General features: G+C 37.1%; 50 protein-coding genes and 1 riboswitch (2 of these 51 running past the window's edge). Of the genes, 7 read left to right on the top strand and 43 right to left on the bottom strand.

Annotated features, from left to right (window positions below; translation table 11 throughout):
* The 17 genes from AN957_RS04955 to AN957_RS04875 all read right to left on the bottom strand — a co-directional run.
* On the bottom strand, positions 1 to 1,469 hold the 5' portion of the coding sequence (locus AN957_RS04955) for an amylo-alpha-1,6-glucosidase (RefSeq protein WP_056682625.1). The gene continues 244 nt to the left of window position 1, outside the view; the window shows 1,469 of its 1,713 coding nt (coding positions 1–1,469); the start codon lies at positions 1,467 to 1,469; the stop codon falls past the left edge of the window.
* A 54-nt stretch (positions 1,470 to 1,523) separates the two neighbouring features.
* Positions 1,524 to 2,345, bottom strand: coding sequence for a carbohydrate ABC transporter permease (locus tag AN957_RS04950; protein ID WP_053479309.1), 822 nt, complete (start codon positions 2,343 to 2,345; stop codon positions 1,524 to 1,526).
* Between the two features lie 29 nt (positions 2,346 to 2,374).
* The gene (locus AN957_RS04945) at positions 2,375 to 3,316 is read right to left on the bottom strand and encodes a carbohydrate ABC transporter permease (protein WP_056682618.1); all 942 of its coding nucleotides are present in this window, start codon (positions 3,314 to 3,316) and stop codon (positions 2,375 to 2,377) included.
* Positions 3,317 to 3,484: 168 nt separating this feature from the next.
* Positions 3,485 to 4,744: a sugar ABC transporter substrate-binding protein gene (locus AN957_RS04940; RefSeq protein ID WP_056682615.1), complete on the bottom strand. Its 1,260-nt coding sequence runs from the start codon at positions 4,742 to 4,744 to the stop codon at positions 3,485 to 3,487.
* A gap of 129 nt (positions 4,745 to 4,873) precedes the next feature.
* Positions 4,874 to 6,010, bottom strand: coding sequence for a response regulator transcription factor (locus AN957_RS04935; RefSeq protein WP_053479011.1), 1,137 nt, complete (start codon positions 6,008 to 6,010; stop codon positions 4,874 to 4,876).
* A complete protein-coding gene (locus AN957_RS04930) occupies positions 6,003 to 7,682 on the bottom strand; it encodes a sensor histidine kinase (RefSeq protein WP_056682612.1) in 1,680 nt (559 codons plus the stop codon). Before AN957_RS04930 ends, AN957_RS04935 begins: the two co-directional genes overlap by 8 nt.
* Before the next feature lie 806 nt (positions 7,683 to 8,488).
* Positions 8,489 to 11,989: an endo-alpha-N-acetylgalactosaminidase family protein gene (locus AN957_RS04925; RefSeq protein WP_056682610.1), complete on the bottom strand. Its 3,501-nt coding sequence runs from the start codon at positions 11,987 to 11,989 to the stop codon at positions 8,489 to 8,491.
* 506 nt (positions 11,990 to 12,495) lie between these two features.
* The gene (locus AN957_RS04920) at positions 12,496 to 12,753 is read right to left on the bottom strand and encodes an MmcQ/YjbR family DNA-binding protein (protein WP_342668509.1); all 258 of its coding nucleotides are present in this window, start codon (positions 12,751 to 12,753) and stop codon (positions 12,496 to 12,498) included.
* 143 nt (positions 12,754 to 12,896) lie between these two features.
* Positions 12,897 to 13,442: a GNAT family N-acetyltransferase gene (locus AN957_RS04915; protein ID WP_056682608.1), complete on the bottom strand. Its 546-nt coding sequence runs from the start codon at positions 13,440 to 13,442 to the stop codon at positions 12,897 to 12,899.
* Between the two features lie 221 nt (positions 13,443 to 13,663).
* Positions 13,664 to 14,671, bottom strand: coding sequence for a tRNA dihydrouridine synthase (locus AN957_RS04910; RefSeq protein WP_056687056.1), 1,008 nt, complete (start codon positions 14,669 to 14,671; stop codon positions 13,664 to 13,666).
* Positions 14,672 to 14,897: 226 nt separating this feature from the next.
* Positions 14,898 to 16,277 carry a 23S rRNA (uracil(1939)-C(5))-methyltransferase RlmD gene (gene rlmD, locus AN957_RS04905; protein WP_056682606.1) on the bottom strand — a complete coding sequence of 460 codons (1,380 nt, stop codon included), beginning with the start codon at positions 16,275 to 16,277 and terminating at the stop codon, positions 14,898 to 14,900.
* A gap of 19 nt (positions 16,278 to 16,296) precedes the next feature.
* Entirely contained in the window at positions 16,297 to 17,157 is an 861-nt protein-coding gene (locus AN957_RS04900; RefSeq protein ID WP_056682605.1) for a DNA-3-methyladenine glycosylase family protein, read from the bottom strand.
* Between the two features lie 242 nt (positions 17,158 to 17,399).
* Positions 17,400 to 18,197: a delta-lactam-biosynthetic de-N-acetylase gene (gene pdaA / locus AN957_RS04895; protein ID WP_056682601.1), complete on the bottom strand. Its 798-nt coding sequence runs from the start codon at positions 18,195 to 18,197 to the stop codon at positions 17,400 to 17,402.
* Between the two features lie 124 nt (positions 18,198 to 18,321).
* On the bottom strand, positions 18,322 to 19,869 hold the full coding sequence (locus AN957_RS04890; protein WP_053479020.1) for a fumarate hydratase: 1,548 nt from the start codon (positions 19,867 to 19,869) through the stop codon (positions 18,322 to 18,324).
* Positions 19,870 to 20,253: 384 nt separating this feature from the next.
* Positions 20,254 to 20,439: an SE1561 family protein gene (locus AN957_RS04885; protein ID WP_053479021.1), complete on the bottom strand. Its 186-nt coding sequence runs from the start codon at positions 20,437 to 20,439 to the stop codon at positions 20,254 to 20,256.
* A 123-nt stretch (positions 20,440 to 20,562) separates the two neighbouring features.
* On the bottom strand, positions 20,563 to 21,285 hold the full coding sequence (locus AN957_RS04880) for a hypothetical protein (RefSeq protein WP_056682598.1): 723 nt from the start codon (positions 21,283 to 21,285) through the stop codon (positions 20,563 to 20,565).
* Positions 21,282 to 22,409, bottom strand: a complete 1,128-nt coding sequence (locus tag AN957_RS04875) for a mandelate racemase/muconate lactonizing enzyme family protein (RefSeq protein ID WP_053479023.1) — start codon at positions 22,407 to 22,409, stop codon at positions 21,282 to 21,284. Before AN957_RS04875 ends, AN957_RS04880 begins: the two co-directional genes overlap by 4 nt.
* A 186-nt stretch (positions 22,410 to 22,595) precedes the next feature.
* Between AN957_RS04875 and AN957_RS04870 the strand changes: the two genes are divergently transcribed.
* A complete protein-coding gene (locus AN957_RS04870) occupies positions 22,596 to 23,864 on the top strand; it encodes a helix-turn-helix domain-containing protein (protein WP_053479024.1) in 1,269 nt (422 codons plus the stop codon).
* A 58-nt stretch (positions 23,865 to 23,922) separates the two neighbouring features.
* On the opposite strand, the gene nhaC is transcribed toward AN957_RS04870, so the two are convergent.
* Positions 23,923 to 25,344: a Na+/H+ antiporter NhaC gene (gene nhaC, locus AN957_RS04865; protein ID WP_053479025.1), complete on the bottom strand. Its 1,422-nt coding sequence runs from the start codon at positions 25,342 to 25,344 to the stop codon at positions 23,923 to 23,925.
* A 226-nt stretch (positions 25,345 to 25,570) separates the two neighbouring features.
* Here nhaC and yfkAB point away from each other — a divergent pair, with 226 nt between their 5' ends.
* Positions 25,571 to 26,707 (top strand): radical SAM/CxCxxxxC motif protein YfkAB, encoded by a 1,137-nt coding sequence (gene yfkAB, locus AN957_RS04860; protein ID WP_053479026.1) that lies wholly within the window; start codon positions 25,571 to 25,573, stop codon positions 26,705 to 26,707.
* 75 nt (positions 26,708 to 26,782) lie between these two features.
* Here yfkAB and AN957_RS04855 read toward each other — a convergent pair whose 3' ends face one another.
* Together AN957_RS04855 and cax are read right to left on the bottom strand one after the other, a co-directional pair.
* Positions 26,783 to 27,601, bottom strand: coding sequence for a YfkD famly protein (locus AN957_RS04855; protein ID WP_053479027.1), 819 nt, complete (start codon positions 27,599 to 27,601; stop codon positions 26,783 to 26,785).
* A gap of 542 nt (positions 27,602 to 28,143) precedes the next feature.
* Positions 28,144 to 29,202, bottom strand: coding sequence for a calcium/proton exchanger (gene cax, locus AN957_RS04850; protein WP_053479028.1), 1,059 nt, complete (start codon positions 29,200 to 29,202; stop codon positions 28,144 to 28,146).
* A gap of 186 nt (positions 29,203 to 29,388) precedes the next feature.
* Between cax and AN957_RS04845 the strand changes: the two genes are divergently transcribed.
* Positions 29,389 to 30,573 (top strand): MFS transporter, encoded by a 1,185-nt coding sequence (locus AN957_RS04845; RefSeq protein ID WP_056682595.1) that lies wholly within the window; start codon positions 29,389 to 29,391, stop codon positions 30,571 to 30,573.
* Between the two features lie 200 nt (positions 30,574 to 30,773).
* Complete coding sequence (locus AN957_RS04840; RefSeq protein ID WP_053479030.1) at positions 30,774 to 32,699, top strand: heavy metal translocating P-type ATPase; 1,926 nt, start codon at positions 30,774 to 30,776, stop codon at positions 32,697 to 32,699.
* Positions 32,700 to 32,922: 223 nt separating this feature from the next.
* Here AN957_RS04840 and AN957_RS04835 read toward each other — a convergent pair whose 3' ends face one another.
* From AN957_RS04835 to AN957_RS04825, 3 genes are read right to left on the bottom strand one after another with little or no spacing between them, the layout of a single operon-like run.
* A complete protein-coding gene (locus AN957_RS04835; RefSeq protein ID WP_053479031.1) occupies positions 32,923 to 33,747 on the bottom strand; it encodes a YihY/virulence factor BrkB family protein in 825 nt (274 codons plus the stop codon).
* Between the two features lie 28 nt (positions 33,748 to 33,775).
* A complete protein-coding gene (locus tag AN957_RS04830) occupies positions 33,776 to 34,111 on the bottom strand; it encodes a YtxH domain-containing protein (RefSeq protein ID WP_053479032.1) in 336 nt (111 codons plus the stop codon).
* Positions 34,112 to 34,131: 20 nt separating this feature from the next.
* Positions 34,132 to 34,602, bottom strand: a complete 471-nt coding sequence (locus AN957_RS04825; protein WP_053479033.1) for a low molecular weight protein-tyrosine-phosphatase — start codon at positions 34,600 to 34,602, stop codon at positions 34,132 to 34,134.
* A 521-nt stretch (positions 34,603 to 35,123) separates the two neighbouring features.
* On the opposite strand from AN957_RS04825, the gene AN957_RS04820 reads away from it, so the two are divergent.
* Positions 35,124 to 35,351, top strand: coding sequence for a DUF1128 domain-containing protein (locus AN957_RS04820; protein ID WP_053479034.1), 228 nt, complete (start codon positions 35,124 to 35,126; stop codon positions 35,349 to 35,351).
* 47 nt (positions 35,352 to 35,398) lie between these two features.
* On the opposite strand, the gene AN957_RS04815 is transcribed toward AN957_RS04820, so the two are convergent.
* The 8 genes from AN957_RS04815 to AN957_RS04780 all read right to left on the bottom strand — a co-directional run bounded on the left by AN957_RS04815 (position 35,399) and on the right by AN957_RS04780 (position 46,187).
* A complete protein-coding gene (locus AN957_RS04815; RefSeq protein WP_053479035.1) occupies positions 35,399 to 35,995 on the bottom strand; it encodes a molecular chaperone TorD family protein in 597 nt (198 codons plus the stop codon).
* A 17-nt stretch (positions 35,996 to 36,012) separates the two neighbouring features.
* The gene (locus tag AN957_RS04810) at positions 36,013 to 39,111 is read right to left on the bottom strand and encodes a molybdopterin-dependent oxidoreductase (RefSeq protein ID WP_053479036.1); all 3,099 of its coding nucleotides are present in this window, start codon (positions 39,109 to 39,111) and stop codon (positions 36,013 to 36,015) included.
* Positions 39,104 to 40,393, bottom strand: coding sequence for an NrfD/PsrC family molybdoenzyme membrane anchor subunit (nrfD, locus tag AN957_RS04805; protein ID WP_231690192.1), 1,290 nt, complete (start codon positions 40,391 to 40,393; stop codon positions 39,104 to 39,106). Before nrfD ends, AN957_RS04810 begins: the two co-directional genes overlap by 8 nt.
* A 41-nt stretch (positions 40,394 to 40,434) precedes the next feature.
* Complete coding sequence (locus AN957_RS04800) at positions 40,435 to 41,343, bottom strand: 4Fe-4S dicluster domain-containing protein (protein WP_053479037.1); 909 nt, start codon at positions 41,341 to 41,343, stop codon at positions 40,435 to 40,437.
* A 16-nt stretch (positions 41,344 to 41,359) separates the two neighbouring features.
* Positions 41,360 to 41,566: a twin-arginine translocase TatA/TatE family subunit gene (gene tatA, locus AN957_RS04795; RefSeq protein ID WP_053479038.1), complete on the bottom strand. Its 207-nt coding sequence runs from the start codon at positions 41,564 to 41,566 to the stop codon at positions 41,360 to 41,362.
* Positions 41,567 to 41,758: 192 nt separating this feature from the next.
* A complete protein-coding gene (locus AN957_RS04790) occupies positions 41,759 to 43,093 on the bottom strand; it encodes a sigma-54-dependent transcriptional regulator (protein ID WP_053479039.1) in 1,335 nt (444 codons plus the stop codon).
* On the bottom strand, positions 43,090 to 45,177 hold the full coding sequence (locus tag AN957_RS04785) for a sensor histidine kinase (protein WP_053479040.1): 2,088 nt from the start codon (positions 45,175 to 45,177) through the stop codon (positions 43,090 to 43,092). Before AN957_RS04785 ends, AN957_RS04790 begins: the two co-directional genes overlap by 4 nt.
* A gap of 2 nt (positions 45,178 to 45,179) precedes the next feature.
* Positions 45,180 to 46,187, bottom strand: coding sequence for an ABC transporter substrate-binding protein (locus tag AN957_RS04780; protein WP_053479041.1), 1,008 nt, complete (start codon positions 46,185 to 46,187; stop codon positions 45,180 to 45,182).
* Between the two features lie 187 nt (positions 46,188 to 46,374).
* Between AN957_RS04780 and mnmH the strand changes: the two genes are divergently transcribed.
* On the top strand, positions 46,375 to 47,433 hold the full coding sequence (mnmH, locus tag AN957_RS04775; RefSeq protein ID WP_053479042.1) for a tRNA 2-selenouridine(34) synthase MnmH: 1,059 nt from the start codon (positions 46,375 to 46,377) through the stop codon (positions 47,431 to 47,433).
* 174 nt (positions 47,434 to 47,607) lie between these two features.
* On the top strand, positions 47,608 to 47,931 hold the full coding sequence (locus tag AN957_RS04770) for a helix-turn-helix domain-containing protein (protein ID WP_053479043.1): 324 nt from the start codon (positions 47,608 to 47,610) through the stop codon (positions 47,929 to 47,931).
* Positions 47,932 to 48,064: 133 nt separating this feature from the next.
* On the opposite strand, the gene AN957_RS27325 is transcribed toward AN957_RS04770, so the two are convergent.
* From AN957_RS27325 to AN957_RS04720, 12 genes are all read right to left on the bottom strand, one after another.
* Positions 48,065 to 48,211: an anti-repressor SinI family protein gene (locus AN957_RS27325; RefSeq protein ID WP_082446489.1), complete on the bottom strand. Its 147-nt coding sequence runs from the start codon at positions 48,209 to 48,211 to the stop codon at positions 48,065 to 48,067.
* 29 nt (positions 48,212 to 48,240) lie between these two features.
* A riboswitch (cyclic di-GMP riboswitch) is annotated at positions 48,241 to 48,333 on the bottom strand.
* Positions 48,334 to 48,623: 290 nt separating this feature from the next.
* Positions 48,624 to 48,932, bottom strand: coding sequence for a DUF5658 family protein (locus AN957_RS04765; RefSeq protein ID WP_053479044.1), 309 nt, complete (start codon positions 48,930 to 48,932; stop codon positions 48,624 to 48,626).
* 119 nt (positions 48,933 to 49,051) lie between these two features.
* Entirely contained in the window at positions 49,052 to 49,174 is a 123-nt protein-coding gene (gene sinI, locus AN957_RS26630; protein WP_142108127.1) for a DNA-binding anti-repressor SinI, read from the bottom strand.
* A 113-nt stretch (positions 49,175 to 49,287) separates the two neighbouring features.
* Positions 49,288 to 49,494 carry a hypothetical protein gene (locus AN957_RS04760; RefSeq protein WP_053479045.1) on the bottom strand — a complete coding sequence of 69 codons (207 nt, stop codon included), beginning with the start codon at positions 49,492 to 49,494 and terminating at the stop codon, positions 49,288 to 49,290.
* A gap of 92 nt (positions 49,495 to 49,586) precedes the next feature.
* The gene (locus tag AN957_RS04755; protein ID WP_053479046.1) at positions 49,587 to 50,147 is read right to left on the bottom strand and encodes a TasA family protein; all 561 of its coding nucleotides are present in this window, start codon (positions 50,145 to 50,147) and stop codon (positions 49,587 to 49,589) included.
* Positions 50,148 to 50,182: 35 nt separating this feature from the next.
* Positions 50,183 to 50,923, bottom strand: a complete 741-nt coding sequence (locus tag AN957_RS04750) for an LPXTG cell wall anchor domain-containing protein (protein ID WP_053479047.1) — start codon at positions 50,921 to 50,923, stop codon at positions 50,183 to 50,185.
* 67 nt (positions 50,924 to 50,990) lie between these two features.
* Positions 50,991 to 51,623, bottom strand: a complete 633-nt coding sequence (locus AN957_RS04745) for a CalY family protein (RefSeq protein WP_053479048.1) — start codon at positions 51,621 to 51,623, stop codon at positions 50,991 to 50,993.
* 81 nt (positions 51,624 to 51,704) lie between these two features.
* The gene (gene sipW, locus AN957_RS04740; protein WP_053479049.1) at positions 51,705 to 52,304 is read right to left on the bottom strand and encodes a signal peptidase I SipW; all 600 of its coding nucleotides are present in this window, start codon (positions 52,302 to 52,304) and stop codon (positions 51,705 to 51,707) included.
* Positions 52,305 to 52,797: 493 nt separating this feature from the next.
* A complete protein-coding gene (locus AN957_RS04735; RefSeq protein ID WP_053479050.1) occupies positions 52,798 to 54,351 on the bottom strand; it encodes a right-handed parallel beta-helix repeat-containing protein in 1,554 nt (517 codons plus the stop codon).
* Between the two features lie 229 nt (positions 54,352 to 54,580).
* Entirely contained in the window at positions 54,581 to 55,576 is a 996-nt protein-coding gene (locus AN957_RS04730; RefSeq protein ID WP_056682592.1) for an ATP-grasp domain-containing protein, read from the bottom strand.
* A gap of 20 nt (positions 55,577 to 55,596) precedes the next feature.
* Positions 55,597 to 56,853: a type III PLP-dependent enzyme domain-containing protein gene (locus AN957_RS04725; RefSeq protein WP_056687053.1), complete on the bottom strand. Its 1,257-nt coding sequence runs from the start codon at positions 56,851 to 56,853 to the stop codon at positions 55,597 to 55,599.
* A gap of 49 nt (positions 56,854 to 56,902) precedes the next feature.
* Positions 56,903 to 57,671, bottom strand: the 3' portion of a protein-coding gene (locus AN957_RS04720) for a beta-1,6-N-acetylglucosaminyltransferase (RefSeq protein ID WP_056682589.1). It continues 158 nt past the right edge of the window; the window shows 769 of its 927 coding nt (coding positions 159–927); its start codon lies off the right edge, out of view — the gene reads right to left on this strand; the stop codon is at positions 56,903 to 56,905.

Below are 57,671 nucleotides of genomic sequence, written 5' to 3'. Positions count from 1 at the left end.
CGATAAAAAGGACTCTTAACACTCTCCGTTGCAAAACCATATTCCGTACAAAAATGATGTCTATTTACCAATCCATCTATTAAGATTTCCTTTTGTTCATTTGCCAGCCGCCCACCTAAAATAATAGGAATATACAGTAAAAGACTCTCCGTTTCAATCGGTTCATGAGAGTGGGATATACATGCCCGGAATCCTTCTCCAGTCCAGAAATGCTCCATCATTTTCATGAACGTTTTATCTGCACGGAGTTTCCACTCAAGGGCTTCCTCCATTTTTTCGAGACGCTCTGCTATCATCGCTAGGACATCCATTTGTATAATTAAGAATGCTGATAAATCAGGTGTTTCCACTGGAATACCTTTTGAAAAAACCGTGCTATTGTCCCAGCCGCTATCATTCCCATGATTATATTGAGCAATTCCATCCAAATCATCATCCCGATGAAAAAACCACCAATTCGTCCACCGAGCAAGTGGGTTATAAACCTCTTTTAATTTTTTATCATCAATGAAATCAGAACGGTCCATCATCCATTTCAATGTCCAGCCATGGATAGGTGGTTTACAGCAATTCCATAATGCCCATTGATTATTTAAAAAATCCGGTAATGCCCCAGACTCATCTTGCTGATCAAAGAAAATACAAAATTGATCCCATGCAAGCTCTGGTTGTTTTTCGATTAATGCCATTGCATTAAAACAGTGGTCCCAGCTCCAAATATTGGTCATCCAATTTTTTGACATGTACATAGCTGGTCTAGTTAATAATCCATCTGGCTTCACAACGCTTGACCATGTTATGTATGATGCCATGTCATGTCCCTTTTGAAAAATGGCAGGCACGTTCAATGTATTCTCCTGCCATTGTTTATATTCGTTAGCTACCCGTAAGGCATTTTCCGAAAAGCTCATTTCGAGACTTTTCTCTTGTTCAAAAACAAGCTGATATTCAGAAATAGCAAAGTCAAATATTTGACTATTTGAATCTGGATGACAAAGAACAATAATATGCTTGCTTTTATCTACTTTAAAAGGAGCATCAACTTTTACGGAACCTTCTAACGGAATAATTCGAAAGCGACGTTCTTGGACAAAGCTATTAATCTCCCAAGTCTGATCAGGAAAAGGTAATGCATAATCATAAGCACCTGTAATGGCTGTAAGTTTTAAACCTACACGATGTCCTCTTATACGAATTGATGAATCTGAGCTAAAGCAGCATTCTACAATATCTCCACTGCCATCCATTGCAATCAGCTTTAATACATGTGGCTCCATTTCTACTTCATAATCAATTACTTGGTTACCACGAACAACATCTATTTTAAAAATGGCACCATTTTTCTCATCTCCACCTCGAATATGGCGAATGTATAATGATTTCTGATCACTGTCCCGTCTAAAGATAGGGGAAATGACCAAAAAGGAGCCATATCGGCTAAACGGTATTGTCATATGTTCTACTTTCATCTAATTCTACCTCCATGGATACAAAATGGATGAACCACACCATTCATCCATTTTTTATTTCAAACTAGTTGATTGTACTCCTTCGACAATTTTCTTTTGTGCTAGGAAGAATAGAATAAGCGGCACAATACTAATCAAGAACGTTACAGCCATAATCCCATTCGTATCTACATCATGAACCCCTTTAAATTGCGCTAATCCAAGTGTTAACGTATATTTACTTTGGTCATTCAAGAAAATTAACGGGCCTAAGTAATCATTCCAGGTTCCTAATATATTAAATACTGCAATTAAAACAATGACTGGCCATACTAAAGGCAGATAGATTTTGTAATAGATTTGGAACACATTCGCCCCATCCATTCTCGCAGCTTCATCTAATTCTTTCGGAATTGACATAATAAATTGACGTAATAAGAAGATATAAAAGGCTGAACCGAACCACGATGGAATAATTAACGCCTTCAGCGAATTAATCCACCCAAACATATTGAATGCCATATATTGTGGAATCATGGTTACATCCCATGGAATCATCATCGTTGCCAAAAGGATAATAAAGAGAAAATCTCGTCCTTTAAATTTAAAACGGGCAAACCCATAAGCAACAAGGGTTGAGGAAATAATTTGTCCGATTGTCGTAAGTACTGTCACAATCAAACTATTGACTAAATATAGATTAAAAGGCTGACTATTCCACGCATTTAAAAAGTTTTCAAAGTGCCAAGTAGATGGCAATAGCTTCGGTGGATATTGGTAAAGCTCATCCGGAGCCTTAAGTGCCGTTGTAACCATCCAAATAAATGGGGCCAAAAATAAAATTGATAATAAAATTAATAATGTATACACAAAGAATTTATGCAATCCTTTTTGCATTTTCACTCCGAGTCACCACCATTTCTATTCTATTTATCATTCTTCACTTCATTCTCGTAATACACCCATACACTAGAAGATTTAAATACAAGCATGGTTAAGGACAATATAATAATGAACATGACCCACGCATTTGCAGAAGAATACCCCATTTTAAAATATTTAAATGCATTTTCGTAGACATACATTGCATAGAAATAGGTCGACTGAAGGGGTCCACCACCCGTTAATACAAGTGCTAATGTCAGCGTTTGAAAAGCACCGATAATAGTCATAATCAAATTAAACAGAATGGTTGGGGTAAGCAGTGGCACTGTAATTTTAAAGAATTTATATATTTTCCCAGCTCCATCTATTTCTGCCGCCTCATATAAATCTTGTGGAATATTCTTCAGTCCTGATAAAAAGATAAGCATCATCGTCCCTTGACCCCACAAACTTGCGATGACCATCGCGACTAACGCCCAGCTTGTATCATTCAACCAATTTGGCCCTTCAATTCCAATTAAGGAAAGTAAATAGTTTAAGATTCCATATTCCCCGTCGTAAACAGTTCCCCAAATCATCGCAAGCGCAACACCTGATATAACAGAAGGTACATAGAAGAATGTTCGAAACCATGAACTTCCCTTTACCTTTTGGTTTAATAGCATTGCAAGCAATAATGCAAGAATAATGTTTAAAGGGACAAAGAAAAGCGCAAACTTCAAGGTAATCCATAAGGAAGACCAAAATAACGGATCATCCGTAAACATAGTAATATAGTTAGTTAACCCGATAAATTTCTTTTCCCCAACAATTGGCCAATTAAAGAAACTAATGATAAATGAAAATAGCAATGGTCCTAACGTGAATACGATAAAACCGATAATCCATGGGGAGATGAATAAATATGGGACTATTTTATTCCATTTTTTCTTTTTTTGGTAAACTGGGTTATATTCCGCATTGACACCTACATCTGTTTTCATAAAAACCTCCTCTTCCCCTATTTCATCTTGTCACAACCAAAAAAATTGCCACTCCGAATTCTAATGATCATTGAGGTTCCTACACACCCAATCATCTAGAATGGCAGTGACAATACATACCCTCAAACTATATGATTTTATTCACTTTTTTAATTTTTTCCACACACCTTAATCCTTTGTTAAATATTTCTCAGATTCATTTACAACCTTGTCGAATAATGGTTTCCCATCTTGTCCTACCATGACAGCATTGATCGCAGCAGATAAGTTACGGTTTATTTCATTCCAATTTTTATTTAGCAAAAATGCAGGGGAATTTGTGGCATTTTCCAACATTGTATAGAACGGCTCATATAAAGGATTCTCCATCACTTTATTTTTTTCTACGACACTTTTACGCACTGGTAGATCCGCTGTTCTCATATTGATTGCTTTCTCTGAAGAAAAGTATTTTACGAATTTCCATGCTAACTCTTTTTGCTTCGAATCCTTTGCAATGGAAATGGAAGATGAAGAAATTAATCCTTTTACAGGCTTAGAACCGAATGCAGGCATCATTACTGTTCCAAAGTCAACTTTAGCATCTTTAAAGCCCTGAATTGGCCATACCCCGCTAACAAGCATACCAAGTTTGCCAGACTTGAAAATATCACTTGCACTTTGCTGATTTTTGCCTCCAGTCAGAATAGCTGAACCTTCTTTCACCATATCTCCATAAAGTTGAATGGATTCAACCGTTTCAGTACCATTTATAAATCCTTCAATTTCTTTTCCGTCATCACTGATGAAGCTTCCGCCATTACTCCAAACTAAACCTTGCAAATCGTACGTATCAGGCTCAGATGTGACAGAAAACCCATATTGCTTCTTACTTTTATCAGTTAGATTTTTTGCAATTTCCTTAAACTCATCCCATGTCCAACCTGCTTGTGGATAAGGAATTTTGTATTGATCAAAGAGCTTTTTATTGTAGTACACAACCATTGTTGAAAAGCCTGCGGGCATGCCATATAACTTATCATCTACTTTCGAATAGTTAAAGAGCCCCTCATAAAAATCATCCATATTAATTTCCGTATCTTTCTCTATATAGGAGTCCAATGGTTCAAGTGATTGGCTATAGGTGGTGAAATCCCACATATACATAACATCAGGCGGGTTCTTTGCTCCAAATGAAGCAGCAATCTTTTGATCAAATCCATCTGCATAGGCTTCAACCTGAACTTTTACATCTTTATTTTCCTTTTCAAATTCCTTTGCAATATCTTGTTGAATTTTTAATGATTCTCCCGTATCCCAAGTTGCGAAGCGCAAGACTGTTTTCCCATCCTTTGTCTCAGTCCCTGAAGAACCGTTTGAGCTACAAGCAGACATGATAAGAACGGCGATTGATACAAGTAACGAAAACCAGATTTTCTTTTTTCTCATAGGACCCCTCTTTTCGTTTTTCGAATATTAAAAATATAACCGCTTTCATTTTATATTTTCTGAAAGCGGTTAAACACTTTTATTTGTTTTGTATTTGTCGCAATTTTTAGTTATTTATGATTATCCTCGTTATATTGTTAGCCTTTCATCGCCTTTTTGTTGGATTCGATAATTTGATGGCGGCAAACCTGTACAGCGTTTAAACCATTTACTAAAGTATTTTGCATCTTGGATGCCAATCTGTTCTCCAATTTCTTGAATGGTTAATTTCGTTCCTTTTAAAAGCTGTTTGGCAAGATGGAGTTGTTTTTTCTCAATAAATGAATGAATACTGTCGCCAATCTTTTTCTTAAACAATGTACTTAAATGACTCCTGCTCATCCCCACAGCCTCCGCAATATCCGAAACAGTCATAGGCTCTGATAAATTTCTCATAATGTGCTCCACCGCTTGCAAAAGTACGGATGGATATTGATGCAGCATTCCATCCTGCTGCTGGGCATGATGAAATGCCATAACAGACTTTATCCAATCTTGCTTTCCTATGAGCGGCCCTGCATGAATCCAATTTAAATCTTGCAGAGCAACCCTCTCTTCAGTTAAATTAGCTAATAATGTTGGATGGTATGATTCATCCACAAAGAGAAAGGTTAGATTTTTACCAAATGATATTGTAATATAATTAAAGGATTGTAAGTCAATCTCCTGAGCCATTGAAGGCATATTTTGAATAAAAAACGCATAAAACTTATGATTCATCCAACCCCATTCACCATTAAAAAGTTCATCCAATTTCTGTTCAAAATTATTATTATATCCACTTAACCACAGTAAGAAGCTTTCATTTAAGCCATCGGTTAGGAAATTTTTTGACGTGCCTGCTATTTCTTTTTGAAAGGTACTTAGAAAATACTCTAACTCTTTATCATCAAAAACTGTCTTTAATAAATATCCTGAAGCACCTAGATTTATCCCTTCCTGTGCAAATTCAAAATCTTTATGACAGCTTAATAAAAGAATTTTCGTTTTTGGTGCTTGCGCTTTAATTTTCCGTGAAAGCTCTAGTCCGCTTTCTTCAGGCATAACAATATCGGTTATGACAACATCAGGCCGATGAGCCAAAAATTCCTCCCAGCCCCGTTTTCCATTTGAAGCCTCTGCGACTACAGTCATTCCATACTTTTCCCAATTAACAGTAGCACGTAACCCTCTGCGAACAATCGGTTCGTCATCGACTAACAAAACTTTTATACATGCCTTACTCATCATAATGACCTCCCCATCTAATTGGCCAAGAAATTGAAATAACTGTTCCTTGATTAACAACTGAATTCACGTTAATCAAATAGTCGTTCCCATAATGAATATAAAACTTTTGCTTCACATTCGATAAGCCGATTCCGCCACGTACCTTTTCATTTGGCGTCAAGAATAATGTGTTCAACTTGTCCTGGGACATCCCTTTCCCATTATCCTTTAAGGCCAGCTGAAAATATCCCTTTGTCTTTGTTATTTCCAGTTCGATATTTCCTTTCCCATCCTCAAAAGCATGGAAAAAAATATTTTCTAGCATCGGTTGTATAGTCATCCTTGGGATTAACCCTTGTTCAATCCTATCATCCATCCTCAAAGAAAAGGTAAAATGCGATCCAAATCGAAGTTCTTGAATAATGAGGAAATGTTTAATTGCCTCTATTTCCTTTTTTAGAGGAATTAATTCAATCGTAAAATCTAAATTTCCTTCAAGTACTTTTGTTAAATGCAACAGCATTTTCCCAATCTCCTCATTCCCATCTAACCGTGCTTTCCACTGAATAGTATTTAACGTATTAAATAGAAGATGAGGATTAATTTGATAATGAATTGCTTTCATTTCCGCTTCCCGTTTCATTAATTCTTTCTGTCTGACTTCTTCCATTAATTGTTTGATTCTATCAACCATTCGATTAAAATGAAGACCAAGCTTACCAATTTCATCCTTTGTATGAAACGAAACCTTCTTTTCAAAAACCCCTTTACTCACTTCTTCCATTGCAAATTTTAGATTTAATATTCTTTTTGTAAATTGATTTGAAAAAATATACGAAAGAATAAGTGCTAAAAAAAATGCAACTAGAATTCCTATCAAAACGATCTTAAATATAACATTAGAAGATTGATAAAAAGCATCTCTTGGTACACGAATTTCCAATTCCCAATTATTAATGTGAGTATATTCTTTCCAGACCACGTCATCCTTCAAATCTTGTTCATCACTTTTCGTTTGATATAAAAGTTTCCCAGTTTCATCCCGTATTGTTATTCTTGAATGTAAATCTTCCTCTAATAAATTCATTGAATCAAATAAACTATCTAAATCGGTTTCAATAAAAAGAAAACTATCGTTTAACACACCATATGAAAACTTTAACGGAACAAGCAGCCCAAGGGCATATTGTAGATTATTGTATCGATAATGATTCGGTTTATAAATTCCTATTTCTGTATTTCCACTCCTAAAGCCACGCTTCCATAGTTCAAGCTCTTTAAACTGATCTACTTTAAAACTATAGTTTCCATAGTAATAGCCAGACGATGTGATAACATATATCCCTCGTATATTTGATTTTTCATGTGCTTGTAAAAGTCTCTCCAAATTATTTGCGACTTTGAAATCCCAATACGTTTTTGGTTTCTGATGCTTTAAATTAATCGATGTATTATCAGCTAAATACTGTTGGATTGCAGCAGTTCCATAATACATATCTACTAAAATTTGATTAAGCTCTGTTTTAATTTTTTCACCAGAAAACTGGTTGTAATTTGATAACTTTCCATTCACCACTTTTGTTGACTGCATATAAGAAATTACGCCTAGGGTTAATAATGGGAGCAACGCCACAATTAAAAACATAAAGAAAAGTTTCTTCTGTGTACTAAGAATATTGGTGAATTTCATATGTACCCCTACCCATATACCATTTTTTTGAAATCAAAAAAAATTAATGAAGTTTAATACATTTAGTACAGGAGCTGAAATATTGACAAAAAACTTTTTCAAAAGATTTGCCACTTTTAAAAGGAGAGGACTTTGTTACAATTCAAGAGGATTCTTATTTCGCCATAAATAAGCAATTTAATATGAGCTGGTAAGATTGAGTATGGTATACTCTTTGAACGACAATGCTTGTCTCCGTGTCTGGCAGGTCAAGACCTGTATTATGATTCGGAAAAATAAATTAGTAATAGGCTTGTACAATTCTAGTTTTAATGTCTCAATCTTAATATTTGTATTTTTGATTTTTGATTCAGTAATACTACTCAGATTATTTATAAATTTTAGTAAAAACTAACTTAGTAGAAGATTATATTATTAGTTCTCAATGTGTCAATTAAATAAATCAATTAAAACTGCGACGGGTAATTTGGAGGTTATTAAAACTAACTACTTTTTTCGGCAAACAAATAGGTGATAAAACTGTATCTAACATCAAGAAATTTGGCATTTTAATAGATTCAGTATAGTAAATTTGTTCACTAAAAAGGGTCAGTCTCTTCATCACTTTTAAGCGATGGAGACTGACCCCAAAAATGATCTTAAAATGTATCAACTCATCAATCTATTATTCTTATTCCGCCAAATCAAATACCAAAATCTGTATGTTGTTAAAATTCAACTATATAGTTAAATCCCGATTCAATTCGATGTCCATTTCAACTAAATTTAGAATTCATCTTGACACTTTTCTATTAAAACTATTGTTTCTATTTGTTTGATACTACTTCAATAACCAGATTATCAAGCATGAAATCTTTATAGCCATTAAAGTTAGCTTGTGAGTCTTTTACACCCTGAGTATCAGCAGCTTTGCTGGTAGAATAAATCCCAAACCAGCTTTGACCTGTTTCATCTCCTGTTAAAGTAAAAGAATATGTGCCAGCTTTTGCATTCTTATCACTGCTTGCTGTTGATTTTAGTTCATCCTTTGTTAATACACCTTTTTCTTCAAATGGTGCATTCCCTGTTACTACTGCGTAAGTTCCATCACTGCCTGCCTCATAATCAAAAGTAATTTTATACGTTACTCCTGGTTTAAATTTGAAGTTTTGAGGGATCGTTTGGTACACAAGTGCCTCGCGTTCCGTTAAACCATTCGTTTTAAGTGACCATTTACCGGCAATAACATCATTTACTATTTTTTGGTTCCAGCCTCTTTGAGTATATGGTGCATGTAATTCAGCAAGGTGCGTTCTATTATCTTCTACCCCTTCAATATTCCCAATGACAAACGGGTAGATCCCTTGTGCTACATTTTCAAAATCTTGTACAAATTTATTGCTGCTTACTTGGTTTTTGGCGTCATTTTCTACGATGCGAATATCATCAAAGTAACTTGCACCATCTCCAGCATCTCTAGATAAATCAATGGTTACATCAGATGCATTTTTACCTGTTTCAAAAAATACATATAGATTTTGGAAATAACTTGTGCCATCTACCGTTGAAGTCATTTGACCATCTGCTTTTGCTTGCTCCGTGCCTAGCGTATTATGTGCATAAGCTCTTACATAGTTTTTGGCGATAGATTTACCCGTACTATTCGTATATTTTTTACCATTAGAAGTAATGGTTATACTTGCTTGTGCTTCACTTCGGTTGTCTATACCAACATAAGCAGCATATTTCGTATTTGGTTTTAATCCCGTTACTTTTTGAGTAACATCTACTTTCTTTTTATTATTAGAGATTGTTAGCATGTTATTATTGCCTTCACTCTTCGTAATTGTTACTGCTTTAGAATCTCCCTTAACTTTCCAATCCTTTAAGGAATTGCTGTTAAAGCCAGTATCCACAAGATGCATGCCTTCGCTCCATTTAACATCTTTGTTAGCTTTTACTTCTTTATAAATGACATAGGCAGTAGATTTTTTTGCATCTAATGTGATTTTGCCATTTTTAATCTTAACATTTTTTACATTGTCTTTTCCTAATTCAGTTAACTCATAAACTTTAACTGTTCCTTGCCAGCCAGCTGGAACGGTCCAGGTTGTTTCTCCTCCGTTTGTGTTCCAGTGATATAATTTCTCATCTGCTGTTGATAACTTTTTACCACTTTGATCCCACGACCATGGAATTAAGTATTTTTCATCGCCAGGTTTCCCTTCAAATATTCGATTGCCATTAAATGACATTATTCTTGTTCGATATCCATCTTTATCATTAGCAAAATCATTGGACTCTCTTTCAATGGTAAGTGTATTTTCACCAGTATCATCCTTTAATACTGCCTTCATGCCTGGTACCCAGCTGTAAGCTTGTTGTTTATCATCGATCATTTCAACTGCTTTTCCATCTTCCCACTGTGTTACTTGGTAATGTTGAATAAATTTTGTTGGAACGTTTACCGCAAATAAGTTATCTAAATAGGCTTTGTAATCACTTCTGCCTTGCCATCCTTCAAAGTCTTTCATGCTGTAGCCGAATAATAATGGAGCATCCGCATCACCGCCATACTTAGGATAGTTGCCAATCCATGCATCTTTTTGATGGTTTTTAATGAAACGAGTGATGGTACTATTAATGCCTTTTAGAGTATAGCCACCATAAGTTAAATCGGCAGCCCAGTGTTGAAATGTTGAATCATATTCGTTGGCATATCCCCACTCACTGCCTAAGCGCCAGCCTAAACTATTAATTTCTTTACTTAGCTGGCGGCTTGGCCATGTACTATTATCACCTGACTGTCCATTGCCCCAAACGTCTACATAAATAAAATCTAAATCATTCTTTTTGCCGCCAAGAACATCATAAAAATCCTTGAATCGCTGTGCTCTGCCATTTCTTAAATCATAATCCGCATTAATGTTTATTCCTTGATCAATCCAGTTCCAGCCATATTTATACGTACCATCTGGATTTTTTAATAAACGATCTTCTTGAAAATACTTTGATTCCGGATACGTTTCACTTGCATTTACGTGTACGCCAAAGGTTGCACCATATTCTTTCCCCTTTGCAAGCAATGTTTTCATATCCTTTGCGCCACCGATGCGCGTGCCAATATCTGCGTAGTTTAAATGGCCAGAATCATGCCCTTCACTCCCATACCCTTTCAGCAGGATCGATTGTCCCAATCCATCGGTACTTAAGTAAAACTTCTTCACTCCGTCTAAAGCCATTAAGAAAGGATTTTGCGCTTGACCGCCAAAGTTCATGCTAATGCGGTAACCAACTAAATCAGGAACCTTTTCTGTCCCAAGAGGTTCGTTCATAATTTTTCTATAAGCAATCGCTCCATCTTGCCAGTTAACTTTTTTATCCCCATTCTCGTCAGCTGTAATAATTACCTTCACGGATGGCATTTCATCGACCTTGTTTACTGTTCCATCTTCTAGCTCCAGTGTACCATCTTCCTTACGATGCTCTTCTGATTTTTGATAAGTCCAAAAGGTACTGCTTAAACCAATTGTTTTTTGCCCTGCACTATTCGTCGTAGCCGTAGCTGTAATTCTTTGTTCATCCGTCTTTGCCGCATAAGAATCTGGAGCTAATTTTTTCGCTAAATTATTTTCTGTATTAGACCATATACCTGCACTTAATTCATCATTGGAAAGAAAGGCATACATATATCCTTTTTGCTCTTCATCTTGCGTATTTAAATCTTTATCCACCTTTACCTGTCTGTCACCATTAATACGTGTATTTGTAGACATCTGGACGCCATCAAGTACGGCATCCCTTTGACTGCTATTGACTGAAATTAAATGGTGATTAGGAATTTCAATTGTTTTTACAATTTTGTGGTCTACAATTTTTGTAATATTGAATTCTAAAATATTCTCTTTAACAACCATTTCTGCAGTAATAACTGCCGAGATATTATTGCTGGCGTCTTCTAAAGACATCTCATATTCAATTTTATCAGGTGTAACTTTTGCTTTTACTTTTGGCTTCACTGCTATGTCATTAATAAGGATTTTATCTAATGCCTCAGTCTGTCCATTAAATGTCTTCCCTGCTCCATTTCCCGATTTTAAATCGTATCGAAAGACTCTTGGAAAATTTACATCGACAAGAACATCCATTTGATTAGAAGAAATAACAGCTTGTGCACTTTGTGGAATGATTTGGCTTCCTACCTGTTTAATATCCGCTTTTCCCTCAGCTAGTATCGGGGTACTATTTGCAAACGCTGTAGCACCTACCACACTTCCAGCTAAAAGTACTGCCATTGTTTTTCTAAACTTTTTTCTTGAGTTCCCCATAAACACTCCCCTTTGTCGTTTTTCATTTGGTAATCTTGCACTTCTGGCATTGATTGTTTCTTCAAAGGTATCGATTACTTTGAAATTTGAGTTTTTGATAGAATGTGAAAACTGTTGAGATTTTTTCAAAACCAGAAGCAGTTACCAGCCCAACCTTATATTCAAGGGTACTTTTGTTAAAACGCTTACACAAGCGAGATATTGTTCTATTTTTTAGAAATATTGTTTTTTTGTAATATTCACTAAAATAGTCCTAATTCGAAATGCATGTATTAAATTTCCTTTTCATTTTATTAGGCTGTTGGATAAAAACGGATATCCAAGAATGAATGGGAACTTCATTAATGAGGACAGAGGGAGAGGAAACTAAACGAAAAATGCTTATCGTTTTTTTTTACGCTGCAGCTGATTTTTTACAGAGACCGATTTGCTAAGAATTTGTTTTGTTTTTTATGAGTACAATATATAGCTGCATTCCACAAAGACATAAAAAAAGAAAGGCAGATTTATTCTTCCTTTCCTTCTTTTTTATATAACTCCAGCCATTTATTAACCAAACGCTTCGGTGCCGCACGCAAATAGGCTTCTTGAATAAGATCATTCAACTCATCCCAATTATCCCCTGACGGATTTTGGATCGACACCCAGCCGTGATGTCCTATATATGGAGTTTTGTAAAAATACTCTTTCTGCAGCAATATTTCTTGCGTTTCCCGATCTGACTTGAACGACAGCCTAAATCCTCTTTCGCTTTCACCTGAAATTACAAAGGATTTTCCATTGATTTTAAACGTATTATGACCAAAGCCATCGACTATCTCGACACGGGCAGTGCAAGACAGATTTTTCGTACATTATCCAGCATGACAGCTATGTCTTGTAATTCCATTTGATTATTCTCCTTTGCTTAGCTGTCTATTGTGATTTTCCCAAATAGAAGGGCATCATAATATTTATCCTCTATAAAATAGTGGTCTCTTAATCGTCCTTCTAACTCAAAATTGTTTTTTTTAAGTATCCTTGCAGAACCAATATTAGCATCGACTACACTTGCATAGATTTTGTGAAGATTCAGTGATTTAATAGCAAAATCACTCATCAGTGCTACACACTCTGTGCCAAACCCCTTCCCCCAATGATCTTTATGCAAAACATAACCAATTTCTGCTTTGTTTGCTTCATGGTCAAAATTGAAAATCATAGCTGTCCCTACAATGGCTTGGGTTGACTTTTGAACAATGGACGCATAAAAATGAGTTCCTTCCAACTCCCGCTTTAACATAACTTCAATATAACTCCGAGTTTCTTTTAAATCATTCATTAAATTCCAGCCAATAAATCGCGAAACATCTACATCTGACGCGTAGCTATGTATCTCTTGCGCATCATCTGTACTTAATGCTTTAAAATAAATATTTTCCCCTTCTAATGAATGAAATAAACGATGATTCATCTGAACAGCTCCTTTGAAATATAAATTTGCATTACAGTCTTATAATTATTATACATACTCCCGTCCGGATAACGTTAAATTACTTCATAAAAATATTAAAAAGGCCTATCTCCGTGAAGGGGATAGGCCGAGAAATAAATATTACAATAAAAAACTTGAAACGGAAGAAAATAAGTACACATGAGTCGCTGTGATTCATTATTTCTCTACCTTTTTGAGAGTTACATCATTTCACTGTCCTGCCCATCAATATTCTTTCCAAAGTTATCAAGCAATACACGCACTTCATCTGTTGATTTCGTGTTCATCAATTGATTTCTTAATTCAGCAGCTCCATGGAATCCTTTGACATAAATTTTGAAAAAGCGATGAAGCCCTGTCATTGAACGTGGCAGTTCGTTCGCATATTGATCTTGAAGATCAAGCTGCAGCCTTAAAAGTTCAAGGTATTCTTTACTGCTATGCTCTTTTGGCTCTTTTTCAAAAGCAAACGGATTTTTAAAGATACCTCGTCCGATCATAACGCCATCAATCCCATATTTTTCAGCAAGCTGCAGCCCGGTTTGACGGTCAGGGATGTCTCCATTGATGGTTAGGAGCGTATTTGGTGCAATACGGTCACGTAATTTTTTGATTTCCGGAATTAGCTCCCAATGCGCATCTACTTGGCTCATTTCCTCTCTTGTACGTAAATGAATAGAAAGGTTCGCAATATCCTGTTTTAAAATATGCGTTAGCCACTCTTCCCACTCCTGAATCTCCTTATAGCCAAGTCGTGTTTTCACGCTGACAGGCAGTCCGCCCGCTTTCGCTGCTTGAATTAGTTCTGCCGCAACGTCTGGCCGCAGAATAAGGCCACTGCCTTTCCCTCTCGAGGCCACATTCGGTACAGGGCAGCCCATATTAATATCGATGCCTTTAAATCCTAGCTCTGCCATGCCAATACTCATTTGACGGAAATATTCGGGATTATCCCCCCAAATATGTGCCACCATTGGCTGTTCATCTTCTGTAAAAAGCAAACGGCCACGCACACTTTTCATGCCCTCTGGATGACAATAGCTATCCGAATTTGTAAACTCTGTAAAAAATACATCCGGTCGGCCAGCTTCACTTACGACGTGACGAAAAACAACATCTGTCACATCTTCCATTGGTGCAAGTACAAAAAATGGCCGTGGTAAATCACGCCAAAAATTATCTATCATTTCAAACTCAAATCCTCTCATTATGGATACAACTTCAAACTCCCGGTCAAAAAATATAAGCCTCATGTTCCACTTCTCTTACACTTATATCATGCTTACTAACTTATAATCAAACACAAGTAAATTCGGACGTATATCATTTGTGAAAATCGGTAATGTTTATTTTAACGAAAATCGGTCCTGAATGGTATTTTTATAAACAAAAAAGCAGATGGTATAGATATTTTCTATATCATCTGCTTTTCTATTATACCAATTCCAACAAAGTGACTGCTTCCACGTGCGCCGTTTGCGGAAACATATCCACCGGCTGAATCATTTTCACTTTATAACTAGCACTCAATACATTAATATCCTTCGCCAATGTTGATGGGTTGCAGGATACATAAACAACCTTCTTCGGCTTTACCTTCAATATTGTTTTCAATAGCTGCTCATCCAGGCCGGTTCTAGGCGGATCAACGATGATCACATCTGGCTTCCAGCCCTCTTTGACCCATTTCGGCAATAAGACTTCTGCTTTGCCAGTTACATACTTCGCATGTTTAATTCCGTGCCTTGCCGCATTTTTCTTGGCATCTTCAATCGATTCAGGGATGATATCCATTCCTCTAATTTCAGCTGCTCCATCCGCAACCCATAGACCGATGGTACCAACCCCGCAATAGGCGTCTGCTACTTTTTCTGTTCCTGTAAGAGCGGCAGCTTTTTTCACTTCATTATATAGCTTTACCGTCTGTTCTGGATTCAACTGGAAGAAAGTTCGTGCGGAAAGCTCAAATTGAAGGTCTCCAAGTGTCTCTTGAATAAAGTCGCTTCCTTCAAGATTTACGGTTTCGTCTCCAAAGATAAGAGATGTTTTCTGTCCATTGATATTTTGAATGATTGATTTAACTTCAGGCAGTCTCTTTTTGATTTCTTGGATGATGAGTTCTTTTTTTGGCAGTTCTTTTTTCGTTGTAATAAGAACAATTTGAAGCTCTCCTGTTTGAATCCCCACTCTTGCAACAATGGTCCGTACAAGTCCCTTTTTTGATTTCTCATTATAGATTGGAATCTTAAGGTCCTGAAGAATTCGTTTGACCGTTTTCGTTGCTTTATTTGTTTGCGGGTGCTGAACGGCACATTGTTCAATATTAATTAGACGGTGGGAGTTCATACCGTATAAGCCAGCTAAGACTTTTCCATCTCTGAATCCAACCTGGAATTGGCTTTTGTTTCGATAACTCCAAGGATCCTCCATGCCAATTGTTTCTTTAATCTCTAACTTGGAAGGGTCTAGCTTTGTATGTCTTTCTAATGCCTGTATGACGATATCCCTTTTTTCTTTAAGCTGCTGGTCGTAGCGAAGATGCTGAAGCTGGCAGCCTCCGCATTCTTCATAGATTGGACATGGCGGCATGACGCGGAACTCTGATTGCTTGCGAATCTTTTTTATCTTCGCCTCTGAAAACTTTGGATGAACCTTTGTTGCTTCCACAACAACCTCTTCACCAGGGAGCGCTCCAGGTACGAAAACAACCTGTTTTTTAAAATAGCCGACGCCCTCTCCATTGATTCCAAGCCTTTTAATTGTCAGCGGAAATGTTTGATTGAGTTTCAATTTATTTGATTGCTCTTGTTTCATCTTGCTTAATCACTCCATATTATTCAATGCTTCTCCATAAATAAAGAGAGGCATAGCTTAGGTAAGGATCCCAGCCCTTTGAAAATGACTCCATTTCCTGTAAGGTTGGTTTTGCCTCTAATTGATATTGCTTTTTCAACGCATTTTGTATGCCGATATCAGCCATTGGAAATAGATTCTGTCTGCCAAAGCCGAACATCAAAAAATTCTGTACAGTCCACGGACCAACACCGCGCAGCTTAATTAATTGATCAAATACTTCTTGGTCAGATTTATTTTTCAATTCCTCAAAATTAAGAATTCCTGAGGCAATTTCCTTGGCAATACCAATGACATATTCCGCTTTTCGTCCGCTAAATTGCAGCTCACGTAGATCTTCAACCTGTAATTCCGCCACTGTCTCAGGAAGCGGATAGAACCAAACCCCGTCCTTCTCAAATCCAAATGTTTTTACAAATCTCTCAGTCAATGTATGGGCAAAGGATAGATTTAGCTGCTGATGAATAATGCATTTCTGCAAGCAGCTATATGGATCGAAATCGAGAACGATCGGTGTCCCGTAATGCTGATCAAATATTCCTTTAAGATCCGTATTTTGAAAATGCTGATGGATGGTCTCTAACGGTGTATTCCATTGGAAAATTTCCCCCAGTCTTTCTGCAGCTTTATCTTGGAATGATTCCTCTATTCCTGTAATAACAAATTCCGGTGCTTTAGTTGAACCAATCGCTTTCACTTGCGCTACCATAGGTTCATTTCCAATCATTAAAGGTACAAATACGCTTCTATTTTCTGCATCAACCTGATGAAGCGGGTCGAGTGAGAGTCTGTCGAGTACGAGGTCAAAATTATAAGGTCCATCAATTTTTATTGTTTCCAATCATGATCCGTCCTTTGACATTTTCTCGTATTATACCATTTTTCACTGTTCACGTCTTTTTAAGCAGGAATAAACCCGAATTCGTGAAAAATTCGGGTTCTTTCATTATATTTAGATTACATTTTTTTATCTCGGACCACTTTTATTCTTTTACAGGCCACTTTTCAGATTTACAGGCTACTTTTACTCTTTTACAGACCACTTTTCAGATTTACGGGCCACCTCCCGAAAAATCACCAATATCAATACAGCATACTTTCCTCAAACGCCTGACTCATCATTAAATCATCCAAGCTTTTAAATGTATAGCCTCTTGCCTTTAAGTCCTTAATGACTTTTTCAAGTGCATCGGCATTGTCCTTAGAAACAGTGTGCAGCAACAGAATAGCCCCAGGATGTATTTGCTTCATAATATTATCATAGGAATATTGCCAGCCCTTTTGCTGATCGGTTAGCCAATCTTTAAAGGCTAGTGACCAGAATATATGTGTATAGCCTTCCTTATTCGCTAAATGAATCGTCCGCTCGCTGAAGATTCCTCTTGGAGGGCGCAAGTATGACATATGCTTGATCCCAGTCAGCTTCTCTGTTCCTTCACGGACTTTCTCCAGCTCTTCTGCTAGCCGTTCTCCGCTGATTCTTGTCATATCTGGATGGCTCCATGAGTGATTGCCAATAATATGCCCTTCAGCAGCCATACGCTTCACTAGATCAGGGGCACTATTTATGTAATGACCCGTAATAAAAAAAGCTGCAGGAACTTTCTCCTTTTTTAAAATATCTAATATCTTTGCGGTGTAGCCATTTTCATACCCATTATCAAAGGTAAGATAAATATCTTTTTTCGCTGGATCTCCTTTATAAAAAGCACCCAGTCGGACCAGCATATCGTCAAGAGCCTTTCCTGCATCGGCCTGCTCTTCATTTGCTCCCTTTTTAAATCCCCAATGAATGGGGGAATTAGGATAATCAGCATGAGCTGTTGTTGAAAAAAACATCAAGATTGCACTTAAAACGACCAGATGTTTGAAAAGTTTCATCTGCGCTCCTCCTCTATTTTTTTCTTATTGTTTGTGAGTGGAATAAAAACATTCGCACTTACTGATACCAATAAAAACCACAAAAAAGAGACCCTAAACAGGATCTCTCTTTTAAAAATCTAATTTAAAATACTCGCTCTTTAAACATAGCTAATTTTTCTAATGAAGATTTGTCTACATCTGCATGAAGGCTATTTCCATGTGAATCCATTGTAACAACGGCTGTAAAGCCTTCTACCTTTAGATGCCACATCGCTTCTGGAATACCGAATTCCATTAAATCTACACCCTCAACGGCTTTAATACAATCAGCATAGTATTGCGCCGCTCCACCGATCGCATTCAAGTACACACCGCCATGCTCTTTAAGCGCAGCTAATGTTTTCGGTCCCATTCCGCCTTTTCCAATGACTGCACGAATGCCGAACTTTTTCATGATGTCGCCTTGATAAGGCTCCTCACGAATACTTGTAGTCGGACCCGCAGCTTTTACATGCCAATTTCCTTCACCGTCTTTTAGCATGACAGGACCACAGTGGTAAATGACTTGACCATTTAAATCAACTGGTGCATCATGCTCCATTAGATGATGATGGATCGCATCACGACCCGTGTACATTCTGCCGTTAATTTGAACAACATCTCCAACTTTTAGGCTGCGGATTTGATCTTCCGTAATCGGTGCTTGTAAAGTAATGACTTCACTTTTCGTTTCTGCAGCTGCTGCTGTTTCCTTTTCTGCCTCTGTTGCTCCAAAGTCGATGTTTTCTCCCTCTTGGTACATCCACTCATTGATTTCTCCCGTTTCTGGATTGACAGCAACACCAAGGCGGCGGAATGCCCAGCAATTATACGCAACAGATACGAAGAAGCTAGCAGGGATACGGTTCATGACGCCAACTTTACATCCTAGAAGGGTTGTTTCTCCGCCAAAGCCCATTGTACCAATGCCAAGCTCGTTCGCATGATTCATTACATACTCTTCTAATTTGTGAAGATCTTCGTTTGGATTCACATCTTCAACCGAACGGAAAAGCTGTTCTTTTGCAAGATCATAGCCAGAAGAGCGGTCACCTCCGATTCCAACACCGATAAAACCAGCGCTGCAACCTTGTCCCTGTGCTTGATAGACTGAATGCATGATGCATTTGCGAATGCCATCAAGGTCGCGTCCTGCACGTCCTAAGCCATCAAGCTCGCAAGGAAGGCTATATTGAATGTTTTTATTTTCGCAGCCGCCTCCTTTTAAAATTAGGCGTGCATCGATATAATCTTTCTCCCATTGTTCGAACTTAATAACAGGTGTTCCGCCACCGAGATTGTCTCCGCTATTTTCCCCTGTTAGCGAATCAACTGAATTCGGACGAAGCTTTCCGTCCTTTGTCGCTTGAGCGATGGCATTTTTGATCGCTTCTTTCATTACAAGCTGATTTGCACCAACCGGAGTTTTAATTTTAAAAGTCGGCAGACCTGTATCCTGACAAATCGGAGAAACATTATCATCAGCCATTTTAATATTATTTGTGATAGTGGCTAAGCTCATCGCTGATCTCGTACCGGCACTTTCTCTTTCCTTCGCTGTCTTAATGGCGCGGCGTACATCCCTAGGAAGCTTTGTAGAAGTCTCAACAATTAGCTTGTACATGCTTTCCTGAAATTTTTCGATATTCATGACTTGCTGGTCCCCTTTCCCTTTGTTCCCTTATATATCTATTATGAAAATTATAAATTATTTAACGTATATTATTATACCCCTATCATAATAGGTTGGAAAGACCAAGCTTTGGATATCAAATTAAAAGGCTGTTTTCGCAATCGTGTTACTTTTAACTAGAAGTTGATTTCCGCTCCAGGTCGCTCGCTTTCCGCGGGGTGGGCGCTGAGCCTCCTCGTCGCTAAAGCTCCTGCGGGGTCTCACCTGTCCCACTCCTCCCGCAGGAGTCTCGCACCTTCCGCTACAATCAACGTTATTTGTCTAAGATTTTTACTCAAACCATTTATTCAAAAAACAACTATCTTTTAGAATAGAGCTAATTAAAAAGAGCCGAAGCGGCTCTTACTCTTCACGGTTATTAAATTCACGGCATTTCGTTTCAAGATCATCAATCATTTCTATTAAACGATCAATATCTTCAAGCTCTGTTTCTTCTGGTTCAATCGCATCCAATACATCAAGAAACATATTCAACCGCTGCTTCAAAAATGAAACCTGGCTATTTTTATCTTTAATCGGACTACCCAAATCGTTCTCTCCTTTCGTTACGTTACCATCCTATCGAAAAATCCTTCCATTCGCAAATATATTTTTTCTATTTGTCATTTCCCTTTATGTAACTACTCCACACTGACAAAACGAACTATTTGTTCACTGGCGGTGCTGGTCATTGCTTGTTGACAGTGCATATTGCACCCACCATTCTCCTTCTCGTTCTTCCATTTGTATCCCGTGCCAGCCTTCAGCCAGTTTTACTTGCTGAGCATGAATGTCCTGCATTTGCATAAAAATGGTTTCCTTATATTTAGGTTCTTCTATATCCTCTAAGTCTTTCACTAAAATATAACGCATACTGCCGCCATATTTTTCTTTTAGGGCTGCAATCTTCATTCCTTGAGCAAATTTATCCTTAAGACTAGGTATGTTAAAAGGTGCTACCGTACAGCAGACATAACGGTATGGAGGATTTTCCTTTGCTAACTCGTGCATGATAAGGCTCGCTAGAATTTTTTGCAATTGGTTTCCGCGGAATTTTGGAAGCACATTTGAAATCTCCTGATAAATGACCTTGGGCAATTCTGTTTCTGATAGCCCAATATCCCTTCCTAAATGCTCCTCATCAATCAGGGGCACTAACAATGCCCGAAAGGCAATTAGCTGATCTTCAGCAAATGCTCCAATCATCCACCCATTTCCTTCTAAGATGAATTGAAATTCTTCATCTGTTAGTGGCTGAAGCCGCTTTTTATTTTCCAGCTGAAGGATCACTTGGTCTTGCACATTCAATATCCCTGGCAAATCTCCCATCGTTAATTTTCTTACAGCAAAGGAGATCTGTTTATTTTTTAGTATTCCTTTGTAAATGTGACTCACACATTCTCCTCCTTTAAATAGACGCTTTCATGGAAGACTGTTAATTCTCTCATCATTTCATCGTTCACGTCCACACCAAGTCCAGGCTTATCTGTTAGTCGAATAAATGGCACATCATAGTGAAGATTGCCAACATCTTTTGAGAATTTCAGCGGACCAGTCAGCTCTACACTCGTAATTGCTTTTTTGGAAAAAGCAACATGGAAACCTGCTGCAGAACCAATGGAGGATTCCACCATTGATCCAATTTGGCATTCAAGACCTGCAAGCTCTGCTTGATGTGCCAGTTTGACTGCTGGATAAATGCCCCCGCATTTCATTAATTTAATATTCACTTTATCGGCTGCACGCTTTTGGATAATCTCAAGCATTTCACGCGGTCCTTTTAATCCTTCGTCTATCATTAATGGAAAAACAGATTTCGCTTTTATTTCAACCATTCCATCAATATCATCTGCTACAACAGGCTGCTCTACCCAGTCAAGATTACAATCCTGCAATTGTTTAAGTGCGGTTAACGCGGTAGCGCTATTTTTCCAGCCTTGATTGACATCCACACGAATCGCAATCTCTTCTCCTACCTTTGAACGAACGGCTTGAATGCGCTTAACATCCAAACTAACATTTGTTCCGACCTTCATTTTAAAGGAGCAGTATCCTTGCTCAACCATTGCTGCTGCTTCAACTGCCATTTCTTCAGGTTCTGCAATACTTAATACATGAGTAATCGGAAACTCATCATGATATCTGCCGCCAATTAGCTGATAAACAGGCTGCTGCAGTTTCTTGCCCATAATATCAAAACAAGCTATATCTATAGCCGCTTTTGCCGTCGGTGCACCATAAATTGTTTTGTTCATATGATCATGAAGTTTTTCGATTTCCATCGGATTCTTTCCCATTACAACGGGTGCAAGGGTATTTTTGAGAATCTGGTAGACTCCTTCCCATGATTCCCCTGTCACATGTTCATCCGCTACCGCTTCCCCATACCCAACAATGCCTTCGTCTGTTTCAACCTTTACAATGACAGATGGCATATAATCGTATGAATGGTAGCTGACAACAAATGGGACATGTAGCGGTAAGTGAATCGCGTAAAGATGAATAGCTGAAATTTTCATATGTAAAACTCCCTTTTTTTAATTTACAAATATTCTATTTATTTGATATAGTTGTCGTTAAATAGTCGTTAATCACGAAAAGCGAAAGCGTCTTGATCATCTCTGTACAAACTGGAGGAGACCTGAAGTTTGATAGACGATAGACCTCTTGCGCTAGACAATTCCCCACAATAAAGAGGTGAACCAATGAAAACAAGAATTGCAGTAATAAGCTCTGCTGAATTTTTCGAACGAATTCAATTTTTGGTATCTTTAATCAATGATATTGAATTAGACAGTTACATCTATCAAGATCCTCTACAGGCACCTAGTTTAATTAATCAACTTAAACCTTGTGATGTGGTGTTCTTTTCTGGAGCATTGCCCTACTATTTTTCTAAAAAAGAACGAGAGCAGCTGCCAGTTCCCACTCTTTATTTAGCACAAGATGAATTAACCATTTCTTCTTCCTTGTTAGCTGCAATCTATCATAAGCAGGTTTCCTTGGATCGTATATCCATTGATTTATTCAACTCTTCCATCGTTGAGGATGTACTTGCTTCAGTAGATATTGAAACTTTCCCTAAGCATGTCATTGATTACGAGGATATGCTTAATAAAGATAGGTTCAATTTATTCGAGATTGTTTCTTTTCACCAATCCTTATGGGAAAAGGGAAAAATTGATTTAGCCATCACAAGCATCCATGCTGTTTACGATCAATTAGTGCTTTATGGGATCCCTTCTATGCGTATGGCTGACCCGAAAACTTCAGTGATCCGCGGATTACAAGAAGCAAAATCATTTGCCATGTATAAAAAAAGTCTTTCGGCACAGGTCGCAGTTGGCTATTTATCGACAGACTTACAAGTAAAAGAAATTCAGAAACTTTTTGAAGCAATTGCACATGCCATTCATGCTTCAATTCAACAAATCAGCCCTACTAATTATTCATTATACAGCACTCGCGGTGACATAGAAGGATTACTAGAGCAGGATACTCTCCTTCAGTATTTTTCGGGTTTTCCTGGTGTATCAATCGGTTTTGGCTTTGGCTCAACCATTATGGAAGCGGATAAAAACGCACTAGTTGCTCTCCGTTTTGCCGAAAAGGATCTAAAAGAAAGCTGCATGTATATTTTAACTAATGACAAAAAATTATTAGGTCCTTACCCAAAGGAGAAAAAGCAACAGCGCTTAATCAATGATCACCCTGAATTGCTTCAAATTGCTCAAAAGGCAAAATTAAGTCCGGCGAATCTTTCAAAGCTCATCCAATTTGGAAAGGAAAGACAATCCCATCACTTTACCGCGGCAGATCTTAGTGAGTATTTACAAGTGACACGAAGAACGACCGAGCGGATCATAAAAAAACTGGCTGATCACGGATACATCAGCACAATCGGTGAGGAAATGACCTATCAGCAAGGTCGCCCGAGAGCTGTATATATACTTAATTTACCTATTTACCAGTAACTTGGTCAGAATGTAGGAAAAAGGAAAGTTCATACGAAAATGAACTTTCCTTTTTTTCTTACCCTTTAAGAACAGCCTCTTCTTCTTTTTCCAGTGCTAGCTTTTCTGTTTCCGTCAGTTTAACGATCGAAAATCCAGTCATAGCAAAGATAATTGAAATAATTGGTACGATAAAATTAAGTACAGCATATGGTGCATATTGGAATGCAGATACTCCAAGGGTGCCGAAAATGAAGACTCCGCATGTATTCCAAGGAACGAAGACGGATGTTAGTGTTCCCCCATCCTCTAGAGCCCTCGATAAGTTTTTTGAATGAAGCCCTTTATCTCGATAAGCTTTTGCAAACATGCGAGATGGAATAACAATAGAAATGTATTGCTCAGAACATGCAGCATTTGTGGCAAAGCAAGAAGCAATAGTAGAGATTACCAGGCTCTTCGCTGTTTTAGCTAGTTTCAAAATCTGTGAAACAATGGCACTGAGCATTCCTGTGTTTTCTAGTATTCCTCCAAAAGTCATTGCGACAATGGTCATTGAAACCGTGTACATCATGGAGTCTAATCCTCCGCCGTTAAATAGATTGTCCACCATTTCATTTCCTGTATTAATGACAAACCCACTTTGCAATGTAGCAACCGCGTCTGCAACATTTCCTCCTTGAATGACAATTTGTGATAGAAAACCTAGTAAAATCCCTATTAACAAAGCAGGAACAGCAGGAACTTTTTTTGCTACTAAAATAATTACGATTAATGGCACGGCTAATAGCCAAGGTGATATCACAAAGCTATCCTGCATGACTCCAATAATTTGATCAATATTAGCAGTATCTACATTCCCTTTTCCAAAGTTCCTTCCTAAAAATGCATATGTGACTAATGCAATAATTAACCCTGGAATTGTTGTATAAAACATATGTTTAATGTGTACAAATAAATCTGTATTTGTCAGCCCTGACGCTAAATTGGTTGTATCTGAAAGCGGTGACATTTTATCCCCAAAATAAGCACCAGAAATGATGGCTCCCGCAATCATCGGAGCCGGTATCCCCATACTTAGTCCGATCCCCATTCCAGCAACACCGATTGTTCCCATTGTTGACCATGAGCTTCCAATTGCTAACGATACAATTGAACAAATGACACATATTGAAACTAGGAATAGTGAAGGTGTGATGATCTTCAATCCATAATAGATCATCGTAGCTACCACTCCGCCACCGATCCAAGCCCCAATTGTTAGCCCTACGAGCATAATAATAATAACGGCTGGCAACGCGAGACGAATCCCCTTATACATCGCTTCTTCAATTTCCTTCCATTTATAGCCAGACCTCCAAGCAACAAGTGCAGCAACAGATGTCCCGACAATCAAGGGAATGTGCGGTCCCTGCTCTAGTACGACAACCGTAAGAGCCATTACTATGATCATTACAACAAGTGGTATAATGGCAACCTTAAACGAAATCTCCCGCTTCATATAAACTTTCCCCCGTTCCCAAAATATTACAATTATTAGACAATTTAAAATTGTCGTTAAATAGTCGTTAATAGAAATATAATAATCTTTCATATAGTTGCAAGTCAATTAATTTTTATCCAATTAATTTCAGAAAAGTTGGTTTTTATTATGAATAACCAGTATCTATTGACAATATTGCCCGTAAAATTAATAATATCAGATGTTACTAGAAAGGAAGAAAATTATGATAGGAAAGCTAAAGCAAATAAGCCCAAAATATGATCCCTGGGAAGCATATATGGACATGGAGGAATATGGAAAGCTTACATTGTCTAATATTGAGTTTACGACCACTGTTTTATGTAATATGAGATGTGAGCATTGTGCTGTCGGCTATACACTCCAGCCCAAAGATCCAAATGCATTGCCAATTGATTTCTTGCTTAAAAGACTTGAGGAAGTTCCCCAATTAAGATCATTAAGCATTACTGGCGGAGAACCTATGCTATCGAAAAAGTCTGTGGAAGAGTATGTGGTGCCATTACTCCGTTATGCACATAATCGTGGTGTTCGGACACAGATTAATTCGAACTTAACACTCGAACTTAGCCGTTATGAGGCAATTATTCCTTATCTTGATGTGCTGCATATTTCTCATAACTGGGGAACCGAGAATGATTTTATCGAAGGCGGTTTTGCGATGATGGAGCGCAAACCTACTGTGGATCAGAGAATGAGGCTTTTTGATCGGATGATTGAGAATAGCCGTGAGCTAGCTAAGGCAGGTGTGATGGTTTCTGCAGAGACAATGCTTAATAAACGGACTTTGCCATACCTTGAGAAAATCCATAAGCAAATTGTTGAAGAAATGAACTGTGGAAGACATGAAATTCACCCGATGTACCCTTCCGATTTTGCCTCCACATTAGAAACACTTTCTTTGGAGGAAATGCGTTCTGCTATTCATCATTTACTGGATATCCGGAATGAAGATACATGGATGCTGTTTGGCACCCTTCCATTTTATGCGTGCAGCTCGAATACGGAGGATCTAGACCTATTAAAACGCCTTTATGCTGCAAAAAATGTTACGGTACGAAATGATCCTGATGGACGTTCCCGTTTAAATGTAAATATTTTCACTGGTGAGGTCATTGTGACTGATTTTGGTGACACCCCTGCACTTGGAAATATTCAGGAGAATGCGCTTGAAGAGGTGTTTCAAAAATGGATGAAATCTGACCTTGCAGAGTCATTGAACTGTCATTGTTCTCAAGTAAGCTGTCTCGGTCCAAATGTATTAGTGAAAAACAGCTATTACAAGGATATTGATTTTTTAAAAAGAAAAGCCCAGCTTACGAACACAACACTCAGCCGCTAAATGCGGCTGAGTTTCTAATTATCTGTCCACCTATGAAGTATAAATATCTCCATGAACAGTGCATGGCACCAGTTATTATCTTGGGTGTTCAGATGCCATAAAACCGAACGAAACATGATCTTGTATAGGAATCCATGCCCCTACACCCTGTGAGGTAACGTTTTTAATAATAATCATTTTTTTATTTCCTTTAAGCATGATATACACTTCTCCATAGGTTACTTTTCCTTTTTCATTAACTGCAGGAGCATAGGCATATAAATAGCCTAAACGTTTTGGAGGAATGTTGTACTTATGATCCTTTTTCGTCCCCGCACCAATAATCGTTTCAAAGCCGAGCGGCAATCCAGACTTTTCCATGGCTTTTAACAACATCATCTTTTTAACATCTTCGTTATTTGGAACTTTTGCTGTTAGTCCTCCTCTTACAATTTTTTGAACTTCTTGAACGTAATGGATTTGATAAGGAGCCTTCCCTCCCCGGTTATCAAAGTAATTCGTATTAATCTTTTGATATTCCCAGTTTGGCGAAGTTTCAGATGACTCATAATTGAGCGGCCATTGTCCTAAATAAATAATTGCGCGATACCCAATAGCAAATGGCGTACTATTCACAGTCGTTTCATTAAGCATTCGAATGAGATCAGGGTTTTCAATTTTCACCTTCGATGTATCAATTAACTTCTGTGTCAGATCACTAGGCTGCAGTGTTGGCATATCCTGAACTGGATTCGGGTACGTATTTTCTTTCGTTATTTGTAAAACCGAATTCGGAATCGCTATTCCCTTTGGAACTTGCTCATCCTTTTTCTTCTCTTTATCTGCCCCAGCAGGATGTTGAAGTGTAAATACAAGAATTAGACCTAACAAGAAAATGGACAAGTACTTTTTCATGCTGATAAACTCCTTTCAATTCACAATCTTTTCAGGCTTGCTTATAGTTTTTTCGGAGTCCTGTAATATTATCCATTCCTAGAAATAAAATTGCATTCTATCACATCTATTTTGTAACACATTTGTAAAAATCAGAATATTTACAAATGTTAATAATTAACATATAATAAATTTACTTTAAAAGAAAAAGGAGGGCCGTTAAGTCGATTCGCTTACTAATAAAGGAGGATGGCATTTTTATTGAATAGAAATCATCGTTCCAACATAGGTTTTGTGGTCAAATAACAACATGAAAGTTGGTGATCAATGCCTTTTCAAGCGAGTAGATTGACATTCCTTTTTTAACCGGATGAATAGAAACGACTCTGTGATTATCACAGAGTCGTTTTTTTGTAGGAAAACACTATTTATAATAAGCAAACAACTTTTTTACATATTCTCATTTTTATTTGCAAACTCCGCCTTTTTTGCGTATTCTCATTTTTATTTGCAAATCAGCCCTCTTTATTTGCAAACACCATTTTCATTGTAAATTGAACTTTTTATAGCAGATAAAAGCCGATCCCCATTATTAAATAAGCAGCAAGCAATGTTGCCCCCTCAAACCAATTCGTTTCGCCATCATTCGAAATGATGATCATAAGCAAGGCTGCTGTGACCATCGTTATGAGCTCTGGAAGAGTAAATACTAAAGGCATTGCAGTAGGAAACATTAAGGATATTAAAACAAGCAGAGGTGCGACGAACATCGCTACTTGTAAGGTTGAGCCAATCGCAATTTCAACGGCAATGTCCATTTTGTTCTTATAAGCCATAATAATTGCTGATGCATGTTCAGCAGCATTCCCTACAATAGCAACAATAACAACCCCGATAAACAACTCTGACCAGCCAAAGGTTTCCCCAACAGTTTCAAATGTGTGTACTAAATTTTCGGAAACATATGCGACTGCTATTGTTGCAAGCAGAAGAACTGTAATGGCTTTACCTTTCCCCCACTCTGGCTCTTCCTCTTCATGCCGAACTTCGCTCACGTTATCTGTCTGGTATACCCCACGATGGGTAACAAGCTTGAAAAATAAAGCTGCTAGATACAAAACAATCAATATAATAGAAATCCCAACACTAAAACTTAATGTTTTGCTTTCGGTCATTGTCTGAGAAAAAATTTCTGGGATTACAAAAGCGACAATGACTCCAAACATGAGCAGACCAGAATTATGTCTTGCGTCAAAAACATTAAAGGTTTGGCGTTTATATTTAAGACCACCGATAAAAAAGGATAAACCGGCAACTAATAATAAATTCCCCAATACAGATCCAGTTAATGAAGCTAAGACAACGCCAATCAGGCCCTCTTTAAGCGCAAAAATCGAAATAATTAGTTCAACAGCATTTCCAAATGTCGCATTCAACAACCCGCCAATCCTTGGTCCAGCTACAATTGCCAGACTTTCAGTTGCTCTCCCCATAAAACTTGCCAATGCAATAATGGTTAAGCAATAGACAATAAATAGGATAATACTTGACCAATGCATTAGCGTCCCGATGACAGATAGCGGAACACCCGCTAATACTAATACCATAAAAACTTTATTCATTATATTGAATCATCCCTTCTAAGCAAAATTCACTTTCGGCTCAGCCATGCTCCACTCTTTTTCTCCTTAATATGTCATATTATTCTTCCCTGACAATCAATTTAAAAACATTATTTTTCTTGCCATTCCCCATTATTCTCGAGTACCATCATTAATGAGTGCGTAAAAGAAATAGAGGGATTCATAATGAATAAAGAAAATACAAGGTTTTGGATATTAGTTAGTATTGTAGCTATTTCCGGGTTTAGTCAGGGGATGCTGCTTCCTTTAATCGCTATCATTTTTGAAAATGAAGGAATTTCCTCAAGTTTGAATGGGCTAAATGCGACAGGGTTATATATTGGCATCTTACTCATTTCCCCTTTTATGGAATATCCCTTAAGAAAATATGGCTATAAACCAGTCATTATTCTTGGTGGATTTCTAGTTGTGCTCTCGCTAGTTCTCTTTCCTTTTTGGAAATCCTTTTGGTTTTGGTTCATCCTAAGGCTGTTAATTGGAATCGGTGATCATGCCCTACACTTTGGGACACAAACATGGATTACTTCTTCATCGCCTGAGCATAAAAGAGGACGGAATATTTCCTTATATGGATTATTTTTTGGCGTTGGGTTTGCCATTGGACCTTTAATGGCACCGCTTGTCAAAGTAAATGAGACTTTGCCTTTTATTATCTCATCTGCCCTTTGCCTTATTGCCTGGGTATTCATTTTCACATTAAAAAATGATTTTCCTGAACAAACGATCGAGGTGAATTCATTAAAAGAAACAATCAAGCGTTTTAAAAAAGCAACGAAATATGGCTGGGTTGCATTCCTGCCTCCTTTAGGCTATGGATTTCTCGAAGCTTCATTAAATGGGAGCTTTCCTGTATACGGGCTTAGGATCGGGCTTGAGGTATCCAGTGTATCCATCCTGCTCACCTCCTTTGCAATTGGGGCCATTGTTTTTCAATTGCCACTGGGGATTCTTAGTGATAAATATGGAAGAAGAAACATATTGATGATTATTTTATTTGCTGGTTTTTTAAGCTTTACGGCGGCAAGTTTCATGGAAGAAAGCATCATTGCTCTAACGATTTGCCTATTTATTGCGGGAATGGTTGTCGGTTCAACCTTTTCTCTAGGCATCAGTTTTATGACTGACTTAATGCCGAAGAATTTACTTCCGACAGGAAACCTTCTCTGCGGGGTTGCTTTTAGTATTGGGAGTTTAATCGGACCATATCTCGGCGGGGTTTTTATTCAATACTTTAAATCAATCAGTTTTTTTAATATTATAAGCATAATGCTTTTGTTCATTTTCCTGATCGTTGTAATTTTTGGACAAAAGCAAGCTGTACCAAATAAAGAATCATATTTTAATAGTTAATAAAGAAACATTTCCCTGTTCATTGCATTTCATATATAGTAAACTATAAATAATAATAATAAATGACTTGTGTCTACAATGATTTTTTGCTGTCGCCTTTGGGCGGCAGCTTTCGTCGTTTTATAGGGCAATTGACGTTGATTATTTTTCTCAACAAGAATAACAAAAAGTCTAAATTCATCATACAAAGGAGGAATATCATGAGTTCTGAAGTGAAAACCTTAACCCAAAGTTCATCATTAGCAGAGAACAGTACCTTATTTGAAAAAGCAAAGCCGCATGCAGAATTAATCGCTGCGCTCCTAAGCGGTGTTCTTATTGCAGCTGGCTGGCTTTTAGACAAAAATGAGCTTGCAACTGCTTCAATTGTCACATATATAATAGCCTTTATTATTGGCGGCTTTGCTAAAGCAAAGGAAGGCATCGAAGAAACAATTGCGAATAAAGAATTAAATGTAGAGATGCTTATGATTTTTGCAGCCATTGGCTCATGCCTAATTGGCTACTGGACAGAAGGTGCCATACTGATCTTTATCTTTGCAGTAAGTGGAGCCATGGAAACCTATACGATGAATAAAAGTCATAAAGAGATTTCGGCATTAATGGAGCTTCAGCCGGAGCAAGCCTTACGAATCAATGATGGATATGAGGAAAAAATCCATGTTTCCGAATTAGTCATCGGAGATTTCATATTAGTAAAACCAGGTGAACGCATTCCTTCTGACGGTAAAATCGCCAAAGGCCATACTACCATTGATGAGGCAGCAATTACTGGTGAATCCATCCCTGTATCTAAAGATAAAGAGGATGCCGTTTTCGCTGGAACAGTTAATTTAAATGGGGCGATTACAGTTGAAATTACAAAGCCAAACAGTGAAACTCTATTTCAAAAGATCATTCAGCTTGTTCAATCGGCACAAAGTGAAAAATCCCCTTCACAGCTTTTTATTGAAAAATTTGAAGGCACTTATGTCAAGGTGATCTTAACAGTTGTTGTATTGATGATGTTTCTTCCTCACTTCCTGTTAGGATGGAGCTGGATGGAAACCTTTTACCGGGCCATGATCTTACTTGTTGTTGCTTCTCCCTGTGCTTTAGTTGCCTCCATTATGCCTGCTACCTTATCAGCTATTTCAAACGGAGCAAGGCATGGGATCCTTTTTAAAGGAGGCGTCCATTTAGAAAACTTAAGCCATTTAAAAGCCATTGCATTTGATAAAACAGGTACATTAACAAAGGGAAAACCTGAAGTAACTGATATTATTGCGGCCGATTGCGTTTCTAGTGAGGAAGTTTTGTTAATTGCTGCCTCCATTGAAAGTCACTCTACACATCCATTAGCAAACGCTATTGTTAATTATGCAAAGAAGACTTTGGATAAGGCATTGATTACTCCAGAAAGGATGGAGGATGTTCCAGGCTGGGGAGTAAAGGCTTCCTTGCTTGAGGATGAGTGGAAAATTGGCAAAGCATCATTTGTTGGGCTTGAAGCAGCCGAAAACTTTTCAAATGGCGCCTTGGAACGAATGGCCTGTCAAGGTAAAACCGTTGTTTTTGTTCAAAAAAACGATGAAATAGCTGGGCTCATCGCTCTGCAAGATGTGGTTCGTGAAGAGACCAAAAAAGCAATTGATCAATTAAAAACCCAAGGCATTTATACAATTATGCTAACTGGTGACAGCCAAAAAACAGGGAAAGCCATTGCAAAAGAAGCCCACTTAGATGACTTTATTGCCGAATGTTTACCCGAAAACAAAGTGGAGCACTTAAAAAAGCTTAAGGAAACACATAGCAATGTTGCAATGGTTGGAGATGGAATTAATGACGCTCCCGCCCTTGCCACTGCTAATGTTGGGATTGCCATGGGGGAAGGCTCTGATGTCGCGCTCGAAACGGCAGATGTGGTTCTCATGAAAAACGATTTGCCTCGTATTTCTGATGCCATTCAGCTTTCTAAACGAATGAATCGAATCATCAAGCAAAATGTCGTCTTTTCTATTACCGTGATTATGTTCTTAATCGCATCTAACTTTCTTCAATTTGTGGATCTTCCATTTGGTGTGATCGCTCATGAAGGCAGCACCATTCTAGTTATCCTTAATAGCTTAAGACTTTTAAAATCATAAGAGGAGCCCGGGATTCCCCGGGCTTTTCTTAATGATATCCATTTTGTCCGTTAGCAGATCCGGATGTTTTTTGCTTCGGCTTGTTCTTGCCCTTTTGCTTGGTTCCACCGTCTTTTTTTGTTTGCTTTGTCATTTGATTGCCTCCTTTGATAATAAATCATTTCCCCCTGTCTTATTCTTTAACAGAAGATTATTTTTATCATAGGAAACTTATAGCATATTTTTAACAGTCATCCCTTTTGTATTTACTGTAGATGGCATTGATTTCTCCGCCAATAATGATGATGACCCCTGTTAAATAAAACCAGATCATCAATACAATGATTGCACCAATGCTTCCATAAGTAGCGGAGTAATTGCCAAAATTCGTCACATAAAAGGAAAAAGCGAGAGATGATATAGCCCAGCCGACTGTAGCAAATATAGCGCCTGGAATAACAGTTATACACTTTAATTTTTTATTAGGGGCGATCCAATAAAGCCCTGTAAACACAATGAACAAAATAATCGAACTTACGAGCCACCTAAGCGTATTCCATATCGACATAAACTCATCAGAAAGGCCCAACTTAGCAAATAAATAGACCCCAATCAGCTTGCCAAATACCGGAAGAAGCAAAGCAACGACAAAAACAAATAGCATCGCAAAGGTAAATAAAATCGCCATACCCCTTGCAATAAGAAAAGGACGGCTCTCCTCTACTTCGTAAGCTGAATTCAGCGCTTTAACAATTGCGTTAATTCCATTTGATGCTGACCAAATGGTTGCGATGATTCCAAAGGAAAGGAGCTTTCCGTTTTTTTGTGAGAGTTCATTAATATTTGTTTCAATTAATTTCATGCTATCTCCTGGTGCAAAATCACGGATCACTCCAAGGATATCCTCCTGAGTGATTGGCAAATAAGGCAAGAGAGTAACTAAAAATAGAAGTAATGGAAAGAGCGAGAGCAGGAAGAAATAGGCCAATTGAGCAGCAAGACCAAATAGATCATTTGCAAATATTCTTTTTACTAACCTCGGAATAAGGGTCCTGAATGCTTGTCCCATTTCAACACCTCCCCCATTTCATTTGTGCTTAATTCTTATCTTCTATTGGCCACTCTTTATAGGAATCATCAAAATCATCTTCCAGTCCAGCAATATCTGCTGTCCCATCCTTTAATTCTTCCACTTTGCTGGCAATAAAGGAAACATCAGTAGTGACTTGCTCAATCGTTGTTTTCACCTTATTTGTCATTTCTTTCACTTGACTAATCGCCTCGTTAGGATGCTTTATATAATGTGTAATCTCACCCGTTGTCTTTTTACAATTTGCTGCAACAGCTTGTCTCGTGTCCTTATCAAATAAGCTTAATGCACCACCTGCTATCGCACCTAAAAATACACCTTTCCAAAATAAAGATCTCCCCATTTTTTCACACACTCACTTTCTTATATATTATGGTTCCTGCGCACTTCTTTTAATAAATTTGTACAGCCTATTTTCACGAGTTCATATGTTTCCTCAAAATCCCCCGTAAAATAAGGATCCGGTATATCTTTTTCTTGTTTTTCATCGACATAATCAAGGAGCCTAACAATATGTGAATGAGAATTTCCCTTAATCAGCTTCTCGATATTTTGAACATTAGAAGCATCCATTGCCACTATGTATTGAAAATCATGTAAGTCACTTTCTCGAATTTGCCTCGCACAGAGGCCTTCTGCATCAATATTGTATTTTGTCAAAATGCCTCGCGTTCCTTCATGTGGTGGACTTCCAACATGCCAGTCCCCTGTACCTGCAGAATCAACATGAACCTCATGTTCCAATCCTTCCCTCTTAACAAGATCTCGAAACATCGCCTCTGCCATCGGTGATCGGCAAATATTTCCTAGACAAACAAATAAAACATTAATCATATTCCAATTCCTCCTTGTCATTATTTTCTTCTAACTTGCTATCTTCTGCAACCCATATCAATATTTCCTGTTGACATTTAATAATGAACATGGAAAGATGGGAATATTATTAGAAATGCGGAAGCGCCTTGGTCATCGCCGTACAAACTGGAAGGACCGCGACTGAGATAAAGGAAACACGAAGAGCGTTAGCGATTCGATGTTGACTTATCGTAGGGAGGGGACCTGAAGTTTGATAGGCGATAGGCGCTGGAGCTAGACAATTCTCTAACTCCAAAATTACACTTTCTTATTATTAGAAATGCGGAAGCGCCTTGGTCATCGCCGTACAAACGCAGAAGGACCGGTTCTTTCGATAAAGGAAACACGAAGAGCGTTAGCGCATTCGTGCTTGACCTATCGCAGGAAACGGAAGGCCTATAGTTGCTGGGTGCTGCAGCTAGACAGTTATCTAAAACAGAAAAAAACACTAATTTTTTTGTTACAAGCTGAATATGATAGTTCTGGGAGGGGATGTCTAGGTGAATCTTACTATAAAGTCAACTGAAAATGTAGAGTACATGATTGAAGAAATTAAGAATAAGCTTAAGGTATTAAACTTAGGAGCCATTAAACCATCACATTTCGATGAGGAAATGTACGAGGAATTAAAAGATATTTATGACCTTGTCATGAAGAAGAACTCCTTTAGTCCCAATGAAATGCAGGCATTAGTAGAGGAACTGGGCAGCCTTAGGAAAAACAAGTAAAAATACAGCCTTTTATAGGCTGTATTTTTCTATTACCTTATTTTTCTTCATGCAGTTTCATTCATTTCCTCTGTCATAATCTGAATATAAAAATTTAGAAATTCTTTAAAAAATGGATGCCTTATTTTCGGTTTTGCGTTTTCCCTTAATACTTGCAGGACAGGAAAAATATAACGGCCAATTACATTTTGATTTAGTTCATTAAGCTTGCTTTTATACTCTTCATCCTTTTCAGCATCAGCTTTTATGCTTTCTTGGATTACAGAACCAAGAAAAGCAGTAATGCATCCAAAATGATCTGGATAAATCTCTTTTTCAAGCGGATATAAGAAACCAATCTTTTCATATAAACCAATCAGACAAAGCAGATCCTTCTTCCGTTCCTCGTGTTCATCAAGCCCTTTTTTTATATAAGAGGAAAAGTAAGGCGATACAAAATAGTCACCTGGAATAAAAAAATGATTCTCATGCCATAACTTTACTTCCTCCAGATTATAGTGAGAGTGGAAAGGGAATTTCTTTATCAATTCCTCATCCATATGTCGAAAGATCCCTTCATACCGGTCCCATTCTCCAAGCCAAACACATGACATAATATTATTTAAGGCAAGTTGGCCATATCGTTCCTCTTTCGTAAGAATCATAATGATCACCTTTATATTTAGACTTTTTCAATGTCAACAAAAACATCCTGCTGTGCGGGTCCTCCAATTAAAAGATCTGCTAAATATCCTTCAAAATAACTATCATCCTTATCAGCCAGATCATTCACAGAGAATCCTTGTCCTCTTCCTCTCGAATATCCTGATTCCTCATGCATTGGTGTATTCGTATTAAATGGGAGGTGACCATATTTCTCTGCCGGTTTTATTATTTTCCCATCAATTTTTTCCTTACTTGACCCGTATGCATAGTGACCAAAGCTAAAGTTAGCACCTACGACACCTGGTTTTATTCCTGGTGTAACGAGTACCCTTGCTTTTTCCTTTTTACTATTGGAAATAATATGAACGAAATCAGACGTTTCGATTCCTTTTTTCTTGGCATCTATCGGGTTCATCCATAAATAATTCTCATCTCGCACTTCACGAAGCCACGCGTTACTTTCATTCCGATGCGTTCCCATATTTCTTGATTTCCAGTTAATAAACTGAAAAGATTTATTGGGTTTATATACCTCCCCGTTATATTTCCTAATTTCATCGAAAAAAGCCACTCCCTCAAAGAACTTACCCGTATAGGAGCTTTTGAATCCTGCAGCCTTCTCATCATAGAAATGAACAAGATTTGCCCATTGATATTTAATATGTGCCCCGATATGTTCATCTCCTTGAGCCTCATATCTTCCTCCACGATTTAGGACATATACAACCTTTTTCCATTCTTCAGGCGTAACGGAACTTTTCAGTTTATTCATATCAAAATACTTTCCTAAGGCTAGTTTTCTTGCCTTCTCAAAAATGGCTATTTCTTCTGAGCTCGCATCCTTTACTGCCTTTTTGCCATCGAAAGCAATATTTGCAACCATTTTAAGATAATAATCTTCCGGACTATTAATTGGAGACCCATCAGCTAGTGCGCTATCTCCAACACCTGGTAATCCCATTTCTTTCAAAAGGTCAATATATACTTGTTCTGTCTGCCTTGCATCTGGTACAACTCTAGTCACTGGCTGAATGACACTCGCAAATTTATATTTTAGGATTGGGAAAATGGCCTCTGTATTCCAACTCTCTAGATAGGATAAATCAGGCAAAATAAAATCAGCATATTTAGTTGATTCTCCTATAACAATATCGGAGGATACAACAAGTTCAACTACTTTTGTATCTTTTAGGAATTTCTCCTGCATATCTGACCGTGGTCCTGACATGATCGGGGATGTTCTGTTCATAATAAGAGCTCTAATCTTATATGGATAGCCTTCTGCTGAACTTGGAAGAACATCTTGAATAAGCTTGTTCCCTAAAGGATACCAAGGTCGTTTAGCTGGATAGCCCTCTCTTTCGAATAATGTTGTTTTTTCATAAGGTGTTTTATGACGAGTAACTGGTATTCCCCAAGAAATGTTTGGATTTGGCACAGAAGCTAGATCATATCTGCCTTCAGTTGTTTTATATTTTGCACCTAATGCAGTGTCTCCTCCTGCCCAGTCATGATTTCCTACTAAATGGTTGAGCATATTTATCGCGCGGCTGCTGTAATATCCATTCGTATGCATGGCTGGGCCACGATAGGAGTGAATGCCTACTTTCTTGCCATGGGAAGTAAACTCTTTGGCTATTTGGATGATTATTTCTGAAGACACATCACACTGCTCCGAGTATTCCTCTATTGTTTTTTCAAGCGCTTTTTCTTTAAAAATTGTAAAGGTAGATTTCACCTTAATCCCATTTATCGCTGTACTTACCTCTAGGTCACCATCTGCCGCTTTTGTATGTGGAACAGGTTTTCCTCTTTCAAGAACGACAAACTCATCTTCACCTATTCCTAAATCCTTTGCTCTTAAAAACGGTCTCTTTGGATCTCCAACATTAACAAGATAAGAAGCATCACTCCATGTTGGTTCACTATCTAAATGTGCAGCAGCTTCATTAGGGTTTCGCAAATATCGTTCATCATAACGATTATTCTCAATAATCCATCTGCACATTGCCATTGCAAGTGCACCATCTCCGCCTGGTTTTACTGGAACCCACATATCTGCTTTTTCAGCAGTCTTACTATATCGAGGATCAATCACAACCATTTTCATTCCGCGTTCGATTGCATTAGTAATTTGTGGGGCAAATGTGGTTGGACCACGATTAGCTGTCATCGGGTTCGTTCCCCACACTAAAACATATTCAGCCTTCTCAAAGTCAGGGATCATTCGTTTCTTCTGTTTTGTTGCATCGAAAGATCGAACATTCCCCATTACACTCGTAATTCCACAATAACCGCCATGGTCATAGTAATTAGCTGTGCCTAAGCTTTTCATTGCAAGACGTTCAATGAAATCCCTGCGATGTCCAGCCATGATCGCTATTTGATTTGACTTTGGTCCAAAGTCAGGGTGATTTGTATCGATTAACACATCTTGATACTTTTGATCAAAAGCGGATTTTTCCATTTCGCCTGCCTGCACTTTATCCCAATCGGCCATTACCTTTTCTTCTGGGACATATGCCCATATTTCTTTTAAGGATGGGGTTTTTAAATCCTTGCTTCCTTCTAGAATCTCTTTGTATGCCTCTTCCCAAGTTAGTGTTGTCCATACTCCGCTTCCACGTTCACCCACCCTCTTTAATGGATGCTGTACACGAAATGTATCATAGGCTGTTTGTATTCCAGCTTGTCCTTTTAAGCAAGTACGTCCCCCACGGAACCCTCTTCCACTTTTGGCTACATCTCCAGTTCCTTTAACCGCTTGTTCAAGTGGAGTATCATAGTTTATGTGGCCGTAAGGGACCATATTTATCGGGCTGTATTGATTCCCAGCAATTTTTCTAATAATGGATGTGTATGCTCCTCCAGCACTTCCAGCAACAATATAAGCTTTAATCGTACAAGAGGAATTACATTGCTGACACGATGTAAAAATGACATTTTCGGCTGTATAATCTTGATAATCCGTTCCAACACCATGTTCATCATCTATCCATACCCCGTTAATGACCTGTTTTACAGGGCCAATAAATGCGGGACCTATAATCGCTACCGCACCAATTGATCCCAGTGCTTTTAGAAAGCCTCTTCGATTCATTTTATCCTTACTCATGTTTACTCACTCCCTTTTCGTGAGAGTCTAGTTCATCTATTGGAAATAGTTTTTCGCCAATTGTATAAAGAATGAGACACATGGCAATGACCCCAAAAGAAGTTAACCACTCAGAAAGATTCATATAATAATTTCCATAAGGCATTCCATCGATTTTTGGCATAATTAACGTTGGTATCACCATATTGAAACGCACCCCGACTACACCAATTAGCACCATGACAGAAGCGCCTAGAATCCAATTTATTGATTCCCGTGTTTTTTTGATTACTAATAGGATAAGCGGGAACAACAGGGCAAACCCCATTTGAAAGAGCCAGAAAGACCATGAATAAGGACTGCCCATTATTAATTGAAGCGTGCCGAGTTCTTCATGCTCTAGCCCATAAAATCCAACTAAAAATTCATACCAGACCATGATGATTTCAATTCCGATAAATAGGGCGAGCATACTTCCCAAGGAACGAATCATTGAATGATCTGCCTGTTGTTTTTTCACTTTACATTTAATCACATAGATCGCAATGGATAATGCTGTGCCAGATACTAACGCAGATATAATAAAAATTAATGGGAACAGTGCAGAATTTAAATAGGGCTGTGCTTTTAGAACTGCAAAGATGGAGCCTGTTCCACCATGAACACCAAAAATAGCAAGCGGAATTCCGATAATACCCATTATTTTTAAACGCTTTTTATCCTTTCCTTTATCGATATCCGTATATTCCTGTTTATTGAAAATGAGGAATCGTGATAATTTCCCTTTAAAATTGTTGCTTTTTGCTACTTTTACAAGATCATTTCTCATAGAAAAATACAATTCAACTACTAATAGAATTAGGTAGACGATATAGAAATGAATTTCCCATGACATGGTACTCGTTACATTCCAATAGATTACAGCATTCATGACGTGATCTGGACGACCGATATCCAAAAAAACAAATAAAATACCAGTAATCATACAAACAATCGCAGAAAGTAATGCAGCTCTGCCGATTTTTTCGAATTTTTCCATTCCAAATCCATAAACTAATGTAGATAATAAGAAGGAACCAGCACTTAAACCAATAAAATATATATAAAAAGCAATCCAACCGCCCCATGGCACGATATTAGATAGATAAGTAGACTCCATTCCTTGCATAAAATAGCCGGTAATGATTGAATACACCCCTACACCAAATACAATGAATAAGGAAATCCAGTATATTTTTTCAAGCTTCCCTTTCTTATGTTCAGGGGTGAGCATATTGTTCACTAAGTTTGCCTTCGTATTCACAAAATTCACTCCTCCTTTTGGTACTCTAAATGAATGCTTACTTATCTTAAATACACCACTCTTGGTTTTGTACCTAACTCTTCTTTTAACCGAAATGCTCTAGGACTTGCGGCAAGCTTTGAAACCACACTATTCGGGTCACTCATATCTCCAAAATAACGAGCATCTCCAATGCAAGTTTCCACACACGCAGGCTCTTCTCCCCGCTGAAGGCGATGATAACAAAAACTGCACTTCCTTACTGTTTCTTCTGGAACATCTCCTTTTTTGCGTTTTCCGCGCTCAATTCCATATTCGGGACTTGTTACGTCATTATATCCGATCATTTCTTGTTCATAACTATTTCCGAAATCATAAGATCTTGATCCATATGGGCAAGCTACCATGCAATATCTGCAGCCGATACAGCGATCATTATCAATGATGACGATTCCATTTTCCATTTTATATGTCGCTCTTGTTGGGCATACTTGAACACATGGCGGATTGTCGCATTGCATACAAGGCTTCGGTAAATTTGTGATTGAAAAGTTCGGATAATCACCTTTAATCGTTTCTAGGACAACATTATAAGACATACCTGGCGGTGTTCTATTTTCCGCTTTACAGGAAACGGTACAAGTATCACAGCCCACACATTTTTTTAAATCTATAACCATCCCCCATTTGGGACCAGTTCCCGCTGAGGTTGAAGAGTTCTGACTAGTTTCACTAGGTCCGCTAGCATACTGATCACCAAATTCTTTTATGAGCGAAGCAGAATATACCCTATGAAAATCCTCAATTTTTAATTTCCCGTTAATTACCTTTCTAGCATCTCTTGCCATATTCTTCCCTAATTCCGAATCATATGGGCTTGTAGCCAGTACTTTATCTGAATTAGGAACAAATTGATCTGCCAGCTTTGAATAATCTTCAGGTTGTAAATGACTTTTCGAATGAATGGCCATATTAATAAGCTCCTTTCTATTTTGACGTTGTATCTTTTGCTTCTTTCATATCTTTCTGTACATCCTCAGTCATGTCACTTGTCAGTTCACGAGCTGACTTTTTAAACTCCCTTAATGTTTGTCCAACTGCTCTTCCGATTTCAGGAAGCTTTTTTGGGCCAAAAATGATCAGTGCTAAAACTAAAATTAGAATTAATCCTGGAATACCAATGTTTGATAACATCTCTTCACATCCTTTTATTTATGTTCATTATTACACTTGCAAGTATCATGCCAAAATGGATACCTTATATAAAATACGAGCAATCCCCTATTCTCTAAATAAAAAAGACGGAAAGAAAGAAGTTTTCTTTCTATCCGCCGTATAAAAATTGCCTTTTTGTCACGTTATGACCAATCACTATATGCCATTTTGTCATTCTTCAACTAATTTATATTGATCAATTTTTCGATATAAGTTTCTTACACTGACTCCTAAAATTTCAGCCGCCTTCGTTTTGTTCCATTTTACGTTGTTTAAGACTCCTTCTATATGTATCTTTTCCAATTCCTCTAAGGAGCATAATGATTGCAGCTTTTCTATTTGCGCAAATTTCCGGGTCGGCAAAAGTAAATCCGCTGCTTCAATTTGATCTGATCTAGATAATAGAATTCCTCTTTCAATAATATGTTGGAGTTCTCTAACATTTCCCTGAAAATCATAATTCTGTAATTCAAAAAGCGCTTCAGAAGACAGCCTTTTCCCTTGGATTTTCCCTTTATTAATGAAATAATTGATAAAGAGCGGAATATCTTCTTTTCGATCCCTTAGAGGGGGAATTGTTAATTTAACAACATTTAATCGATAAAATAAATCCTCTCGAAAATGTCCTTCAGCCACTTCATCTTCCATGTTTCTATTTGTTGCAGCTACGACCCGAACCATCACTTTTCTTTCCCTTACATCACCAACACGCCTAAATTCACCTGATTCGAGAAATCTGAGTAGTTTCACCTGGAGCAATAATGGCATTTCACCCAATTCATCCAAAAATAAAGTTCCTCCATCTGCCGCTTCAACTAGTCCCTTTTTATCATGATTCGCCCCAGTAAAAGCACCTTTCACATGTCCAAACAATTCACTTTCTAATAGTTGTTCAGGCAGTGCAGCTGAATTAACAGCCACAAACGGTTCATCCGCACGACAGCTCCAATAATGAAGAGCTTTTGCAAACAGTTCTTTCCCTGTTCCACTCTCACCTTCAATAAGAACTGGCACATTACTGTCAGCAATCCTGCGAGTGAGCTCAAGAACTTCAGTAAATATTGGACTTTCTCCTATAATTTGAAACTCATTATGCTGTCTAATAATTTCTTTCATGCTATCATTCTTATGTTTCAAATTCCTGCTTTCCTCTGCCTTTTGTATGGTGATTTCAAGTTCTGAGAGATTGTACGGTTTGGTTAAATAATCAAATGCACCAATCTTCATTGCTTCTATCGCTGTTTCAATCGTTCCATGGCCTGTTAACATTAATATCTCAGTCTCAGGCTGAATAATTTTTGTTTTTTTTAGAAGTTCAATTCCATCCATTTTCGGTAAACGAATATCGTAAATCGCTATATCAAACATGTGCTTCTTCAATAATAGGAGGGCATCTTCTGCTGTTTCTGCACATTTCACTTCATATCCTTTTCGAATAAGCCTTTTGACTAGAAGTTCCAGTAAATCTTTCTCATCGTCAACAATTAATAATCGAGCTGAATTCATTGCTTGTCCTCCTTAAATCTTGTTTCAGCCGGAATGCTAACTATTACCATCGTTCCTTTCCCTACTCTGCTCTCCACCATTATCGTACCGCCAAATTCCTCTACAATCCCATAACAAACAGATAATCCCAAACCTGTCCCTTTTCCGACTGGCTTTGTTGTAAAAAACGGATCAAAGATTTTCTGCATTTCATGATCAGGAATCCCACAGCCATTATCCTTTATTTTAAAAACAAAATTCCTATTTTGCAGTGAAGCAGAGATCGCTACAGTCCCCCCTTGATTGATTGCATCGATTGAATTATTAATTAAATTCACTAGTACTTGCATTAGCTTTATACTATCTCCAACCATAAACGGCATTTCTTCTTGTATAGATACATCTAAAAGGACATCCTTCTTTTTCAAGGAATACTCAACCAAACTTATACTGTTTTGAATTGTTTCTTTTATATCAAACTGTGATACCTTCCAATTAGACTTTCTTGAAAAATTTAATAGATTTCCTGTAATTCTCTTACAGCGATCTGTATTCTCTTTTATTTTTCTTAAGTACAAAGCCATTTCAACCTCATCCAAATCATCATCAAATTGCTCTAGACGATCAATTAAATCCTCAGCATATACATGAATCGTTGCAAGAGGATTGTTCACCTCATGCGCAAAACTTGATGCCATTAATCCTAGCGCACTAAGTTTATCTGTTTGAATCATCTTTTCTTCCATTTGCTTTTCCTCAGTAACATCTTCAATAACAATTAGATACTCCCCTTCCCCCTTAATCGCATGGGTAAGCGGAAAAACTCGATGCCTAAAAAGTCGCTCTTCACGTCTTCCTCTTTGCATCCTCAAAATTGTGTCCGCATTATCATTTATTTCAGGACAAGTTATTGGACAATTTTCACAAGGAGTATTCATACCACCAATTAATGTATAGCAAGGCAATTTAATTTCTTCTTTATTCATCCAACTCTCAAGCAATGGATTCGTCCAAGTCACTTCATAATTCTTTGTAACAAGTGCTAATCCGGCGCCAATTCCGTTAACAACGACATCCAGCCGCTCCTTTTCCTGTTCCAAGCGAAATGATTTCTCTTGGAGCTCTTGACTCATTTCATTGAAAGACTGGGCTAGCTGTCCTAGTTCATCATTTCGATTTAATATAATTGGTGAAGCAACATGTCCAGCCTTTAATCTCCTCATTTCTTTATCAAGAAGAACGATTGGTGCTGTAAAATAAAGACCAGCATAAATACTGATTAAACTCACAAAAAGTGTAACAAATACTGCAACCATTAATCCTTTCATAAACATTTCATTGATTGGCTCGTAGGCGGTTGTTTTAGGCTGTTCCATTATGATTGTCCAGCCTAGATCAACTAGTTCTTCTCTTACTCCTAACATTTCCTTGTTATCTGCTTCTGGACTTTGATGCCATAGTTTCCTGTAGTCCTGATGGGCAATTACCTTCCCTTCACGGTCTAGTAAATATAAATAAGATAAATCGTCTTGTTTTAATGATGATATCTGCCCTATTATTTTTTGTAATTGAATGGTGGCACCAACAGCATTTCTACTTCCATTTTCCATATAAACTAAAGCTATCTTCATAACAGGCTGTCCAAACTGATTAAATTCTACTTCCCCATATAGGCGGTCATCTGACTGAAAGACAGCCCACATTTCATCAGAAAACCACCGTTCATTAGATTCTGGAATATTAAGATCATATCTGGAAACCTTTTCCTCTATTCTTCCACTTTCATTTATAATGACTACTTCCTCTATTGAAGTATTTTTCATTAATAAATCATAAAATATTGGCTGCTTATCTTCTTTATCATTAATAAAAGAAAACAATTGAACTTGCTGAAAGATCTGGTTAAATTCTAATTCAATTTCACCTGTTAGATTTTGGAGCACCAATTCTTGTTTACTTATGATTCTTTCCTCAAGATCTGGTTTGACATTACTATAATAGTAATAACTGATTAATAAAAGCGGAATGGTTGACATAATAATTCCAAAAACCAACACTTTCACTCGCATAGGCTGAGAATGTAGCCAATATATGATTGACTTCATTATTATTGGCTCATCCCTTCTGCATTAGGATTAATAAACTCTGCCAAATGTATAATATCCTTATTAAGTTTAATTCCGAGCTCAGATTTTACTTTTTGATTAACGATAAATCGGATATTATCAGGCATCTCAACAGGAATGTCTGCTGGTGAGTTTCCTTGAATAATTGAACTAACAAATCTTGCTGATTGATATCCCTGGTCAAAATAGCTAGTACCATAGCTTGCTAAAATCCCATCTTCTGTTTCATTCTCATATAATCCCATTGCAGGTACATGATTCTCCTTTGAAAACTGAGCAATTTCTTTTGATAGTGACTCCATCTTAAATCCTGGCATAACTAATATCGCATCATTCACTTGTATTTCATGTTTCATTTCACTTAAAAAGTTTTTTGAATCACTTACATTCCATGGGATGATTTCTAATGAAAGTCTTTCAGCTGCTGCCTTCACATTCTCAAGACTCAGTTTACTCACTTCAATATCTTCATCATAAAGAATGTGAAATCTACTAATCGAAGGCACTAAATCACGAAAGATCTCCAGCCTTTTTCCTGATAAGCTTGTATGGTAATTATTTATGCCTGTAAAGAGACCGCCTGGTGAACGATAATCCTTAATGAGACCAATTTCCTTCGGAGCGGCAACTCCAGCAAACACAACAGGAATTTGTATATTCTTCTTTTCCATTATTTCCTTCAACTTCAATGTTTCTATTCCGCCTAAAGCTACAATTAACTCTGGCTTTTCATTTAATAAATCGTCAATTTGAGATGCGAGTGTTGCTTCTTGATCTCTCCCGCTTTTTACTAAAAATTCGGTTGACCAATCATCATATCCTAGCTCCTTCATCCCTTTTTTAAGGCCGATTAGCTTTTCATATCTGCTATCTCCAATCATAATAATGCCAATTTTCAAAGGCTTTTGATCTTTATTACCTATAAAAGGAAAACTAATAATAGAAAGAACCATAATCGTTAATATAAAAAAATACCATTTTATTTTCATAGGAAATCACCTCCCTCAAACACCCACCTTCACTATATCGAATATTTATGATTTAATACCTTGCTAAAAAGGAGAATTATATGAACCTTCCATTCTCTGACGTGCATGCAATTTTTAACAGGAGGTTTTCTTTATTAGCATAAAGGGCTAAAATAGTCCTTATATATGCAGACTCGGAGGAACACTTATGAGAGAAATTACTGTTGATCAATTCATCCAATTGAATAATGCCGTTTCAGTTGATGTTCGCTCACCAGGAGAATTTAAAGAATTTCATATTCCAGGAGCCGTCAATATTCCATTATTTACAGATGAAGAGCGGGTTATTATTGGTACGATTTATAAACAAGAAGGAGCAGATGTCGCAAAGTGGAAAGCAATGGAATTAGTCTCACCGAAGATTCCTTCGATTTTAAGTGGAATTAAGGATATTCATAAAAAAGGATCTGAGCCGGTTATTTACTGCTGGAGAGGGGGAATGCGGAGCAAGGCAGTTGCCACTTTTATCGCTTTTGCAGGGATTTCTATTCCTCGGCTTATCGGCGGTTATCGGGCGTATCGTCAATATATTCTCGAGAAAATTCCAGCCATGCTCCCAGATAAGGCAATTACACTTCATGGAATGACCGGTGTTGGTAAAACGGATGTGTTAAAGGGTTTATACAAGAAAGGATTACCTGTCATTGATTTAGAGGGATTGGCAGGTCATCGAGGATCCATCTTCGGAACTTTCGGATTGTTCCCTGGCAACAATCAAAAAACGTTTGATTCGCTTCTATATAAATCATTAACGGAAATGATTGATTCTCCCTTCTTCATTATCGAAGCTGAAAGTAAACGAATTGGTAAAGTTGTTTTACCTGATGAACTTTTAAAGAAAAAGCAGCTTGGTACCAATATTCATTTACAAGCTTCAATGACATCACGGGTTGAGCGTATTTATAATGACTATTGTTTGCCATATGCACACGAGGATTGGTTTCATAAAAAGGTCATTGAACGTCTTTCTTTTATTAAGAAACGCATAAAGAACCATGAAATTATTGCTTCTCTAGACGAAGCAGCTTCCATTAAGGAGTACAAAACTGTCATCCAAATTCTTCTCGAAGATTATTATGACCCCCGTTACGCACATAAACAAATGGAATATAGCAAACCCTTCCATCATATCGATGCTGAAAATACTGATTCGGCGGTTATGGAAATTTTGCAGCTGATTCATACAAAAAATGCTCTAGTCAATTAACTTAGAGCATTTTTGCTCTAAATTTTCAATTATACGGACAGATACTATGCAAGAAGCTCGTATATTTATGATAAAATACTAATATCTTTTCAAACCAATTGTTCTTTATATGGAACTTTCCGTCGTTTTTTGGTATGATAATATTACATATTATAGTAAGGTGTGTGAGATTGGATGATCGGTGAACGAGTTAAACTACTTCGAAAGGAAAAGAAAATGTCGTTATCCGAGCTTGCCGAACAAGCTGGTGTGGCCAAATCCTATTTAAGTTCTCTCGAAAGAAACTTACAAACAAACCCTTCGATTCAATTTCTCGAGAAAATCGCTGCAGTATTAAATGTACCTGTCGATCATTTAATTCATGAACAGCCGAATAAAGAAGAATTGGACTCTGAATGGATGAAAATTGTACAGGAAGCCATGAATTCTGGCGTTACTAAAGACCAATTTAGAGAATTCTTAGCATTTAATAAATGGCGAATTGACCAAAATAAATAAGCATTTCATTATACAAGAAGGGTCAGGGAGGCTATGTTAATTAGCCTCCATGGCCCTTTATTTCAAAATAAAAAGCATTTCTTAAATGAGAAATTTCTCACAAGAAATACTTAAAACTTGTCCCCATCAATATTCATCCTTTAAGAACTATTTCAGTAACCCCGCTATTCATAAAAAATTCCCTAATCTCATCTTGTTTGATTCCCATTTTTTTTGCCTCAATAATCAGCTCAAGCCATTCTGTATCCATTTCCCCCACAGTCACTTTCACCTCAACCACATAGTTCCCCCCAAAATACGAATCGTATTTAAGGCAACCCAGCCATCCTAGTATTTTATCCAACATACCTTAGACCTGTGACTTTGCGTCCCTGCCTTTCAGCAGGTTTGCCTTTTTCTATATCCTTTAAATAGGTAATATATTCTATATTATGTATTTTATAAGATATTTATCACTTATGGTGTTGATTTTTGTCTATTCAGAAAATTTTTGATCTACTTTTTTTATCCTTATTTCGACATGGTTCTTCCCTTCCTAAAAGCTGCTTATACTTAAATTGACATATTAAATGCCTACAAGGAATATTCATTTAAAAGTTGGTATAACAACCGTAGAAATTAGTCGAAAAATATTAATATATAATGCCTAATTAAATCATTGACAATATGATTTATTTTACACAGTTCTTTTACTAGAAAAGGTATACAATCAATGGGAACATCCATACACCATGCAATCCGATAACGATGGTGTAGACCGCTGAGGCTGTAATTGACAAGACTTTTATAAGTCGAGTCGGTGGAAGCTTCTTCATTAAGATCAATCCGAAAAGAACACCTGAGAGTAATAGCTTATATCCAAGAAAAAACAAAGGACTTATATCATATAGACCATTCATCATAGGATTGCTTTCTTCAATCATAGAGAAATGAAGACCCAAATAGGTAAAGACTCCATCAGCTATATTAACTATTGCTAGGTAAGAGAATATTCGTTTCAAATTGACCACCCTTTTAGGAGCTTTGTGGGTTGCACTTGCAAATTTTTTTATAATAAAAAGTATTTCCTAAAAAGGTTCCCCTTCTCATAGAAATACTTAAACTCGTATTTATTCTTTATTTATACATTATGATTTAAATAGTCCAAGATCTCTTGTTTCTCTATTCCTAAATTCTTTGCTTCTATTATTAACTGCAACCATTCTTTATCTATTTCTGTGACCTCTATTTTTGTCTCGACCACAATGTTCCCCCCAAATAGGAATCTTATACTAGATAATCTATTTTTATTACCATCTTTCTTTGTCTATGCATCTTTTGTTGGAAAAATTTCAAAATATGCACGGGCTCCTACTCCTACACTTTCATATAAGCATATCCTTTTCGATAGGCTTCAGCTTTTTTCCGAATGGTTGGTCGTTTAATATTTATCCTTTCCAATGTCATTGCATCAAAAAAGGGATAGTTGGTTAGATCCTGTCCACAAATTGGGCATAACCATTCACCCTTCTCACTGCTGCTATATGATGGGCGGCAGCAGCGATCACAGTTTTTTTGGTACATGATAGGGTTCCTCCTTCTTTATGGATACAATGGATAACCAAATTTTTAAAAGGCAGGAACCTAATCCCACCTATTAACATTGTTTTAGAAAACTATTTATTCGAACCATCCTGTTGTTTAGCATCAAAAGTCCATGTAAGTTTTAAAGCATCATCTTGGAATTTATTTTGATCTTCCCCATTATCAACAAACTCAAATTGGACAGTAAATTTGGCATTCTTTGCACCAGCCGGGAAATTTTTGAGGACTTGAACTGGATTTTCATTTATTTCAGCTAAAGTTTTTTGGAAAATAACTGTATCTTTACCAGATGCATTGTACAAGTACTCCACCATAATATGTTCCCCAAAGTCTTCTCCTGCATTGTCACCTTTCTTATCAGACACTTCATAAGTGGAATTTAGTAGGATTTCCTTCATATCAAGTGACCCATCATTTGAAAGCTGGAAATACCTAAAGAAACGGTCTCCTGGTTTAATGTTATCAATACTAATAATTGTTTCTTTATCAATTCCTAAATCTAATGTTCCAGCAGCAAAGGTGTTATTTGTTGTTTCCACATCGTTAAAATATGCAAATGTTCCTCCGCCAACTAATGAAATGCCTATTGCTGCAGAAGCAATTCCTAAACCTAGTTTCTTTTTAATACTCATTACTAGAATCCTCCTTATAATCTATATATTTATTTTCATTCTAAATTATTTATTATTCTGAATTTTCGTTTGTAAAAGATACTGCCTGCAACAAATAGTACACTGCCAATAAGCAGACTATTATAAGTATTCGTAGCTGTTTTTGGAAGGAGGTTTTCTCTAATTTCTGGTGAAACAATGATTGTACCCGTCGGATTGTTTGTTTCGATCACTTCATCATCTGGCTCTTCTCCGGAGTTTTCTACAACAGGTTCTTCACCTGGATTTTCTCCGCCTGGATCTCCACCACCAGTATCGCCTAAGGCTTCAGCAACAAATAATATTTCTACTTCGGCACCAGAGCTTTGAAATGCATTTCCTAAATCGTTTGGCATCGTCACTTGAAAAAATAGTGTTTCAGATTCACTTTTTGCTAGATTTCTAGGAGTAAACCCAGTAAACTGGTCCATTTTCCCGTCATACAATACTTCTTCATTTTTTTTAACGATTAAATCTAGTTCTTTTAACAGTCCTTTAACAGACTTTTTCTTCCCTAATATAGCCATATATTTAAAATCCTGAGTTCCAGCATTGGATATGACGATATCCCTTGGCATCCAATCCCCAGGTTTCAAGTTTCCTACTTCAAAAAAGTAGCCGCTCGGATTCATTTTCGTATGTATATCAATTTCTTTATTTGCTGCCCTTGCACTTGTCTCTCCTACTAACATAAATATGAAAATGCCGGCTATAAATGCGATAATCTTCGGTTTTGCCAATATAAATCTTTTATTCATGGCATTACCTCTCCATCTAGTTTTTAACAAAAGGCGGGAACGAATTCCCGCCTTTTGTTATTGAATATTATTTAGATTCACCTTCTGTTTGATGAGCAGTGAATGTCCATTCAAGTGCTAAAGAATCACCTTGGAATTCGTTTTGATCTGCTTCATTATCAACGAATTCAAATGCTACATACATATTATCTGAAGAGCCAGCTTTTAAACCACTATCTTCTCCCCCTAGACCCAGAAGCTCAGTCAACCAGTGATTTAAGTTTTCTACTGCATCAGGAGTCATATTTTGAAGATCATATAAGGTTGTCTCAGAAATTACATCATTGTAATCCCCAATCACCCAGCCATCACCTGTTTTGTCTGCGTTTTCAAGGAAAAGTACTTTAATATGTTTACCAAAATCATCTTTGTTGTTACTATTTGCATCGGTCACAGTATACTTAGTAAGTAGATCAATTGTAGCAATGTCTAAAGATCCATTGTTTTCTAATTTAAATTCTCTGACCATAGTATCACCAGGCTTGATATCTTTTACATCGATAATAGTGGTTGGATTTGCTGCTAAATCCAAAGTACCAGCAGCGAATGTGCTATTCGTTACTTCAGTATCACTAAAGTATGCAAATGTTCCTCCGCCAACTAATGAAATACCTAGTGCTGCCGATGCAATTCCTAAACCTAATTTTTTCTTAATGCTCATTTCCAATTTCCTCCTCTTACCCTTTGGGTATGTATAATTTTTTTATATTGACCCTTGTTTTGTACAAGGAGTACAACCAAATTAAGTTGGCTTTTCTTCTGTATCGATGTCTGTTTTTCTCTTTTTCGGATCAAGCTCTTTAAGTCCTTGGTAAATGCTAAATGCTGCATAAGCTAAGAGCAATAATCCAGGACCAATCAGCAGTATGGCACTTCCTTCTTTTGACTGTGCAAAATCGATAAAATAACCTGCATAAGGAATTGTAAATCCAGAATAGACTGCCTGTACGTTATCTGAAAGGACTGGATCCAAATCAGCTGCATTGTTGTTATCCCCTTTTGTTTCGTACATGACATGTTCTCCGCTTGTTTTGATTCCGATGACCCTGTGGGTAATTAACCTTTCCTTACTATCTACAAAAGTAATTACATCCCCTTCTCTGAGGTTCTTCTTTTCATTCCCCTCAAGTGAAGTGACTGCTATGATAGACCCAGTTAAAAAGGTCGGTTCCATGGAGCCTGATAATACTGCTTTAAGCTGATAGCCGAAAACCTGTGGTTCTCCTCCAGAAGCTTTTGAAGAGATTACTAGAACCGCCATTATAATTAAATTAATAAATAAAACAGTTGTAATGATATTACTTAAGATTTTTCTCGCTTTTCTCCAAGTAAACTTCATCATTTCCACCTTCCTTAGATAATAGTTTCTAGAATTATAAGTTTCTCTCAGAACCAATTGAGTAGATTCCGTTCTTTGTTTCCGTTTTATTTGTTCTTTTTAAAGAACTACCATGAATTGAGTATAGTTCAAATGTAATGTTTTGAAAAAGGTTAAAATCAGTCATTTTTGCGTTATAAAGAACATTTTCCATTAATTTTCTCACGTTTTCTTTAATTATCTTACATTCTCGTATTTTTTATCGAACTATTTGTTCTTTATAATGAAAATGTATTTTTTAGGAGGGAATGCCCGGATGAAGAATATTTCTATTTTACCCGGCACTTTTACTACTGGCAGGTGCAGTTCTAATCTGCCTTCACTAGCAGGTCTTGATCATAGTTGGAGATGCCCGTATCGTTATGTATGAACTGCATTTAGAATTAACAGTGAACCCAAATAAAGGCCAATCCAAACTTTACATTTAGCAAAGAATGGACTGCCCTTTATGCAATTGTTATCGTTTACTCCAGTTCGTCCAACTGCTTTCTGAAAGAGTAAATCGAATCCATCTCTCATTTGTTCCAATTCTTTGGTACTCTTGATAGCATCCTGTAATAGTCTGGCTAATATAATAAGTGATTAAAACCCCAGAAGCTTGTACTGGCAAATTCGAATCATTAATTGCCTTTTCAGTAGTAATAGTTGTATAACGAATTTGAAATGGAGGAAAATCTTTTATAGCATTGGCAGCGTTAAATAAATTTACATCACTAATTATTTTAACTTCTTGCGGTTCAAAATTTTCTTCTGGGGGATTGGATGAGGATTCTAAAATGAGGCCTAAATCAACTCCTTTGTAACCAGCATTTCGAGCAACAGAGTTTTTTGTTAGTGCAAAATTTCTAGTTCCAGTTAGAGCTCCTGTAGGATCTATCATAACAGAGTCATAATTCGCTTCTACAATATAGTCGCTTCCCCTAATTATATTTTTATTTGTATTTATTGCTGCTAATAGATTGTTACGAATAATCGTTGTATTGGCATCAAACATCTTCAAATCGTAAACTTGAATGCAATTTGAAAGATAGCTTTTGCTTGGATATAGAATATTATTTTCAATTAAGAGATTTTCAACCTTAGCAACTATGAATATCCCGGTAAATCCACTATTAAAAGCAATGTTATGCTGAAATGTAATATTCTTCATCATATATGGCAAATTTGTTTCGCTATTATTGGAAGAAATATTGTAGCCTCTTAGTGAGTCATAGACGATATTATTTCTAAACAAAATATTTTCTAATCTCCCTCCTGCTTCTGCAGCAGTAGAAAATCCTGCACCGTTAGGTACCGTTGCAATATTATTATAAACCTGAATATTAGATGAATCTCTCGAAAAAGCATCTACATAAATTCCTACTCTGACCGTATTATTTACATAGCAATCATGGATTGTACCATTTTTACATCCATCCTTTACATCAATTCCTTCTTTGTAGCAATTAATGACTTGGCAATTTTTTATTTCAAACCGATTAACATTTAATAAAGAAATACCTTCTTGTCCTAAATTTTTGTTCGTTTCTTTTGCCATAAGATTATCAATGAGAATGTCTTCCGCAAATTCCACAAAAAAACCTGAACCCCCAGCTTTGGTAACAGAACAGTTTTTTATTTGGATATTTCTTGAACCAACTGTTGATGGCTCCTGATAGTCATCTCCAAACCCCATTCCATAAGCATTTTCCAGATGAATTCCTTCAAAAAACCAATGGGACTGCCTATTAAAGTTAATGAGCCCACCCCAATTTCCATTTCCAGTCCATTTTATTCCTGCCCCATTTATAATTGGACGATGATCAGGATACGCTACAAGCTTTATGGGCTTATCCGAAGTACCTGATTTGTTTAATTGAATACGCTCATTATACGACCCATTTTGCACATAAATAACATCTCCAGCACTTGCCGAATCAATAGCGTATTGAATTGTTTTGAAAGGCTGACTTAACGTCCCATTGTAACTATTATTCCCCTTTGTAGAACTAACGTACATTTCCTTAGCCACTTATTTTCCCACCTCTCGTTTTTGGCTTAAAATGTTCAATTCTATTGTATGCTCATTGATTTGTGGTGTTCTATTACAGTGGCCTTTTTTGCATAGAAAAAACGCAATACCTCGTTCCCTATTGAATCAAACACTGTGTTTATATGTATGGGAAAAGGTAAAAAAATCAAACCCTCCTCAACAGCTTGGAAAGCTGTGGTTTTACCACGAAACTACACCCAAAAAAAGATTATAATGAAACTTCACTTGCTTGTGGGAGGACATTTTTTATTAACTTTACATCCTCGTACTTAACCATGATTAGATCTTCTTCATACTCATTGTTTTGTAATTGATTTGTAACCCCACTAAGGTTGTTTATAATATTTTTAACAAAGTTCTGCCCTTGCAAGTGTGCGTGCAAATATCCTCCGCCAAACCGTGGATTAATTTCGGAAATAACAAATCCCCCTTTAGTAAGAAAACAATCAATATCGATTGGCCCCAACGGATTTAATACATAGACTAATCTTTCAATCAATTGCTTTAGGTCGTTATCCCTTACTGAAATAGATTTATCCGTTTCGCCAGCCCTCATCATGATCTTCTTTTTCATGAACATATTAACTGGTTTTCTAGAAAATATATCAATATAGCAATCAACACCATATTCTTGACCATTCACAAACGGCTGGATAACTAATTCTTCTGTTTCATTTTTATAAATAAGCAGCTCTTCCATCGTATACACTTTATTAATTCCAATACTGGCGCTGCCTTTTCTTGGTTTTATGATAAGCGGGAATTCCAACTTCCCCACTGTTAAATCACAGATAACCTCCTCAATATTTATATACGTTGGAATGCATGGTAATCCATGGCTTCCCAAGATTTGTGAGGTAGAATATTTATCAAAGCATGTTTCTACTATTTGTTTATCCGACACAATGACATATATTCCTTCTTTCTCAAATTCCTCCACATAATTTGCTAACAAACTTAATTCTGGATCAATTAGTGATAGAATACCTGTTATCTTATACTTCTTACATACTTTTTTCAGATAGTCTATATAGCGCAAATCATCAATTCTAGGGACAACTTCATACACATCTGCAAAGTGTAAAGCTGGTGCGGTTGAATCACAATCTACTGCTATGACCTTTCCATTTACTTTCTGAAGCTCAGATCGAAATGCTTCTACTAGTTTCACCCGTCTGCCAACACTGCTAATTAAAATGTTCATATGAATCTCCTTTTTTAATATCAAAATAGATAGAGTGCTTCATTAAAGAATTCTTTAATCGTTTCCTTCTTTCGAGCAACAATTGTTTCTCCGTCCTTGATGGCAATAATGGCAGGTCGCTCTTTAATAAATGGTGGGTTGAATACAATTGTGTATGCACCAACATTGTTGAATAACACATAATCCCCGATGGAAGGAATCGGAGTGACTACATTATGTGCAAGATAATCCTTCTCCATACAGGTATAACCGACAATACTAAACGTCTTTTGGATATTTCGGTTTCCTCCCTCATTTTGTGTAATCACCTGCATTGGTAAGTTGTTTTTATGCATGGTTGGTTTAATATTATGAACACTGCCGTCAACCAAAACAAAAGTCTTATCCCTTACATTTTTCACTTCAATTACCTTTGCAGCGAATCGGAAGACGTTAGCCACCATTGAAATTCCTGGTTCAATGATAAGGAGCGGCTTCTTTTCCCAACCGGCAAATTCTTTGATCATTGTTTCACCGATTGCCTCTGCATAATCATTAAAACTAGGTGCTGTTAGATGAAAACCCTTTGGCAACTCTCCATAAAAACCTCCACCTATATCAATATATTCAATCGTGTCTTTGAAAAAATACTTAGCTAGAACACATAATTTTTTCGTAATCAATCGGTATGTTTTGACACTGCGTGTTTTCGTTGAAAAATGACCATGTAAGCCAACAATCTTTGCATTCCTTACATCACTTAGCATATTTATAGCTGTTTGCAAGTTTCCGTTTTCAACACAAATACCGAATCGGCCTACTTCATATCCATCTTGAAGCACACTTTCGCCGCCATCTGATAGGGGAAAGTTTAATCGAAGACCTATTTTAATCATTTCTTCTGGATGATTTAAGCAATATTCCTTTACATACTCAATCTCATAAAGGGAATCGATATTCAAAATACTTCTGTTATGTAAAGCCTTAAAAATATCATCCTTGGTTTTTACTGGTCCATTGAAAATAATCCGTTCTGGATTTTCTCCTACCTTTATCGCCAAATCGTACTCCAGACGAGAAACGACTTCAGCATAAGCTCCTAATCTTGATAATTCTTTACATAAATATGGGAGATAGTTTGTTTTATATGAATACCCGATGATGCATTTAGGATATTGACTTGTAAAAGCCTCTTCTATTTTCCGGTAGTTTCCTTTCAATTTATCCACATCCATTAAATAAAAGGAAGAACCATATTCTGCTTCTAATTGAAAGACCTTTGCATAATTTAATTTCATTTGCTCATCCCTAATATGTTCTCCTAATTGTTTAGTTATCAAAATCCCCTTAACTTCCTCTCTTTAAATATTTCACATCTTTAGAAAGTGTTACTCTTTGATGAAAATAATGAATGATCGCCTCATCTGTTTTTTCTTCAAACTTCCTCGCAAAAAATTGTTCTGACTTTACTATTCGTGCTATGTCTTCACTTATTAGATCTTGCGGAGAATTTCTTTCACTTAATGTTTCTCCCCATTTAATAAAAAACAAATGATTATTCACCACATTTGACTTATATTTTGAATTCAAAATTAACGTATGAAAGAAACTTTCATCGGGTACTAAAGAGTTCGTAAAGAATGAGTAATACCATGAATTTTCCTCTAAAAATTGATTGATATATTTCGCGACATCAAAGGGTATAGAAAACCATTGGGAACCTTTGTAGAAAGAATATTCCCGCGGCCAGTAATTTTTATTAGGGAAAAGACTAATTCCCTTCCCGTATAAGCTTAATAGAATTCTACGGATTATTCGTAATGGATGGCTATTTGTATACCTTTTTCTCATAACTTTAGGCCACCTAATATTCATTAGTCCCGTGTTTCCCTGACTTATATCTCTATAGTCTAAAAAAACGCTATTCCTATTTGCTCTCAAAAAATCTTTGAACCCATCCTTTACCAATAGATCCTGCCCACTCCTTAAACAGACAAAATCGTATTCATTTCCAGATGCCAAAACTTCCTTTAATAATAAAAGGGTGGCATCAATTTGACTGATGTCACCCCATTCACAATTTACACTATTCTCTAGGATATATACATTTGGACCT

The sequence above is a fragment of the Cytobacillus solani genome (genome assembly GCF_001420595.1).
Classification (GTDB): Bacteria; Bacillota; Bacilli; order Bacillales; family Cytobacillaceae; genus Cytobacillus; species Cytobacillus solani.
Note: the sequence above shows the minus strand (reverse complement) of the source record. Positions and strands in the feature narration are given on the sequence as shown.

Coding starts and splice junctions, on each gene's coding strand:
- AN957_RS04915 (WP_056682608.1), bottom strand. CDS start 13,442: ATGAATCATCGTTTATTTCATTCATTAGAAGGGGAAAATATTTATTTT.
- sipW (WP_053479049.1), bottom strand. CDS start 52,304: ATGATGAAGTTTACTTGGAGAAAAGCGAGAAAAATCTTAAGTAATATC.
- AN957_RS04830 (WP_053479032.1), bottom strand. CDS start 34,111: ATGGGGAGATCTTTATTTTGGAAAGGTGTATTTTTAGGTGCGATAGCA.
- AN957_RS04840 (WP_053479030.1), top strand. CDS start 30,774: ATGAGTTCTGAAGTGAAAACCTTAACCCAAAGTTCATCATTAGCAGAG.
- AN957_RS04910 (WP_056687056.1), bottom strand. CDS start 14,671: ATGAGAGGATTTGAGTTTGAAATGATAGATAATTTTTGGCGTGATTTA.
- AN957_RS04875 (WP_053479023.1), bottom strand. CDS start 22,409: ATGAAAATTTCAGCTATTCATCTTTACGCGATTCACTTACCGCTACAT.
- nhaC (WP_053479025.1), bottom strand. CDS start 25,344: ATGAAGCGGGAGATTTCGTTTAAGGTTGCCATTATACCACTTGTTGTA.
- AN957_RS04780 (WP_053479041.1), bottom strand. CDS start 46,187: ATGAAAATAAAATGGTATTTTTTTATATTAACGATTATGGTTCTTTCT.
- AN957_RS04940 (WP_056682615.1), bottom strand. CDS start 4,744: ATGAGAAAAAAGAAAATCTGGTTTTCGTTACTTGTATCAATCGCCGTT.
- AN957_RS04790 (WP_053479039.1), bottom strand. CDS start 43,093: ATGAATTCAGCTCGATTATTAATTGTTGACGATGAGAAAGATTTACTG.
- AN957_RS04785 (WP_053479040.1), bottom strand. CDS start 45,177: ATGAAGTCAATCATATATTGGCTACATTCTCAGCCTATGCGAGTGAAA.
- AN957_RS04770 (WP_053479043.1), top strand. CDS start 47,608: ATGATCGGTGAACGAGTTAAACTACTTCGAAAGGAAAAGAAAATGTCG.
- AN957_RS04870 (WP_053479024.1), top strand. CDS start 22,596: ATGAAAACAAGAATTGCAGTAATAAGCTCTGCTGAATTTTTCGAACGA.
- AN957_RS04730 (WP_056682592.1), bottom strand. CDS start 55,576: ATGAACATTTTAATTAGCAGTGTTGGCAGACGGGTGAAACTAGTAGAA.
- AN957_RS04855 (WP_053479027.1), bottom strand. CDS start 27,601: ATGAAAAAGTACTTGTCCATTTTCTTGTTAGGTCTAATTCTTGTATTT.
- AN957_RS04800 (WP_053479037.1), bottom strand. CDS start 41,343: ATGGCCATTCATTCGAAAAGTCATTTACAACCTGAAGATTATTCAAAG.
- AN957_RS04825 (WP_053479033.1), bottom strand. CDS start 34,602: ATGATTAATGTTTTATTTGTTTGTCTAGGAAATATTTGCCGATCACCG.
- AN957_RS04745 (WP_053479048.1), bottom strand. CDS start 51,623: ATGAGCATTAAGAAAAAATTAGGTTTAGGAATTGCATCGGCAGCACTA.
- yfkAB (WP_053479026.1), top strand. CDS start 25,571: ATGATAGGAAAGCTAAAGCAAATAAGCCCAAAATATGATCCCTGGGAA.
- AN957_RS04815 (WP_053479035.1), bottom strand. CDS start 35,995: ATGATTCTTACGAAAGAGGAACGATATGGCCAACTTGCCTTAAATAAT.
- pdaA (WP_056682601.1), bottom strand. CDS start 18,197: ATGAAACTTTTCAAACATCTGGTCGTTTTAAGTGCAATCTTGATGTTT.
- AN957_RS04935 (WP_053479011.1), bottom strand. CDS start 6,010: ATGAGTAAGGCATGTATAAAAGTTTTGTTAGTCGATGACGAACCGATT.
- AN957_RS04810 (WP_053479036.1), bottom strand. CDS start 39,111: ATGAGTAAGGATAAAATGAATCGAAGAGGCTTTCTAAAAGCACTGGGA.
- AN957_RS04845 (WP_056682595.1), top strand. CDS start 29,389: ATGAATAAAGAAAATACAAGGTTTTGGATATTAGTTAGTATTGTAGCT.
- mnmH (WP_053479042.1), top strand. CDS start 46,375: ATGAGAGAAATTACTGTTGATCAATTCATCCAATTGAATAATGCCGTT.
- AN957_RS04725 (WP_056687053.1), bottom strand. CDS start 56,853: ATGAAATTAAATTATGCAAAGGTCTTTCAATTAGAAGCAGAATATGGT.
- AN957_RS04890 (WP_053479020.1), bottom strand. CDS start 19,869: ATGAATATCGAAAAATTTCAGGAAAGCATGTACAAGCTAATTGTTGAG.
- AN957_RS04835 (WP_053479031.1), bottom strand. CDS start 33,747: ATGGGACAAGCATTCAGGACCCTTATTCCGAGGTTAGTAAAAAGAATA.
- AN957_RS04760 (WP_053479045.1), bottom strand. CDS start 49,494: ATGTACCAAAAAAACTGTGATCGCTGCTGCCGCCCATCATATAGCAGC.
- AN957_RS04750 (WP_053479047.1), bottom strand. CDS start 50,923: ATGAATAAAAGATTTATATTGGCAAAACCGAAGATTATCGCATTTATA.
- tatA (WP_053479038.1), bottom strand. CDS start 41,566: ATGTTATCAAACATTGGTATTCCAGGATTAATTCTAATTTTAGTTTTA.
- AN957_RS04945 (WP_056682618.1), bottom strand. CDS start 3,316: ATGAAAACAGATGTAGGTGTCAATGCGGAATATAACCCAGTTTACCAA.
- AN957_RS04755 (WP_053479046.1), bottom strand. CDS start 50,147: ATGAGTATTAAAAAGAAACTAGGTTTAGGAATTGCTTCTGCAGCAATA.
- AN957_RS04930 (WP_056682612.1), bottom strand. CDS start 7,682: ATGAAATTCACCAATATTCTTAGTACACAGAAGAAACTTTTCTTTATG.
- AN957_RS04925 (WP_056682610.1), bottom strand. CDS start 11,989: ATGGGGAACTCAAGAAAAAAGTTTAGAAAAACAATGGCAGTACTTTTA.
- cax (WP_053479028.1), bottom strand. CDS start 29,202: ATGAATAAAGTTTTTATGGTATTAGTATTAGCGGGTGTTCCGCTATCT.
- rlmD (WP_056682606.1), bottom strand. CDS start 16,277: ATGAAACAAGAGCAATCAAATAAATTGAAACTCAATCAAACATTTCCG.
- AN957_RS04950 (WP_053479309.1), bottom strand. CDS start 2,345: ATGCAAAAAGGATTGCATAAATTCTTTGTGTATACATTATTAATTTTA.